The organism is Glycomyces tritici, assembly GCF_030403505.1.
In genome coordinates this window covers 287307-327938 of sequence record NZ_JAUEMJ010000006.1, presented here as the reverse complement: position 1 = coordinate 327938, position 40632 = coordinate 287307, and the positions used below count along the sequence as shown (strand labels likewise).

At 70.2% G+C, this 40632-nt stretch carries 38 protein-coding genes, 1 tRNA gene and 1 pseudogene (1 of these 40 cut by a window edge); 16 read left to right on the top strand and 24 right to left on the bottom strand.

Annotation, left to right across the window (positions count from 1 at the left end):
• The first annotated feature begins 212 nt into the window (after window positions 1-212).
• Window positions 213-285 (top strand) — tRNA-Ala (locus QWI33_RS20460).
• 262 nt (window positions 286-547) lie between these two features.
• Here the strand turns inward: QWI33_RS20460 and QWI33_RS20455 are convergent.
• The 3 genes from QWI33_RS20455 to QWI33_RS20445 form a co-directional block, all read right to left on the bottom strand.
• On the bottom strand, window positions 548-3865 hold the full coding sequence (locus tag QWI33_RS20455; RefSeq protein ID WP_289959006.1) for a S8 family serine peptidase: 3318 nt from the start codon (window positions 3863-3865) through the stop codon (window positions 548-550).
• Between the two features lie 473 nt (window positions 3866-4338).
• The gene (locus QWI33_RS20450; protein ID WP_289959005.1) at window positions 4339-5439 is read right to left on the bottom strand and encodes an RICIN domain-containing protein; all 1101 of its coding nucleotides are present in this window, start codon (window positions 5437-5439) and stop codon (window positions 4339-4341) included.
• Window positions 5440-5563: 124 nt separating this feature from the next.
• A complete protein-coding gene (locus QWI33_RS20445) occupies window positions 5564-7039 on the bottom strand; it encodes a non-reducing end alpha-L-arabinofuranosidase family hydrolase (protein ID WP_435367598.1) in 1476 nt (491 codons plus the stop codon).
• A 945-nt stretch (window positions 7040-7984) separates the two neighbouring features.
• Between QWI33_RS20445 and QWI33_RS20440 the strand changes: the two genes are divergently transcribed.
• Together QWI33_RS20440 and QWI33_RS20435 are read left to right on the top strand one after the other, a co-directional pair.
• Window positions 7985-8419: a YbaB/EbfC family nucleoid-associated protein gene (locus QWI33_RS20440; RefSeq protein WP_289959003.1), complete on the top strand. Its 435-nt coding sequence runs from the start codon at window positions 7985-7987 to the stop codon at window positions 8417-8419.
• Window positions 8420-8487: 68 nt separating this feature from the next.
• Entirely contained in the window at window positions 8488-9447 is a 960-nt protein-coding gene (locus QWI33_RS20435; RefSeq protein ID WP_289959002.1) for a helix-turn-helix transcriptional regulator, read from the top strand.
• A 37-nt stretch (window positions 9448-9484) separates the two neighbouring features.
• Here the strand turns inward: QWI33_RS20435 and QWI33_RS20430 are convergent, their stop codons facing one another.
• The 3 genes from QWI33_RS20430 to QWI33_RS20420 form a co-directional block, all read right to left on the bottom strand.
• Window positions 9485-10045 (bottom strand): VOC family protein, encoded by a 561-nt coding sequence (locus tag QWI33_RS20430; RefSeq protein ID WP_289959001.1) that lies wholly within the window; start codon window positions 10043-10045, stop codon window positions 9485-9487.
• Window positions 10046-10160: 115 nt separating this feature from the next.
• Entirely contained in the window at window positions 10161-11300 is a 1140-nt protein-coding gene (locus QWI33_RS20425) for a sensor histidine kinase (protein ID WP_289959000.1), read from the bottom strand.
• The gene (locus QWI33_RS20420) at window positions 11297-11956 is read right to left on the bottom strand and encodes a response regulator (RefSeq protein WP_289958999.1); all 660 of its coding nucleotides are present in this window, start codon (window positions 11954-11956) and stop codon (window positions 11297-11299) included. The genes QWI33_RS20425 and QWI33_RS20420 overlap by 4 nt, the downstream gene beginning before the upstream one ends.
• Window positions 11957-12183: 227 nt before the next feature.
• On the opposite strand from QWI33_RS20420, the gene QWI33_RS20415 reads away from it, so the two are divergent.
• The 5 genes from QWI33_RS20415 (at window position 12184) to QWI33_RS20395 (ending at window position 17894) form a co-directional block, all read left to right on the top strand.
• Window positions 12184-13479 (top strand): heparan-alpha-glucosaminide N-acetyltransferase domain-containing protein, encoded by a 1296-nt coding sequence (locus QWI33_RS20415; protein WP_289958998.1) that lies wholly within the window; start codon window positions 12184-12186, stop codon window positions 13477-13479.
• Between the two features lie 86 nt (window positions 13480-13565).
• A complete protein-coding gene (locus tag QWI33_RS20410) occupies window positions 13566-14117 on the top strand; it encodes a GNAT family N-acetyltransferase (protein ID WP_289958997.1) in 552 nt (183 codons plus the stop codon).
• Between the two features lie 126 nt (window positions 14118-14243).
• Window positions 14244-15542 (top strand): DUF418 domain-containing protein, encoded by a 1299-nt coding sequence (locus tag QWI33_RS20405; protein WP_353895529.1) that lies wholly within the window; start codon window positions 14244-14246, stop codon window positions 15540-15542.
• A 185-nt stretch (window positions 15543-15727) separates the two neighbouring features.
• A complete protein-coding gene (locus tag QWI33_RS20400) occupies window positions 15728-17326 on the top strand; it encodes a phytoene desaturase family protein (RefSeq protein ID WP_289958995.1) in 1599 nt (532 codons plus the stop codon).
• A 97-nt stretch (window positions 17327-17423) separates the two neighbouring features.
• Window positions 17424-17894 (top strand): SRPBCC family protein, encoded by a 471-nt coding sequence (locus QWI33_RS20395; protein ID WP_289958994.1) that lies wholly within the window; start codon window positions 17424-17426, stop codon window positions 17892-17894.
• 1237 nt (window positions 17895-19131) lie between these two features.
• Here the strand turns inward: QWI33_RS20395 and QWI33_RS20390 are convergent.
• The 8 genes from QWI33_RS20390 to QWI33_RS20355 form a co-directional block, all read right to left on the bottom strand.
• Complete coding sequence (locus tag QWI33_RS20390) at window positions 19132-19257, bottom strand: hypothetical protein (protein WP_289958993.1); 126 nt, start codon at window positions 19255-19257, stop codon at window positions 19132-19134.
• Window positions 19258-20056: 799 nt separating this feature from the next.
• Window positions 20057-21745 (bottom strand): glycoside hydrolase family 30 beta sandwich domain-containing protein, encoded by a 1689-nt coding sequence (locus QWI33_RS20385; protein WP_289958992.1) that lies wholly within the window; start codon window positions 21743-21745, stop codon window positions 20057-20059.
• Window positions 21746-21852: 107 nt separating this feature from the next.
• Window positions 21853-23520: an ABC transporter substrate-binding protein gene (locus QWI33_RS20380; protein WP_289958991.1), complete on the bottom strand. Its 1668-nt coding sequence runs from the start codon at window positions 23518-23520 to the stop codon at window positions 21853-21855.
• A 63-nt stretch (window positions 23521-23583) separates the two neighbouring features.
• Window positions 23584-24516 (bottom strand): carbohydrate ABC transporter permease, encoded by a 933-nt coding sequence (locus QWI33_RS20375; RefSeq protein ID WP_289958990.1) that lies wholly within the window; start codon window positions 24514-24516, stop codon window positions 23584-23586.
• Window positions 24510-25520 (bottom strand): ABC transporter permease, encoded by a 1011-nt coding sequence (locus QWI33_RS20370; protein WP_289958989.1) that lies wholly within the window; start codon window positions 25518-25520, stop codon window positions 24510-24512. The genes QWI33_RS20375 and QWI33_RS20370 overlap by 7 nt, the downstream gene beginning before the upstream one ends.
• 38 nt (window positions 25521-25558) lie before the next feature.
• Complete coding sequence (locus QWI33_RS20365) at window positions 25559-26620, bottom strand: Gfo/Idh/MocA family protein (RefSeq protein ID WP_289958988.1); 1062 nt, start codon at window positions 26618-26620, stop codon at window positions 25559-25561.
• A complete protein-coding gene (locus QWI33_RS20360; RefSeq protein WP_289958987.1) occupies window positions 26617-27348 on the bottom strand; it encodes a cupin domain-containing protein in 732 nt (243 codons plus the stop codon). The genes QWI33_RS20365 and QWI33_RS20360 overlap by 4 nt, the downstream gene beginning before the upstream one ends.
• Window positions 27345-28478 (bottom strand): Gfo/Idh/MocA family protein, encoded by a 1134-nt coding sequence (locus tag QWI33_RS20355; RefSeq protein WP_289958986.1) that lies wholly within the window; start codon window positions 28476-28478, stop codon window positions 27345-27347. Before QWI33_RS20355 ends, QWI33_RS20360 begins: the two co-directional genes overlap by 4 nt.
• A gap of 112 nt (window positions 28479-28590) precedes the next feature.
• Between QWI33_RS20355 and QWI33_RS20350 the strand changes: the two genes are divergently transcribed.
• Together QWI33_RS20350 and QWI33_RS20345 are read left to right on the top strand one after the other, a co-directional pair.
• Window positions 28591-29589: a LacI family DNA-binding transcriptional regulator gene (locus tag QWI33_RS20350; protein ID WP_289958985.1), complete on the top strand. Its 999-nt coding sequence runs from the start codon at window positions 28591-28593 to the stop codon at window positions 29587-29589.
• Window positions 29590-29954: 365 nt separating this feature from the next.
• On the top strand, window positions 29955-30770 hold the full coding sequence (locus QWI33_RS20345) for an oxidoreductase (protein ID WP_289958984.1): 816 nt from the start codon (window positions 29955-29957) through the stop codon (window positions 30768-30770).
• Between the two features lie 66 nt (window positions 30771-30836).
• On the opposite strand, the pseudogene QWI33_RS20340 reads toward QWI33_RS20345, so the two are convergent.
• Window positions 30837-31603: pseudogene (locus QWI33_RS20340) on the bottom strand (oxidoreductase).
• 142 nt (window positions 31604-31745) lie between these two features.
• On the opposite strand from QWI33_RS20340, the gene QWI33_RS20335 reads away from it, so the two are divergent.
• Window positions 31746-32345 (top strand): TetR/AcrR family transcriptional regulator, encoded by a 600-nt coding sequence (locus tag QWI33_RS20335; RefSeq protein WP_289958983.1) that lies wholly within the window; start codon window positions 31746-31748, stop codon window positions 32343-32345.
• Between the two features lie 10 nt (window positions 32346-32355).
• On the opposite strand, the gene QWI33_RS20330 is transcribed toward QWI33_RS20335, so the two are convergent.
• Both QWI33_RS20330 and QWI33_RS20325 read right to left on the bottom strand, forming a co-directional pair.
• Window positions 32356-32922: a dihydrofolate reductase family protein gene (locus QWI33_RS20330; protein WP_289958982.1), complete on the bottom strand. Its 567-nt coding sequence runs from the start codon at window positions 32920-32922 to the stop codon at window positions 32356-32358.
• An 89-nt stretch (window positions 32923-33011) separates the two neighbouring features.
• Window positions 33012-34136 carry an NADH:flavin oxidoreductase gene (locus QWI33_RS20325; protein ID WP_289958981.1) on the bottom strand — a complete coding sequence of 375 codons (1125 nt, stop codon included), beginning with the start codon at window positions 34134-34136 and terminating at the stop codon, window positions 33012-33014.
• Between the two features lie 102 nt (window positions 34137-34238).
• On the opposite strand from QWI33_RS20325, the gene QWI33_RS20320 reads away from it, so the two are divergent.
• Entirely contained in the window at window positions 34239-34985 is a 747-nt protein-coding gene (locus tag QWI33_RS20320) for a TetR/AcrR family transcriptional regulator (protein WP_289958980.1), read from the top strand.
• 20 nt (window positions 34986-35005) lie between these two features.
• Here QWI33_RS20320 and QWI33_RS20315 read toward each other — a convergent pair whose 3' ends face one another.
• Window positions 35006-35617 carry a TetR/AcrR family transcriptional regulator gene (locus QWI33_RS20315; protein WP_289958979.1) on the bottom strand — a complete coding sequence of 204 codons (612 nt, stop codon included), beginning with the start codon at window positions 35615-35617 and terminating at the stop codon, window positions 35006-35008.
• 117 nt (window positions 35618-35734) lie between these two features.
• Here QWI33_RS20315 and QWI33_RS20310 point away from each other — a divergent pair, with 117 nt between their 5' ends.
• Together QWI33_RS20310 and QWI33_RS20305 are read left to right on the top strand one after the other, a co-directional pair.
• The gene (locus tag QWI33_RS20310; RefSeq protein ID WP_289958978.1) at window positions 35735-36091 is read left to right on the top strand and encodes a DMT family transporter; all 357 of its coding nucleotides are present in this window, start codon (window positions 35735-35737) and stop codon (window positions 36089-36091) included.
• Window positions 36088-36411 (top strand): DMT family transporter, encoded by a 324-nt coding sequence (locus QWI33_RS20305; protein WP_289958977.1) that lies wholly within the window; start codon window positions 36088-36090, stop codon window positions 36409-36411. The genes QWI33_RS20310 and QWI33_RS20305 overlap by 4 nt, the downstream gene beginning before the upstream one ends.
• 160 nt (window positions 36412-36571) lie before the next feature.
• Here QWI33_RS20305 and QWI33_RS20300 read toward each other — a convergent pair whose 3' ends face one another.
• Window positions 36572-37057: an SRPBCC domain-containing protein gene (locus QWI33_RS20300; RefSeq protein ID WP_289958976.1), complete on the bottom strand. Its 486-nt coding sequence runs from the start codon at window positions 37055-37057 to the stop codon at window positions 36572-36574.
• On the bottom strand, window positions 37054-37389 hold the full coding sequence (locus QWI33_RS20295) for an ArsR/SmtB family transcription factor (RefSeq protein WP_289958975.1): 336 nt from the start codon (window positions 37387-37389) through the stop codon (window positions 37054-37056). Before QWI33_RS20295 ends, QWI33_RS20300 begins: the two co-directional genes overlap by 4 nt.
• 108 nt (window positions 37390-37497) lie before the next feature.
• Between QWI33_RS20295 and QWI33_RS20290 the strand changes: the two genes are divergently transcribed.
• A complete protein-coding gene (locus QWI33_RS20290) occupies window positions 37498-37845 on the top strand; it encodes a helix-turn-helix domain-containing protein (RefSeq protein WP_289958974.1) in 348 nt (115 codons plus the stop codon).
• On the opposite strand, the gene QWI33_RS20285 is transcribed toward QWI33_RS20290, so the two are convergent.
• Both QWI33_RS20285 and QWI33_RS20280 read right to left on the bottom strand, forming a co-directional pair.
• Window positions 37842-38429 carry a ClpP family protease gene (locus tag QWI33_RS20285; protein ID WP_289958973.1) on the bottom strand — a complete coding sequence of 196 codons (588 nt, stop codon included), beginning with the start codon at window positions 38427-38429 and terminating at the stop codon, window positions 37842-37844. The two genes, QWI33_RS20290 and QWI33_RS20285, sit on opposite strands and share 4 nt — an antisense overlap.
• Complete coding sequence (locus QWI33_RS20280) at window positions 38426-39055, bottom strand: ClpP family protease (protein WP_289958972.1); 630 nt, start codon at window positions 39053-39055, stop codon at window positions 38426-38428. Before QWI33_RS20280 ends, QWI33_RS20285 begins: the two co-directional genes overlap by 4 nt.
• Before the next feature lie 119 nt (window positions 39056-39174).
• On the opposite strand from QWI33_RS20280, the gene QWI33_RS20275 reads away from it, so the two are divergent.
• Complete coding sequence (locus QWI33_RS20275; RefSeq protein ID WP_289958971.1) at window positions 39175-39717, top strand: COG4315 family predicted lipoprotein; 543 nt, start codon at window positions 39175-39177, stop codon at window positions 39715-39717.
• On the opposite strand, the gene QWI33_RS20270 is transcribed toward QWI33_RS20275, so the two are convergent.
• Window positions 39718-40407, bottom strand: coding sequence for a response regulator transcription factor (locus QWI33_RS20270; RefSeq protein WP_289958970.1), 690 nt, complete (start codon window positions 40405-40407; stop codon window positions 39718-39720). It lies immediately after the preceding gene.
• 10 nt (window positions 40408-40417) lie between these two features.
• A protein-coding gene (locus QWI33_RS20265; protein ID WP_289958969.1) for a sensor histidine kinase crosses the window boundary here: on the bottom strand, window positions 40418-40632 show its end. 1444 nt of this gene lie beyond the right edge of the window; only the last 215 of its 1659 coding nucleotides appear in the window; its start codon lies off the right edge, out of view; its stop codon occupies window positions 40418-40420.

Genomic DNA, 40632 nt, shown 5'->3' with positions numbered 1-40632 from the left:
GGGGCCCCTCGCGCCGAGCGCGTGGGGCCTTTTCCACGCCCTGAACCTGCCAGACCAGCCCCGTTCCATGGCATGGAAGCCCGCCCGACCAGCCCCGCAAACCCCCAGCTCACCAACGTGACCGCCATCTCCAGCCCCTCCCTGGGGCGCCCCCCGAACACTGTGTAAACTAGTGCCGGTTCCAAGGTCTAGGCCTCTGGAACGCCAATCAAGGGGCTTTGGCGCAGTTGGTAGCGCGTTTCCATGGCATGGAAAAGGTCAGGGGTTCGAATCCCCTAAGCTCCACAGACGGAGAACACGAGCGGCCATCGACACGATGGCCGCTCGTTCGTTTCTGGTGTGTCGCTCTGGGACGCCCACTAGCGTCATCTCAATCCGGTCGATCCGGAGCGATCGTCTCAGTCGCTCGGGCAGTGCGGGTGTCCTCGCAGGTGAGCCGACCAGCATTCTCGGACCCGATCATCGTCCGGGGTCCAGGGCTCGACGAATGCAAGCATGATGCCGGCCGCGAACTCCGGGGGGCCCTGGTGTTGGCGGCCGGCATCCCCTAGCGGTAACGGTAGGCGTGAATGATCTCCTGGGTGACGCTGTTGCCCTTGCCGTCGTCGGCGGTGACCCGCAGCGAGACGTATCCCGCGCCCTTCGGGTGGAACACGGCGGCGCTGAGGTCGCAGACCGCGACCGCCTTCCAGGTCTCGCCGTCGTCGAAGGACACCTCGAGTTCGAGGTCGACGTCCTCGACCGGTCCGTTCTGGGTCTCCACCCGCAGGTCGATCGCGGTCCGGCGGTCGTCTGCGGCGTTGGCCTCGTCGAGTCCTTCCGGGGTGAACTTGACGGCCATCAACGGCAGTGCGGTGACGTCCTCGGTGTGCGCCGAGGCGAATTCCCAAGTCGCTCGTACCTCTGTGGACAGTTCGGCGTAGGTGCCTCGGTCGGCCTCGGTCTCGAGGCGGAAGTCGGCCGCCTCGGCGGGGACGTCGAAGAACCCTCCGCCCTCGTCCTCGGTCTCCCCGACGAGCTCGCCGTCCGCGTACAGAGCGGTGCGGGAAGCGTCCGTTACCGACCTACCCCAGCGTCCGGGGTGCGCATCGGCGAAGAGCGGCACGTTCACGCCGATCTGGTCTTCGAACCGCTCGGCGAAGGCCAGATCCCGGTCCGCGGGCAGGCCGGGGCCGATCACCGCCGCATCCCAAGCCTCCGCGTAGGTCTGACCGGCCTCGTAATCCGACCAGGAGCCCAGAACGAAGTACTGGGGCCATGCTTCCCCCTCGGGCACATCGAGTTTGGCCTCGAAGTAGTCCGACCGCCACTGCCCCTCGGGCAGGACGGACAAGAACTCGGTCCGGTTCACGGGGCCTGATGCGAGCGGCATCGTCGCATAGAGGTTCCAGCCGCCGGGCAGCGACACGATCCAGCTCTTGAGCCGGATCTCGTCGGCGACCGTGTTCTCGCGGTACTCGGCCTCGACCCGGGCCATGTCCTCGTCGGCGAAATGGCGTTCGAGACCGGCGGGCATCTGGCCGTGTTCGAGGATCACCGGCTGGTACATGACCGGGCTGTCGCTGAAATCGCCTGCGGCGTCGGGGATCCCCCAGGCGCCGTCGATCGCGATCGTCAGCTCGTCCTCCGGCACGGCTTCGCCGATACCGCCCATGTAGAAGTGATCGAGCGAGCCGAGCGTGACGCCCATGCCGGCCACACCGTCGGCCCAGGTGCGCGCGTACTGCTCCGAGACGCTGACGGGCACGACGTCGTCATTGTCGAAGCCGATGTCGAGCTGCCCGGCCTCCCTGGCGTCCAAGGAGACGGCCGTGTCGTCGGTGATCTCCAGCAGCGGCTGGATCATGTGCGCGCCGCCTTCGCCGAACCTGAAGGTGGCGTCGACGTGGTAGTTCCCGGGCGGCACACGCAGGGTCGCCGGTGCGCCGTCCTCGAACGCGAAGCGCTCGACGACGCCGGTGTTCAGGTCGAGCAGCGCGCCGCTGCCGAAATCAACGGCCTCGCCCTCCCTGCCGAACGCCTCGACCGTGAGGTCGTACCGTTCCGGTTCCTTATCGACCGCAACAGGAGTGGTCACCTCGGCGCCGTCGCCGGTGGCGGTCAGGTAGGCGCTGTAGCGGCCGTCAGACGCCTCCACTGTGGTGTCCACGGTCAGCCCGACCGCAGCTTCGCCTCCCGGCGGAACGGTCACGCTGGTGCGGTCCAGGGAGAACAGGCCCTCTGGCGCGGCGGATCCGTCGGGGCCGCGAACGTTCAGGCCCAATGCCAGGGTGACGGCCGCATCCCCGGTGTTGTGGTAGGTCACCGTCTCGGTGGCTGGCGCGTCGTCCTCGTGCGGCCACTCCATGAGGCCGAAGGACACGCTCGCGGGGGACGTGTGGACCCGCTGGTCGAGCGCTTGCGCGGCGTCGACCCGTCCGGCCCCCTGCTCGAACGCACTGTAGGCGTCGTTCGGTGCCGCAGAGGCCATGAGCGCGGCCTTGATCTGCTCGCCTGTCCAATCAGGATGCTGCTGGAGCAGGAGCGCGGCGGCCCCGGCCACGTGCGGCGCGGCCATCGAAGTTCCCGACATGGAGGCGTAGTGGTCGTCGATCGGCTCGCCCGCCCAGGTGTCGGCGGCGCGGGCGGCGGTGATGTCGACGCCGGGCGCGGTGAGGTCAGGTTTGAGCCCCGAATCCCAGGCCCTTCCGGTGTTGGAGAACTCGGCCAGTTCGTCCTGGCCGTCGACCGCGCCGACGGTAAGGCTCGCGTCAGCGCTGCCGGGCGAACCGACCGGCTCGCCGTTGCCCTCGTTGCCGGCGGCGACCACGAACAACGTGCCGTACTGCGCGCTGAGGTCGTCCAGTGCCTGCTCGATCGGGTCGAGCTCAGGGGTGTCGGGGCCGCTGAGGCTGAGGTTCACGATGTCGGCGCCGCTTTCAGCGGCCCACTGCATCCCCGCGAGGATGGCCGACTCAGGGCACACGTCGTCGACGCACACCTTGCCGATGAGCAGGTCGGCGTCAGGGGCGACGCCCTTGTAGGACACGCCTCCGACCGTGCCGGACCCGCTGATCGTGGAGGCCACGTGGGTGCCGTGCCCGATCGCGTCCCCGGTGTCGCCCGAATCGGTGAAGTCCCTGGCCTCGACGATATTCGACAGGTCGGGATGCGCGGCGTCGACGCCCGAGTCGAGCACCGCGACGGTGACGCCCGCGCCGGTGAACCCGGCCTCCCATGCCTGCGGTGCGCCGATCTGCGGAACGCTCGCGTCGAGCTGGAGTTCGCGCACACCATCCAGCCACACGCCGGACACCCCTGCCGCGAGGGTGCGGGGCTCGTCGCCGTCGGTGAGCGACTCCCAGGTCTCGGCGGTTTCGGCCTTGGGCACGCTCGCGGTCTCGATGTCGGTGCCCGCCACCGTCTCCGCGGCGATGCCGACGCTGCCGCCGGTGAACAGCAAGGGCACTGCGTCGGTGTGCGCATCGTCGTAGCCGATCGCGAACAGTCCGGCCACGTCGAACAGGCGGCGGTCCAGCAGTCCCTCATCGATGAGGGGCTGGGCGTCGCTCGGGATCACGTACAGGTGGCCCTCATGGGAGAGGGTGTGGAAATCGAGGTCGCCGCGGCCCTCTCCCGGCGTGATCCGGGGCTCGGACCGGGGATTCGCCGGGTCGAAGACGACGCGGTCGCCGGTGATGAGGGTGACCGCGGCGTCCGATTCCGGTTGGGGGCCTTCGGTGGCGAAGGCTCCGGCCTCGGTTGCGGGGGGCTCGGCCGCGGCCGGTTGCGCCACCCCGCCCGCGGCGACGACTGCCAGGAGCACCGCCATCGCGTGAACCGTGGGTCTCGATCTGCTCTTGCGCTCGGTGATCGGCGCGGACATGCGCGCTCCCATCCTGTAGCTGGAACGATGCGCACCCGTGAACAGGTACGTCGTTCATACGCCATCCGCACCATCCCCGTTGGCACGTCTGCGCGCCTACAGTGCCCAGGCATTTCGCCGGTGTTCTGGGGTGCTGGGGCGGGGTCAGCATCTGCGGTGGGGCGGGCGGGTAAGTCGGGAGCTGGTTTGCGTGGCTGTTGAGCTGGGGTGTCGGGTTCAGTAGGCCGTTGCATGCTCCGCCCAACCGGATACGAAGAGAGCGGTCATCATTTCGATGACCGCTTTCTGCTGTTCCAAGGGTGTGCCGGCTCCCTGACGCGGGTTCGCGGGTCGAAGACGGTGTCGGCGAACGGCAGGTGCCGGTGCACGTCCGCCGATTCGTGGCAGTGCGGGTCCAGTGCGTCAGGGGCCCTTAGGGATCCACGGTCATGCGAGACGCGGGGTCGCCCGATCTGCGAGCCGGCGCGGCGTGGTCACCGTCTGGTCCATTGCTGGTTGGCCTGTCCGGCGCCGCAGGTCCACAGAGTGACCTTCGTGCCGTTCCCGGTGCCCCAGCCCGAGGCGTCCAGGCACAGGCCGGACTGCACTCCGGTGATGGTGCCGTCGGCGTTGACGTTCCACTGCTGGTTGGCTTGCCCGTTGCAGTCCCAGATCACCACCGCGGTGCCGTTGCCGGTGCCCTGACCGTAGGCGTCCAGGCACTTGCCTCCGTAGACCACCAACTGCTTGCCGGCGGTGTAGGTCCACTGCTGGTTGGCGCCGCCCCAGCAGTCCCATAGCTGCACGTCGGCGCCATTGGCGGTGGCGACTCCGGTGACCTCGAAGCAGCGACCGGATTGGGCGCCAACGATCTCGGTGCTGTCCGCTGTGCCGATGCTGCCGGGTACCGATTGCAAGGCGGAGTACCAGACCGCGGCCATCTTGTCGTATCCGGCGGCGGTCGGGTGGACGCCGTCGTCCAGGTCGGCGGCGGTCAGGGCGCTGTGCATGTCGACCAGGTGCACGTTCTTGCCGGCGTTCACGTTGCTCTGCACGATGCCGGGGATCGCCGCGTTGAACCTGTTCACCGCCGCGTCCCCCTCGCTCCACCCGAGCGGAGTGATCTGCGCGACGAACACCTCGGCGTTCGGCGCCGTCGTGGTGATGCGGTCGATCAGTGCGGACAGCCGGTTCGGGGCGCCGGAGACGTCGTGGTTCTGCAGGATGTCATTGGTGCCGATGTGCAGCAGCACGGTCTGCGGCCGGTAGGTGTTCAGCCAGCCGACGATGTTCGCGTCGATCTGGTCGATCCGCCAGCCGGGGTGGCCTTCGTGATCGTGGTCGCCGAGACCTGCCGGCCCGTTGAACTGCGACCCGACGAAGTCCGCGGTGTACCCGCCGTTGACGAGGTGCTGCCACAGGCCGATCCGGTATCCGCCCGGCGTGGCCGTGCCCTCGGTGATGGAGTCGCCCAGCGGCATGACCCGAACCCCGCCGTTCGACTCCGCGCTGGCGGTGTCCATCGGCGTCATCATCAGGCCCGCCATGAGACCGAGCGCCACGATCGGTCCGAGCCACCTTGCTCTTGTTCGCATCTCTTGCTCCTTGAATTCGTAAGATCGGTTCCGATCCAGATGGCCGCGGATTTGGGCGGGCTCGGTCTCGCACCGAGCCCGCCCGCCGCCTCGGGAACACCCGGGCCGGACCTGTGTCGTTCCTCTAGCGCTGCAGGGTCAGCAGACCCGGCCGGTAAGGCAGGCGGCCGTAGTCCATGCCGTCAGAGCTGGGGTCGCGTCCCTGGTAGAGGAACTGCAGGTTGGAGGGGTCAATGGTCTTGGTCTGGTCGGGGTTGTTGCGAACCAGATCGCCGTGGCTGATGTCGGCGGTCCAGGTGACACCAGTGTTGGCCCTGCCGGCGAACGGGCTGCTCTGGGTGTTCGCGCCGGCCTGGGGTGTCCATTCGCCGTCGAGGCTGGTGGCCGTAAACGAGCGGAAGAAGCGACCGTTCGACCCCATGGCCTCGACGATCATGAGGTACTGGTTCTGCCCCTGGACCTTGTAGACCTCGACCGCTTCGAAGAGGTTCTCCCTCGTGTCGGTCATGATCCTGGTGTAGTTCGAGCCGAAGCTGCTCGGGAAGTTCCCGAGGGGCATGCTGGACCGGTAGATGTTGCCTTCGTCGTCGGCGAAGAACATGTACATGTTCTTGTCGTCAGCGATGAGGGTCTGGTCGATGGGGGCCCCGACGGGAAGGGTCGCTGTGAAGAGCTCCTGGTGCGGGCCCCAGCTGTTGGGGTTGGTGGGGTCGCTCGACGTGCGGTAGGAGAAGCTGTACGGCCAGCCCCACTGGTAGGCGAGCACCCAGGTGTTCTTCGGGGCGAGGTAGAGCAGCGTCGGCGCGATGGCACCGAAGGGCACCCTGGTCTGGGTGGCGTTGGCCATGTCGGACCAGTTCGTGAACGGGCTGAAGACCGTCGAGCCCCAGGCGCCGTTGGGAGGCGCTACCGAGTTGTGCGTGGTCGCGTAGACGAGGTACTGGCCGTTGTGGCGGACGACGGTGAAGTCCTTGAGCGAGACCTCCCCGTTCTGCGGTTGTGCCAGCGGGCCGGTCGATGTCCAGTTGTACGTCGCCGGAAGGCCGGTGCCGCTGTCGACGCGGACGAGTTGCCATTGCTGGTTGGCCCCGCCCCAGTCGCTGTACTGGACGACGATGGCGCCGTCGTTGGTGGCGGCGTTTTGGACTTCGACTGCTTTGTTGCTGTTGCGGTTGATGAGGCGGACGTAGCCGCTGCCGGAGTCGGCGAGTCGGAACTGCTGGTTGGCGCCGTTGTGGTCGGTCCACTGGTGGATGGCGGCATGGTCAGCGGTCGACCAGCTGGACACGTCGAGGACTTTGCCCGAGTGTCGGGCCTTGATGCGGAAGTAGCCGCCGCCGGCGTCGATGAACTGGAACTGCTGGTTGGCGGCGTTGGTGCGGGTCCATTGGTGGAGCTGGGCTCCGTCGGCGGTGGAGACGCCGCTGACGTCCAGGGCCTTGCCGCTGGCGCGGTTGACTAGGACGTACCAGGCGGTGGGGTCGGTCGTCTGCTGGGCTTGGGCTGCGGTGAACGGGTTGAGGGCGGCTGCGGCGGCGGCTCCGGCGAGCACGCCGGCTCCGCCGAGGAGCATTCGCCTGCGGCTTTTGGGGGTTTCCATCCAGGCCATGGTGGCCTCCTTGTCGAGGTTCGTCGGGTCGTGGAGTTGCGGGTCTTGTTGTTACGGGCGGGACGGGTGGTCAGTCGGCGGTGTTCGCTGCGGGTGCGGGCACGCCTCGGGACGGGGTCGGGTGGTCGGGTGCGGCCGGGGTCATCGGATGCTCCTTAGCGGGGGTAGGCACGAGGCATGCCTGTTATCGCTCACATGCCGCAGCTTGGACCGAAACATCTGATGAATTTTCCGGCGATTCGAACTATAGAGAGATCTCGATGTGTAGTCAACGGCTCGGCGAAGGTTTGTTGGTGCACCTGGCGTTAGGCTGCCGCGCCGAGCCCCGACCTCACGGTCGCTTCCCGGAGCCTGCGGGCATCGAGGGCGGGCAGATCGGGGACCGCCCACCGCCGACGGCGTCGTCCTCGGCGCCAATGCGACCGACTCGGAACAGCTGCCGCAGCGAGCCCTGACCGAACCGGAAGCCCGCCAGTGGCCGCGTGAAGGAAACACATGATCGATGGGCCGCACTGAGGGACGCGAACAGCGTTTCGGCCTCGGCAGCCCAGGGCCCAGTGGCTTCCGTTCGATGACCCGGGTCCGGCGTTGCGACCTCGAGCACTTTGGAGCGAGGTGTTCACCGGATATTAAGCAGCCCATGGCATTTGGGCAACGTGCTGCTCGCTTTGAGCGGGTTCACTCCTCAGACACGGAAGGCGGCTGATCGCCGTCGCTGTGATGGCTTTGTTCGAAAGCGCAAAAGCCGCACACCGCAGATCGCAGCGCAAAATCCTCTGACCAGCGGACACACTCGACGGTTGCCTGTCATGTTACAAATCACTCTCCTTGCGACACAACGAGAATCGGACCTAGAGTTGTCGATGAGGGACTGACATCCGGCAGTCGAGGCACGCCGCGGCTCCTGCAGCGCGGCGCATTCCCGAAGGAGCACCTGTGAGCGAGACCCCTCAAAGCGACGCAGGCAACGCTGGCGCCGACAAAGCGGAGGCGTTCGACCTCGCCGACTTCATGAGCGATTTCGAAAAGCAGATGGCGGCGCTGCGTCAGCGGGCGCAACCGGCGCGAGGCCTCATCGACGCCACGAGCGTCCGCCTCGTTTCCGACGGCGGCGAGGTCGCCGTGACCGTGACGATCTCCGGCAAGCTCGTCGACGTCGAGTTCCTGCCGGCCGCAGCGTCGGTCGCCCCCGTCGACCTCGCCGCACTGGTCGTCGACACGTACGACCGGGCCGCGACCGCGGCCCGCGAGCGCACCCACGACATTGTGGAGGGCTTCGTCGACCACAACGCGCAGGCCCGCAACCTCGCACGCCGCCTCATGGACCAGGCAGCCGCGGAACGGGCACGACGGCAGAGCGAGGAATCGTAGGACCCGCCCGGCCCGTGTAGGACCGAACGAGGACGGGACCTGTCACCGTTCCGAGGCAGAATCAGGCCATGTCCGATACGACTGGCCGCGCGCTCCTGCTCCTCAATCTGCTGCAGTCGCATCGGCACTGGTCCGCACCCGAACTGGCCCAACGCCTCGGCGTCACGGTTCGGACCGTGCGAAGGGACATGGAGCGGCTGCGCGACCTGGGGTACCGGATCGACTCCACCGCGGGCGTGCACGGCGGCTACCGTCTCGCGGCGGGAGCATCGCTGCCGCCGCTGCTCCTGTCCGACGAGGAGGCGGTCGCGATCGCGATCGGTCTGCGCCTGGTGGCGGCGGGCCGGATGCGCCGCGGCGCCGAATTCGCGCTGTCGGTCCTCGCCAAGCTCGAGCAGGTGCTCCCGGTGCGGCTGCGCCGCAGAGTGAGCGCCCTGGCCCCGGCGCTCCAGCACGCGCCCGGGAGTAGCGGGGTCTCATCGGAAGTGCTCACCGATCTGGCGCTGGCATGCCGCGATCGCGAGCGGGTGCGGCTCGGCTACACGCCCGCCGGAGGCGAGCGGCAGGAGCGCCGCGTCGAGCCCCACTCGCTCGTCCCGGTCGGCGGGGACTGGTACCTCGTGTGCTGGGACCTCGGCCGCGCCGACTGGCGGACCTTCCGCGTCGACCGCGTGCGGGACGTCGAGCCGCTGCGCGTCGCGTTCGCACCGCGCGCTCTGGCACCCGAGCGAGTGGAGGCGCTGGTCACCGTCGCGCGGACCTGGGTGCCCCGCACACCGGACGCGACCGCGGTCCTCGACATGCCGATCGGGGCGTTCAAGGCCGCCCTCGGCGAGTGGGCGCAAGGCGCGGAGGCCGATGGCTCGGAGCGGACGCGCTGGCCGGTGGGCGGTGCGAGCGTGCGCGACATCGCCTACGGCCTGTCGTGGCTGCCGGCGGGGACCCCGTATCGGGTGGAACTCGCCGACGCCGACCGGGAGGAGATGCGGGAGATGCTGCAGCACATGCTCACGGCGCTGGACCGGTGACCTCGCGAGGCCGCCGGTCCAGCGCCGGCGACGGGCGCTAGCCGGCCTTCCTGGGGTCGGTGAGTCCGGTCAGGGCCTCGTCCAGGCTGGAGTGGAGGTACTCGAGCTCGGGCGTGGTGAAGCTGGTCCAGTCCTCGGCCCCGTCAGCCTGCCACGCTCCCGCCGCCTCGTCCGATTCCGGAGTCTGCGACCAGTCCTGGACGGCGTCCGGGTCGTGCCGACACACCCACCAGAGGTTCGCCGCCGGGTCCTGGAACCGCGCGAGGGTGTCACCGAAGAAGTCGGTCGGACGCGTGAGGGTCCTCCCGCCGAGTTTCTCTGCGCGCGCGAGCACCGCGTCCACGTCGTCGACGTAGACGCGGACGAGCGCAGGCGTGAACGGCCAGTGCGGTTTGCGGTCGGCGACGGTGAGCAGTGAATCGCCGATGCGCAGCTCGGCGTGCAGGATGAGGCCGTCGGTGTCGAGCGTGCGGGCTTCGGGGACGTCTTCGGCCTCGAAGACTTCGGTGAGGAAGTCGATCAAGGCGGCGGCGCCGTCGGCCAGGATGAACGGGTTCACGGTGTTCGAGCCGGCCGGGACGGGAGGCGATGCGGTCATGACGGGTCCTTTCAACGGTGTCTGACACCCCCATGATCAGCGTGAACCAGGTCGGTTTCCGTCCTCATTCACGGTCGTGCGGCTGGGGATTTGCGAGCGCCGAGACCCCGGATGCTCAGCTCATCGACTTCAGGGGCACGCGCAGCGCGACCCTCCAGCCTCCTGCGTTCGTCGGCCCCGCCTCGAAGGCGCCTCCCAGCAGTTCCGCGCGCTGCTTGAGGCCGATCAACCCGTGCTTCGCGCTCGGCAGCGGCACCACCGGCCGTTTCGGCGCCGTGTTGACCACCTCGGCCAGTACGTCGCCGTCGTCCTGGGTGAGCTGGACGCGGACCGCGGCGCCGGGGGCGTGCTTGCGGGCGTTCGTCAGCGCTTCCTGCACGGTCCGGTAGATCGCCCGCTGCACCGGCGGGGTGAGCTCCGGCAGCGGCCCCTGCTCCAGCTCCGCCCCCATGCCGGTATTGCCGACCAGTTCGCCCAGCTGGTCGAGCGTGGGCTGCGGGGCGAGGCCGTTGCCCGCGCCCCCGCCGGCGCGCAGCACGCTCACCATGTACCGCAACTCATCCAGCGTGCGCGCCGCCAGCGTCCGGATCGTGTCGGCGGCGTCCTTCACGGTCGCGTCCTCGGTGCTGACCTGCAGTGCTCCGGCCCGCACCGCGATCAGGCTCACCTGGTGCGACACGACGTCGTGCATCTCCCGGGCCAGGTGGGCGCGCTCCTGCGACAGCACCTTCTGCGTCGCCAGCGCCTGCTCGTGCTCGCGGACCTCGTCGATCTCCTCCAGGCGCCGTGACAGCTCCTGCTTGGTCTGCAGCAGCTGCCCCAGGAACACCGCCGCGCCCGCGGGAGCCAGCGAGTACACGCCCCACACCGGCCACGCCGATTCGGCCAGGATGTCGCCGCCGCCCCACCACGGGGCGATCGTCAGTCCCGCGTACACCAGGGCGCATGCGCTCAGCAGCCACCGGTTCCGCGTCGAGCATGCGACCGTGAACAGCGCGATCAGCGACGCGGCCGACTGGCCCATGAGCAGCGGCATCGGCAGTGTGGCGATGAAGACCGCCAGCGGGAACCGGCGGCGCACCGCCAGCGCGAGCACCCCGGCAGCGAGGACGGCGTCGTCCCACCAGTTCCCGGGAATGCGGTTGAACCACAGGTCGGCTCCGGCCACGGCGATGAGGGCGGCGTCGAGGAGGACGGCGGGCCAGCGTGAGCCCGAGTGCCACCAGGCCGTCAGGCGGGCCGGGGCCGAGGTCACCGCTGCCCGCCTTCGTCGAGCAGGCCCGCGCGTTCGGCCAGGAGCGCGGCCTGGACCCGGTTGGCGACCTGGAGTTTGGCGAGGATCGCCGAGACGTGGTCTTTGACGGTGCCGACGCCGAGGTAGAGGCGGGCAGCGATGTCCGCATTGGACAGTCCGTCGGCGAGGTGCACGAGGACGGCCCGCTCCCGGTCGGTCAAGCTGTCGACGAGGCCGGTGTCGGCGGGCCGGCTGCGGGCCGCCGCGAGGTAGCCGTCGACGACGGTGGAGGTGACCTTGGGGGAGAGCACCACGCCGCGGGCGGCGAGGGTGCGCACCTGCAGGGCCAGGTGATCGGGGGCGGTGTCCTTGAGCAGGAACCCCGCCGCGCCCCGGTGGAGGGCGGCGGCCACGTACTCGTCGTTGTCGAAGGTGGTGAGCATGGCGACCACGGGCGGCGAAGGCTTCGCGAGCATGCGGTCGAGCACGGTCAGACCGTCCACATCAGGCATGCGGATGTCGAGCAGCACGATGTCGGGGTGCAGGCGTTCGGCCTCGCCCACCGCACGGGCGCCGGTGACGGCGCCGACGACCTCGATGTCCGGTGCGGCGCTGAGGATGAGCTCGATGCCGCTGCGGATCAGCGCCTCGTCGTCGACGATCAGTACCCGGATCACGGCAGCTCCTCGCTTGTCGGTTCCACGGATCGATTCGTAGCACGGCCGGACCTCGCCGCGCTTCCATCGCGGCCGTTCCGCGGCGATTTCCGCCGGTCGGCGGGGGTCCTCCGGTCTGTCGGCGGGCGAGGAGGCCCCGTCAGGAGGGAGCGGTTCCCGCCGTCTGCGGCGGCGCGGCGGCCCTTCGCCGGATGGGAAGCGCGCCCGCACGGCCGCAAGCTGAGTCCATGACTGACACCGACACCGTGCAGAGCGAGCGGACGCTGCGGCTGGTCCGCACCGACCGCGAGACCCCGCCTGAACCGAAACCGCAGCGAAGCGGCGCACTCGGCCGTGTGCTCGGGCTCGACCTGGCCCGCGCGCTGGCGATCTTCGGCATGTTCTACGCGCATGTGGGACCGATGCAGGAGTTCACGAATCCCGTGGTCGACACGGTCATGCAGATCCCGCACGGCCGTTCGTCGGCCCTGTTCGCGATCCTGGCCGGCCTGTCGCTGGTCCTGCTCGCGGGCGGCCGCCGACCGCGGCCCGCGCTCGAACGCCGGCAGCGGATCGTGAAGATCGCCATCCGGGCGGTCCTGCTGATCGCCCTCGGCACGGCGCTGGCCCTCTGGTTGCACACCGACATCGTCATTCTGGCGTTCTACGGCCTGTTCTTCCTCCTCGCGCTGCCGTTCGTGCGGTGCGGGGTCAAGACGCTGGCGGTCCTCTCGGCCGCGTTCGCACTCGTCGGCTCCGTGGTCTTCTACTGGATCTCCATGGCGCAGCCGGCCTTCGTGACCGCGCTCAACGCGCACGACCCGGTCACCCGCATGGGCGCCGACGGCCTCGGCCGACTGCTGTTCACCGGCCTCTACCCGGCCGTCCCCTGGATGGCCTACCTCTTCGCGGGCATGGCGATCGCCAAGCTCGACCTCGCCGCCAAGGCGGTGCGCATCGGCATGGCCTCGGTCGGCGCCGGACTGGCGCTGGTCGGCTACGGGCTCTCCTGGGTGCTGCAGCAGGTCCTGTTCGCCGGAGGCGGCATGGGCGGCGGCTCCATGAGCGGCGGTCCCGGCTCCTCCGGTTCGGGCTCGGCGTCGTCTTCGACGGGCTCGTCCGGCACGTGGTCGGACTCGATGAGCGGGTTCGATCCGTGGTCCCCGGACATGCTGCAGTTCCTGCTCTCGGCCTCGCCGCACTCGGGCACCGCGTTCGAGCTGCTGGGCAACATCGGCATAGCGATGCTGGTCATCGTCGGATCGGTCGCGCTGCTGGACCGCTCGGCGCTGGCCCGCAAGCTCCTGACGCCGATCACGGCGGCCGGCGCGATGTCCCTGACCTTGTACGTCGCCCACCTGTGGGCACTCAACCACGTCCCGTCGAACAGCGACGGCGGCGCGGTCACCGCGGCACTGGCGGTGTGGGGCTGGTTCTGCCTGGCGGGCGTCGCGTTCGCCTTCGTGTGGTCCCGGTTCTTCAAGCGCGGACCGCTCGAATACCTCATGCACTGGGCGACCAGCCCCGCCAAGCTGATCCGCTGACCGGACACGGCACGCAAGGAGGGCCGCCGGGCCGGGGCCACCGCCCCGGCCCGGTGGCCCCCCACCATTTCGCAGGGAGTACCGACATGACCGAGGCAACCGCTCACGCCGTCACGCTCGCGCGTGCGGACGACACCGACCTCCCGGCCTTCCGGAAGGAGCTGCAGCGGGCGTTCACCGAAGCGGCCGCCGCGTACGGCATCGGCGGCGAGGAGGTCCCGATCCCTCCCGATGAGGACGTCCGGGCCTCATGCCGCGCGCCCGGAGCCGCCGTGCACCACGTGCTGCTCGAGGGGGCGAGGATCGGCGGCGCGGTGGTGAGGATCGACGACCGGACGCACCGCAACTCGCTGGATTTCTTCTACATCGCCCCCGAGCACCACGGCCGCGGCATCGGCCTCGCGGCGTGGAAGGCGATCGAAGCGGCGTACCCGCAGACCGAGGTGTGGGAGACCGGGACGCCCTCGTTCGAGCAGCGCAACATCCACTTCTACGTCAACAAGTGCGGGTTCCGCATCGTCGAGTTCTTCAATGCGCACCATCCCGACCCCCACGACCCGCACGGCGGGGAAGCGGACGACGACCACGGCGAGGGCCCGGAGGGGTTCTTCAGGTTCGAGAAGGCCATGCGGCCCTGAGACGGTGGTCGGCCGGGCCCGTGCGGCCGCCCCCGCCGATCGGGGCCCCGGTTCCCGCCGATCGGCGAGTCTGAAACCGCGACCTGCCGGGTGGTTCGCGCCGTCCCTTCGCCACAGAGTGGAGACATGACACATTCGCAACCGCCGCAAGAGAAAGCGGCCCCGCAGGAGCACGCACCGCCCTCGCTTCGAACTCCGGGCGAACCCGATGATCCCGCCCTGACCGCTCCCCCTTCGAAGGGCGACGCGTCGATGGGACGCCTGGTCGGGGTGGACCTGGCCCGCGCGCTGGCCGTGTTCGGCATGTACATCGTGCACGTCGGGCCGATGCTCTCGACCACGAGCGGGGTGGGCAGCTGGGTCCGCTACATGGCCGACGGCCACTCGTCGGTCCTGTTCGCCACCCTCGCGGGTTTCTCGCTGATGCTCATCGCCGGGCGCAAGGAGCCCAAGACCGGCCTCGCCGGACGAAAAGCGAAGGCGCGCATCGCGATCCGCGCCGTCGTCCTGCTCGCCTTCGGCACCCTGCTGGCGAAGCTCTACGGCGACGTCATCATCATCGGCTTCTACGGGGTCTACTTCCTCGTCGCCATGATGTTCCTCAAGCTGAGCGCGAAGACGCTGGCGATCACCGCTGCGGCGCTCGCGGTGGCCGGGCCGCAGCTGGCGTTCCTCATGCGCCCGCTGCTGAGCGACTCATTCCAGCAGGCCGTCGACGCGTACGACCCGCTGGAGAAGCTCAGCGGCGTCGGCGTGATCGACCTGCTGTTCACCGGCTTCTACCCGACGGTCCCCTGGATCGCGTTCGTGGTGGCCGGCATGGCCCTGGGACGTGTCGACCTCTCCGCCCCCGCCAACCAGCGCCGCCTCGCCGCCCTCGGCGCCGGGCTCACGGCGGTGGCGTACGGCCTCTCGCTGCTGCTGGCCGGCAAGGGCGCGCTGCGGAGCATGGCCGAGGACGGGTCGTCCTCAGGCTCGTGGTCGGGTTCGGGCTCGGGGTCCTGGTCTGGCTCCTCGAAGCCGCCGATGGACAGCGGGTCGTTCGAGTACCAGCCGTCGGTTCGCGAGCTGTTCGTCGCCGGCCCGCACAGCGGCACCACGTTCGACATCGTCGGCAGCGTCGGCATCGCGATCCTGGTGATCGTGGGCGCGACCTTCCTGATGGACCGCCTGCCGCGCCTGCGCCGCCTGATGACGCCGATCGTCGCGGTGGGCACGATGTCCCTGACGGCCTACGTCGGCCACTTCGCCGTCATGTCCTGGCTCTCCCTGCCCGGCGGCGGTGTCCGCGGTTCCTGGGTCCCGGTGCTCACGCTCATCCTCGGAGCGATCGTGTTCGCCGCCATATGGTCCCGCTTCTTCAAACGCGGGCCGCTCGAGTACCTGCTCAACCTCGCCACCAGGCCGGTGAAGCACCTCAAGTGACGTAGGAGGTCGCACGACCACCGTCCGAAACCGAGGCGGGCGCCGAACCTGTGCGGTTCGGCGCCCGTTGCCGCTTCCCCGCCTGTGCACGGCGACGCGCCCGAAAAACCGGCACACGGGCGCACCCGCGGTACATCATCGAGGTCCGCCCGGGTACCCGGTGCGCCGACAGGAGGTGCCGCGGCATGACTGAAGCCGAGACGTTCGACGCGGTGGTCGTCGGGGCGGGGCCGAACGGGCTGGTCGCCGCGAACCTGCTCGCGGAGGCGGGCTGGGAGGTGCTCGTCCTGGAGGCCGCCCCCGACCCGGGCGGCGCCGTGCGCACCACCGAGATCGCCCCCGGGTTCCGCGCGGACCGGTGCAGCGCGTTCTACCCGCTCGCCGGGGTCTCCCCCGTCATGCGCGGACTCGACCTCGAACGGCACGGGCTGCGCTGGCGGCGCGCCCCGGACGTGCTCGCCCACGTGATGCGGGACGGCCGCGCGGCCGTCCTCTCGCAGGACCTCGACCGCACGGCCCGTTCGCTCGACGCGTTCGCCCCCGGTGACGGGGACGCGTGGCGGGCCGAGTTCGATCGCTGGCGCCGGGTCCGCGAGCCCTTGATCGACGCGATGCTGCGCCCGTTCCCGCCCGTCCGCGCGGGCTCCCGCCTGTTGCGGGAGCTCGGCGCCGGCGGCGCGCTCCGCTTCGCCCGCGACCTGATGCTGCCCGCCCGCAGGTTCGGAGAGGAGCGCTTCAGCGGCGAAGGGGCCCGGCTCCTCGTCGCAGGCAACGCCATGCACAGCGGCCTCGGCCCGGACCAGGCCGGCAGCGGCCTGTTCGGGTGGCTGCTCTCAATGGTCGGCCAGGACGTCGGCTTCCCGGTGCCCGAAGGCGGCGCGGGCAGCCTCACGGCGGCCCTGGTCGCCCGGCTCGCCTCGCTCGGCGGCCGCATCGACTGCAATCGGCCGGCCGCGAAGATCCTGCACGCCAGGGGTGTCGCCGTCGGCGTCCGTGACGGCGAAGGCGGCCTCATCCGGGCCCGGCGGGCCGTGCTCGCCGATGTCACCGCCCCGCACCTGTACCTCGACCTCGTGGGCGGCGAGCACCTCCCGGCGCGGCTCTCGGCCGACCTCAAGGCGTTCGAATGGGACCCCGCGACGGTCAAGGTCGACTGGGCGCTGGACGGGCCCGTGCCGTGGACCGCCGAGGCGGCCTCGCGCGCCGGCACCGTCCACCTCGGCGCGGACCTCGGCGGGCTCTCCTCGATGAGCGCCGACCTCGCCTCGGGCCGCGATCCGCGCGAGCCGTTCCTGCTCATGGGCCAGATGACGACCACCGACCCGACGCGCTCCCCGGCCGGGACCGAGACCCTGTGGGCGTACACCCGGCTGCCCCGCGGGGGCGACTGGAGCGCCGACCGCGTGCGCCGGGCCGTCGACCGCATCGAAGCGGCCGTCGAACAGCATGCGCCCGGATTCGGCGACCGGGTCACCGCGCGCCTGGTCAGCGGGCCGCGGGAGCTGGAAGGTCTCGACCGCAACCTCGTCGAAGGCGCCATCAACGGCGGCGCCGCGGCCGTTCACCAGCAGCTCTTCTTCCGGCCCGTGCCCGGTCTCGCCCGGGCCGACACGGTTCTGGACCGGCTCTTCCTCGCCAGTGCCTCCGCCCATCCCGGCGGGGCGGTCCACGGCGCGGCGGGCGCGAACGCCGCCCGCGCGGCGCTGGCCCGCAACGGCCTGGCGGGCGGGGGCTACCGCGCCGCCGTCGCGGGCGCGCACCGCCTGCTCTACCGCGAGGATTGACCGGTCGCGCCCGTGACCGGTGTTTCACGGCCTGCTGCGGCGGGTACCTGCTGAAGCGCGCGGCCGCGACCTCCGCGCCGGATGAAGGCGGTGCACCATGGGGCGGAAGACGGATGTCGACGCGATGCGGCGGGGTGTGACCGCCCGCGTCTCGGCCCCGCCGGAGGCCGTCTACGCGGTGCTCGCGGACGGGTGGAACTACGCGTCCTGGGTGGTGGGGGCCTCCAACATCCGCCACGCCGACGAGCAATGGCCCGCGAAGGGCTCCCGCATCCGGCACAGCATCGGGCCTTGGCCGCTGGTCATCAAGGACTCTACGATCGTCGCCGCCGCCGACCCGCCGCGTCTGCTCGTACTGGAGGCCCGCATGTGGCCGTTCGGGAAGGCCCGCGTGCGCTTCGACATCGCCGCGGACGGCGAGGGCGCCAAGATCAGGATGACCGAACTCGTCGTCAAGGGGCCGGTCGCGGCACTCCCCGACCCGGTCCAGGCCAAGCTGCTCGGGCCGCGCAACCGGGAGACCCTGCGGCGGCTGGCGCGACTGGCCGAGGCCAAGGGCCGGTCCTAGGACGCCCCTCGCCGACGGTCAACACCCCTGGCCGATGCACGGCAGCCCGCGGTATTCACGGGCTGGTCATGGTTGGTGAGGGTTCAGACGGTCGGCGACGAAAAGGTGGGAGCGGGGTCGGGGTGGGGTGGCGGGCTCGGGTCCGGTTGAGTCGGGGTTCGAGCCGGCAGCGACGAAAAGGTGGGAGCGAGGTCGGGGTGGGGTGGCGGGCTCGGGTCCGGTTGGGTTGGGGTTCGAGCCGGCAGCGACGAAAAGGTAGGGGCGGGGTGGGGTCGCGTGGCGGGACTCGGGTGGGATTCGCGGGCGGGCGGCGACACTCCCGAGCGCGGGGAGCGGGGGACCGCTTCCCGTTGCGGCGCTGCGGTTCCAAGGCGGAACATGAAGATCTTGTACGCCTGTGGGTGATGACGGTCGGGGGCTGTTCGAGGGATACTTGAGGTACGTACAGGGACAGGAAATTTGTACAGGTGTCGCTGGTGTAAGCAGACTAAGCCAAGCCTCTGGCCGAACCGACAAACCGACTTGTTTCGAGGCGACGACCCCGCAAGCCAGGGGTGGCCCTCCGCTACTGGAGGCGACCGATCTCATCCCCGTGCCATCGCCCGCAGCTGTCCGCGCCCCCGAAGGGCCGTGACTGGGTGGACGATCCTGGTCCGGATCACCCTCACCAGAAGGAAACACCTCACACGGAGGCGTCTTCAACCCCAGCCAGACCCGCCAGCGTGACCGGCACTCCAGGCCGAGCAATGAGGACTCGGACCCGGCACAGTACCGGCACCACGTCCATGGCGACCAGCACCACCAAAGCACCACCCTCGCCCGAACGCGCCCTAGTGCGCGGACGAGCACCACCACCGCCCGAACGCGCCACCGTGCGCGGGCGAGCCGGATCCTGTCCGGGCGCGATAGCGCGCGGGCAACGCCCGGCCGCCAGGACCAAGGTCCCGGGCAAGAGGCACACACCAGGAGGCGACACCACCACCCGCCGCCCACCAGGGCTCCACCAGGGCTCTACCAGGGCAGGACGGCCCGACCATTCCCACAGTCGAGGAAAGCAGCAGCAGCCTCCCCGGTGGCAACGGCGCGACCAGGTCAAGGCCCTCGTGTCGAAGCGAAGCGAAGCGACGCGAAGCGACGCGACCGACACCGATCGACCACAGCAGCAGCACGAGAGGAGGTGACACGACATGACGAACACGATCCTGCCCATGAACCAGCACAGCGACCCCCACCGCGACTACGACAGCGAACCGGCCTCCAAGACCACCAGCCACACCCCACCGGTCATCGCCACCCCTCGCCACAGCACCAGGCGGCCATCGCGATGCCCCGCGACGACAACGCCACCCGCGATCACCGCCACCGCCCCCTCCGCCGCGCCGCTCCAGCCGCAACAGCAACCGCCACAACGGTCCAGGCCCTCGACGAGGACCCCACCACGACCGCAACAACGGCACCACACCCGACCCCGCCACCGCGCTCACCATCGCTGCTCGCTTTGACCGCCACCGGCAACCAGACCCGGCGACAGCATCACGCCCAGGCCCCGCCACTCCGTCGCCGTTCGCCGTTCGCTGCTCGCTTTGACCGCCACCAACAACCAGACCCGGCAACGGCATCGGGCCCCGACCAGACCTCCGCCGCGCCGTCGCTGCTCGCTTTGACCGCCACCGGCAACCAGACCCGACAGCGGCATCGGGCCCCGACCAGACCCCCGCCGCGCCGTCGCTGCTCGCTTTAACCGCCACCAACAACCAGACCCGACACCCGCATCACGCCCAGGCCCCCGCCACTCCGTCGCCGATCGCCGTTCGCCTTGACCGCCACTGGCAACCAGACCCTGCAGCGGCAACACGCACTTGACAGATCCCCCCGATTCTGTTGCCGAGCGCCTTGACCCCCAACAAAACCAGGCCCGACAGCGACATCACACGCCATCCGATCTCCGTCGTTCCGTCGCTGTTCGTTCCGACCACCACCATCAGCCAGCACCGCGGCAGCCGCACGCCCCGAACCGACCCACGCGACACCGCAGTGAACCGGCCAACGGACCGACAGCGGCCGGTCGGGTTCTGAACTTCCCTAGAAGCGGCGCGCAATGAGCTGCGGCGCAATGGCATCGGTGAGCGGCGCCCCGCGCCGTTGGCGCGGGGCGCCGTTCCTCACGCTGACACGACGAAGGTCGTCACGCTCTCGGGCGGGAGCGACGCGGTGAAGGTGTCCCCTCGGCCCGAGATGCGGGGCTGCTCCTCCATGTCGCGGGTCGCGTCGGTGAGCCACGGCCGCACCCGGCGGACCCGGCGGCCCTTCACGGTGAACGCCTGGCTCGCCTCAGCGGCAGTCGTGTTCACGGCCACCACGGTGACCGCCCCGTCGTCGCCGGTGTACGCCGAGGTGAGGACGCCGGGCTGCGGCTCCTTGTGGGCCTCGACGCGCACGTGGCCGGGGCGCACGAACTTCGCGTAGTGCGCCAGCATCCGGCCGCGTTTGCTGATCGTGCCGTCCTCGAGGAGGGGCCCGTAGAAGCGGCGGAGGTACCACCAGACGTACGCCTGGAACCCGGCGTCGACCATCGCATGGTGGACGTGCTCGGCGACCTTGAGCGCCTCGGGCCACAGGTTCGCCGAGCTCGAGCTGTTGGGGTGGTACACCTCCGTCATCCACAGCTCCTTGCCCTCGCCCTCCTCCTCGAAGAGCGGGTACGGGAAGTCCTCGACCGCCGTGCCGTAGAGGTGCGCGCCGAGGATGTCCACGTTCGCGAGCGCCGCGTCGTCCTCGAGGATCGGGTCGGAGACCGACTTCACGTACTGGAAGGACTCCGGGGCGATGACGCGGCAGTCGATCCGCCCGGCGAAGTCGCGGAGGAAGCGGTTCATCTCCTCGGTGGTCCACCAGGTCCAGTCGTGCGCGTAGTCGGGCTCGTTCTGGACCGAGATGCCGTACAGGTCGACGCCGTTGTCGCTCATGTGGTGCACGAAGTCGTTCAGGTGGTCCGCGTAGGCGCCGTAGGCGTCGTGGCGCAGGCGGCGGGCCTCGGCGGGCGGGGTGTACGGGGCGGCCATGAGGTAGTCGAGGTCCGGACCGCCCTCGCCGGTGGCGATGACCTTCACGGGCCACTGGCCGGGGGTCATCGCGGCCTGGATCGACTTCCACTTCCATTCGCCCGCCTCGGTGCGCGGGAAGAGCACGCCCGCGGCGGCGAGGGCGCCGCCGACGTGGACGTCGACGCGCACGTCGGCGGGGGCCGAGTACCGGAACGCCAGGTTCTTGGTGCCCAATGATCCGATGTAGACGGTGGTGAACTCGACGCTCGCGTCCGAGGCGCCGTCGAAGTGCGCGTACCCCGAGCCTTGGTAGCCGGGGGTGTCCGTCGCGATGTGCGCGTTCACGAGCGCGGCGGTCTCGGCCTCGTACTGGCTGCCGCTCGGGGCCTCGTCGACCCGCTCGAACATCTCGGCGAGGGCCTCCGGCGGGTTCCACGGCGAGGCGAAGACGAGCGCGCCCTTGGCGGCCGCCGCCTGCGCGGTGGCGAGGTCGACGGACCAGTTCGCGCGGTCCTCGGGCACGGGGATGCGCAGGATCGTGAAGCCGAGGTCGTCGGTGCCGTTGTCGAAGACGGTGTCGCACTGCGACGGGGTGAGCTCGCCGATCCAGCTCGCATGCGTCATGCCGCCGAACCCGCGGATGACCTGGCGGCACCGCCGCGGCTCGACGAGGACGGACTGCGGCCGGGTGACGGGGCCCGCCTGTGCGGGCGCTCCGGCGAGCCCGAGCGAGAGCGGTACGGCTGCGGCGCCGCCGGCGAGGACCGCGCGGCGCTTGAGGGGGGTGTCGGATGGCGGCTTCGCCATGGGTTTCTCACTTTCCTAAGGGGGAGAGGTGTGCGCGGGGACCGCGAAGGAGCGGGTGCTCGGAGACGGTGGGCCGACGGTGAGAGAGCGACCGGCCCACCGCGGGTTCAGGATCCGCTCTTCGCGCGCTCGAGCGCGACGTTGACGGTGTCGATGAGCTGCCCGGCCCCGAGGCCTTCGGTCTCGGTGACGTACGCGTCCCAGTCGTCGTCGACCGATCGCTGGCCCGTGATGAACGCGGCCGTCGCCGCCTGGACGGCGTCGGTCAGCTGGGTCTGGAGGAGCGAGGTCTGCTCGAGCTCGATCTCGTCCAGCTGGGGCGCGGGCGCGACCTCCAGCTGCTCGTTGGCGGCGAGCTGCTGCTCGGTCCAGTCCGCGATCTCGTCCGTCATCATCGAGAAGACGAGGTCCTTCGAGGAGCCGTTCGCGAGGAGGAAGACGCCGTTGCTGTAGCCGAAGTCGGCGTTCAAGAGCTGCGGTGCTCCGGCGTTGATCGAGCTCCACGAGATGTCCTCGTTCAGGACGCGGGTGCCGTCGGCCCCGCGCGTGAACGTCTCGCCCTCGACGCCCCACTGGGCGAACTCCAGGCCCTCGTCGGAGTAGTACAGCCAGTCGACGAACTGCAGGAGCGCCTTGAAGTAGGGCTGCTCGGACGCCTTGGTGCTGATCAGGAGGCCCGAGGTGAAGCGGCCGGCGGGCAGGTTCGAGCCGTTGGGGCCGCTGGGGAGCGAGATCAGGCGGATCGGGACGTCGCCCTTGTCGGCGTCGGCGAACTTGGTGCGGTACTCCACCAGCGACTGGGTGTTGCCGGAGATCGCCGCCGACTTGCCCGAGATGAACTTCTGGGTCGCCTGGTCGTCGCTCTGGGTGATCTCGGGGTCGAGGGTGCCGTCCGCGATGAGCCCGGCGGCGTAGGAAACGACCGCTTTGTACTCGTCGGTGGTCCCGTTGAACACGTACTTCCCGGCGCCCTCGTCGTAGAAGGTGTTCGAGTAGCCCCACCCGGCCACCGAGCCGTAGTTCGGGGCGATCACGCTGAGCAGCGAGCCGAGGGTCGTGGCGTCGGTCCAGCGGTCCGACATGGCGTAGTCGATCTCGGGGTTCGCCGCCTGCACCTGCTGGAGCTGCTCCCGGAACTCGTCCCAGGTGGCGGGGTCCTCGGTGAGGCCGGCCTTCTCCCACAGGTCCTCGCGGATCACCACCGAGTACTGCACGTCGGGCGCCTCCCGCAGGCCGGGGAGGTGGTAGATCCTGCCGTCGGCCTGGCGCTTGTTGTCGAGGTCCGCCTGGAGGCCCCAGTCCGCGATCTTCTGCTGGAAGTGCGGCATGTAGTGGAAGTAGCTGGAGACGGGGAGGATGGTGCCGCCCGTGATGAACTGGGTCTCGGTGCCGCCGTAGGTGACCGAGACGATGTCGGTGGCCTCGCCGCTGCCGATGAGCAGGGACTTCTTCTGGTCGAAGTCGGCCATCGGGATGTCGGTGCGCTTGAAGGTGACGTTGTGGTCCTCCTGGAGGTGCCGGAAGACCGACCAGTCGTCCTGCACCGGGTAGTTCGTGTGGTCGCGGTACATGAGGGAGAACTCGACCGGCTCGGTCGCCTTGAAGGTGGAGCCGACGCCGTAGTCCTCCATGGCGCCGACGGACTGCGCCTTGTCGATGGTGGCCTTCGCGTCGCCGGTCGGCCCGTCGTCCGGGTCGCCGGAGCATCCGGCCAGAGCGACTTCGCACGCGGCGATGCCGGCGAGCCCCACGAGGGCTCTGCGGGTGATGGACATGGTTTCTCCTGTTCGGAACGTCGTTGTTTCGACGCGGATGGAATGCAGTTGTGAGGGGTCTCGTCAGCCCTTGACCGACCCGAGCATCACGCCCGAGACGAAATAGCGCTGGACGAACGGATAGAGGCAGATGATCGGCAGGACGGTGAGCAGCATCGTCACCGCTTGGATGTTGGAGGCGACCTGGACGGCCTCGCCGCCGTCGCCGATCTCCTGCGTCCCTGTGGCCGCGGCGATGAGATTGCGCAGGTAAACGGTTACAGGGAAGAGCGACTTGTCGTCCATGTAGAGGAACGCGGCGAACCACGAGTTCCAGAGGCCGACCGCGTAGAACAGGGTCATGGTCGCGATGACCGCCTTGGACAGCGGCAGGACGATGCGGAAGAAGACGCCGTAGGTCGTGAGCCCGTCGATCGCCGCGGCCTCTTCGAGCTCGGCCGGGAAGTTCTCGAAGAACGCCTTCATTACCAGCAGGTTGAAGACGCTCAGCGCGCCCGGCACGACGACCGCCCACATGCTGTTGCGCCAGCCGAGGGTGTTGGCGACGAGGATGTAGTTCGGGATGAGGCCGCCGCCGAAGAACATCGTGAACACGGCGATGCCGACGAAGAAACCGCGGCCCTTCAAGTGCGGCTTGCTGAGCGCGTAGGCGTAGGTCGAGGTGATCGCCATGGCGATCACGGTGCCGACGACCGTGTAGAGCAACGTGTTGGCGTAGTTCGTCCAGAAGAGGTCGTCGCTGAGGACGACCCGGAACGTCTCGAGGTTGAACCCGCGGGGGATGAGGTTCACCTCGCCGGCCGCGATGTAGCCCTCCGACGAGAACGCCTTCGCGACGAGGTTCGCGAACGGGTACAGGGTCACCACGCACACCAGCACGAGCACGATCGCGTTGGCGACGCGGAAGACGCGGTAGCCGAGCGACTCCCGGATCACCCCCGTCTCCTTGCGGACGTGCGCAATGTCGGGCTTCGGGGGCAGGGTTTCGGTCACCATAGCGAGGTTCCAACCATTCGACGGGAGAGGCCGTTCGCGAACAGCACCAGCACCAGGCCGATGACGGCCTCGAAGAGGCCGATCGCCGTGCCGTACGAGAACTGGGCGGACTGGATGCCGACGCGGTAGAGGTAGGTCGCGATGACGTCGCCCGTCGAGTAGACGAGCGGGTTCTGCAGCAGCAGCACCTTCTCGAAGCCCACGGCCATGAAGGAGCCGATGTTCAAGATGAGGAGCACCATCATCGTCGGGCGGATGCCCGGCAGCGTGATGTGCCAGGTCTGCCTCCAGCGGTTGGCGCCGTCGACCCGCGCCGCCTCGTAGAGCTGGTCGTCGATCGTGGTGAGCGCGGCGAGGTACAGGATGGTGCCCCAGCCGACGGTCTGCCAGACCTCCGACGACACGTAGATCGTGCGGAACCACTCCGGCCGCTGCATGAACGGCACGGGATCGGCGCCCATGGCCTCGACGACCTGGTTGACCGTGCCGTTGAGCGCCGTCAGCTGCAGCACGAGCCCCGCGACGATCACGATCGACATGAAGTGCGGCAGGTACGAGATGGTCTGCACGAGCCGCTTGAACCGGCGCGAGCGCAGCTCGTTGAGCATGAGCGCGAGGATGATCGGGAGCGGGAAGGTGACCAGGAGCGTGAGGCCGCCGAGGGCCACGGTGTTCCCGAAGACCGTCCAGAACTGCTGGTTCGTGACGAAGGCTTCGAAGTAGTAGAAGCCGACCCACTCGTCGCCGAAGATCGAGCCGCCGGGGCGGAACCGCCGGAAGGCGATGACGTTCCCGAGCATCGGGATGTACTTGAACACCAGCAGGAACACGAGCGGGACCACCAGGAACGTGTACAGCCGCCAGTCGCGGGCGATGGCGCGGCGCCACGTCTGCTTCGCGCGCGGTCTCGGGGACTGGTGGAACAGGCGCCGCCCGGCCCGCATGGCCGGGACCGCCCGCGTCCCGCTCCCGGGCCGCGGGTGCGCGTCAACGGATTGCGTCATACGGAACTCCACATCGTCGTGGTCTCGGAGCTCACCGGTTACGGGGCGAGGACGGTGGCGCCGACCTGCGCCTGGAGGCTGAGCTCGGCGGCCTTCAGCGCGTGCGCCTGGGTCATGGCGGTCTCGGTGCGGTCGATGCAGTCGCGGATGAGCCGGCCGAAGTACGGGAAGCCGGTCAGGCCGTTCGCGTTGAACCGGTACTGCCCCTTCTGGTTGACCAGGAGGACCTGCCCGCCGCCGTTGTCGGTGCCGATGTCGATGTACTTGCGCAGCTCGATGTAGCCGTCCGTGCCGAGCAGGAGCGTGCGGCCGTCGCCGAAGACGCCCAGGCCTTCGGGGGTGAACCAGTCGACGCGCACGTACCCGGTGGTGCCGTTGTCGAGCACGACGTGGGCGTCGCCGAAGTCCTGCAGGCCGGGGGTGTCCGGGTGGGCGTAGTTCGCCACGGTCGAGGTCGAGACGCGCCCGTCCGCCGCGCCCGTGTAGTAGAGCATCTGCTCGAAGTTGTGGCTGCCGATGTCGCAGAGGATGCCGCCGTACTGCGCGGGGTCGTAGAACCAGTCCGGGCGGCCCCCGCCGATGCGGTGCGGGCCGAAGCACACGACCTGGAGGACCTTGCCGATCGCGTCGCGCTCGATGAGCTGGCCGGCGAGGATCGCGGCCTCGGCGTGGATCCGCTCGCCGTAGTAGACCGCGTATTTGCGGCCGGTGCGGGCGGTCGCCTCGCGGACGGCTTCGAGCTGCGCGAGCGTGGTCATCGGCGCTTTGTCGACGAACGCGTCCTTGCCGGCTTCGATGGCGCGCAGGCCGATCGGGGCCCGCTCGGAGGGGATCGCGGCCGACGCGACGAGGCGCACGTCGGGGTCGTCGAGCACCTCCTGCTCCGAGGAGGCGATGCGCGCGGTCGGGTACCGCTCGGCGAACGCGGCGGCCCGGCCGGGGTCGTCGTCGTACACCCAGGTGACGGTCGCGCCGGCGCCGGTGAGGCCGTCGGTCATGCCGTAGATGTGGGCGTGGTCGAGGCCGACCGCCGCGAACGCGAACTCGCCGGGTTCGACGACGGGCTGCGGGAGGGGGTCGAAGACGTAGGGGTGGCTCACTGCAGGTTCTCCTTGTCATCGGTGACGTCGTAGGTGCGCAGGCGGCCGCACATGCCGAATCCGCGTTCGCCTGCGGAGGGGACCGCCTGCTGCACGCGGGCCTCGCCGAGGTGGGCGATGTCGCCGCGGGCGACCGCCTCGGTCAGGGCGAGCGAGTGTTCGGCCTGCGCGAGGGGGCGTTCGCGGACGAGCCGGCCCCAGGCGGCGGCGCGGTCGCGGACGAGCGCGCCCGCCGCCGCGTGGAACTCCTCGAGCGGTCCGCGGTCCCCGGCGAGGAGCGCGTCGCGCAGGGTCTCGAATCCGGCCACGGCGAGGTCGCGGCGCTGCGCCGCGCGCTCGGCCCGGCCGTAGGAGTCGCCGAGCGAGGCGGCCGCCGCGTACGCGGCCGGATCGGCGACGGTGGCGGCGGGGAAGGTCATGACCGCGTCGCCGGCTTCGGGCAGGCCCGCGTTGCTCATGAGCACGACGACGTTGAGCCCGCCGCGGTTCACGGCGCGGTGGATCGTGCCGGGCGTGAACCAGACGACCGATCCCGCTTCGAGCGCGGTCTCGCGGAAGCCCTCGCCGTCGATCGTCTGGAGCGCGCCGCGGCCTCCGGTGACGACGTACGCCTCGGTCGAGACGAGGTGCATGTGGGGGCTGCCGCCGCAGACGCCGTCGGGGGCGGCGCCGTCGTAGACGTCGAGGTTCGAGAGCGAGGTCCCGCCGGGGAAGGAGGAGGCGCTCATGAGCTCGCCGCCTCGGCGAGCGAGCGCTGCTTCTCGTAGAAGTGCGGGGCGTGCTCCACGAGCCGGCCGGCCCGGTAGTAGGGGTCGTCGGCCTGCAGCGGCAGGGCGACGAACTCCCGCTCGATGCCGGCCTTGTAGATCGCGGTGACGACCTCGATGGCCGCGCGTCCGTCCTTGCCGTCCGCGATGGGTGCGCGCCCGTCGCGGATCGCGCCGAGGAGGTCGCCGATCTGGCCTTCGTGCCCGTGGTGGCGCAGCGGCTCGCGTGCCGCGACGACCGCTTCGATGGCCGCGACCAGTTCGGGGTCGCCGCCCGGCGCGGGGAACCCGCCGTCGCCGGAGCGCTCGGCGATGACCTTCCACGGCTGGGAGACCCGGGCCCGCTCGCCCTGGACGACGATCGCCTGCTCCTCGCCGTGGTGCACCACCGAGCTGGTGAGCTGGGCCAGGCCCCGCTCGAACCGGAGCACCGCGACCGAGAGGTCCTCGACCTCGCTGTTGTCGTGCTGCGCGTTCGCGAGCATCGCCGTGATCTCGGTGGGGCTCCCGAGCAGCCACAGCAGGAGGTCGATGTGGTGGATCGCGTGGTTGAGGGTGCAGCCGCCGCCCTCCTTCTCCCAGGTGCCGCGCCACCACAGGTCGTAGTACGGCAGGCCGCGCCACCAGGCCGAGTCGACCCGCACGTGCGAGACGGAGCCGAGGAGCCCGGAGTCGAGCACGGTCTTGAGGGTGGCGAGGTCGTCGCGGAAGCGGTTCTGCGCCACCACCGAGAGCAGCTTGCCCGAGCGCTCCTGGGCCGCGAGCATCGCGTCGCATTCCTCGAGGGAGGGCGCCATCGGCTTCTCGACCAGTACGTTCACGCCCGCGTCGAGTGCGGCGACCGAGAGCGCGGCGTGGGTGGACGGCGGGGTCGCGATGCTCACCAGGTCGAGGCGGGCCTCCGCGATCATCCGCAGGGGGTCGTCGTACCCGACCGCGTTCGGCAGCCCGGACGACGCGGCCTTCTCGGCGGCCTTGCCCGGCACCACATCGGCGAGCGCGACGATCTCGCACTCCTGGGGGAACGCGAGGTACCCGCCGATATGCGCGCCGGCGATCCCGCCGGTCCCGATGACTCCGACTCTGAGCATGCTTCCTCGCAAGTTCTACTACGTATTACTAAGACGTAGTAGGTAGTATGAGCACGCCACACCCGCCAGGTCAAGGCTTCCGCGCGGGATTCTCGAGGGGGAGGACGCAGACATGGGGAAACGGCCGACCAGCCACGACGTCGCACGGCTCGCGGGGGTCTCGCAGTCGACCGTCTCGTTCGTGTTCACCGGGCGCAACGGCATCTCGACCGCCACCCGGGAGAAGGTGCTGCGCGCGGCCGGAGAGCTCAACTACCGCCCCAACCTCGCCGCGCGCACCATGCGCACGCAGCGGACCGGGCGGCTCGCGATCGTCATCCCCGTGCCGGGGCTGAACCCGCTCGGCGCCCTCCTCGAAGGCGCCGTGGCGACCGCGCGGGAGGCCGGCTACACGGTCGAAGTCGTCAACCTCGCGCGCGAGGCCGACGAGCACGCGCAGGAGGTGGACGCGCTCATCAACTCGTTCGAGTACGAGGGCGTCCTCTCGTTCTCCCCGCTGCCGACGCCGCGGCTCTCCTCCGGGGAGTCGGCCCCGGCGTTCCTCGCGCTCACCGAGTTCGACGAGGAACTGCACGCCACGGGCGCGTTCAGCGACGCGCGCCCGGTCGTGGAGATGATGGAGCAGCTCGCAAGCCTCGGGCACCGGCGGTTCCTGCACATCGCGGGTCCCGTCGACTACCCCGCGGCCGTCGCGCGCCGCGACGCCTACCTCGCGACGGTCGACCGGCTCGGGCTCGAGTCCGTCGGCGTCGTGGGCGGCAACTGGAGCGGCGTCCACGCCGGGGAGTGCGTCCGCGCGCTGCCGGACGACGTCCCCCCGCTCGCGATCATCGCCGCGAACGACGTCCTCGCGGCCGGGGCCCTCCGGGCCTCACTCCAGCGCGGATGGTCCGTGCCCGGAGACGTGAGCGTGACGGGCTGGGACGACATGCCCCTGAGCATCCACTTCATCCCCTCGCTCACCACCGTGTTCCAGGACCGGCAGCGGCTCGGCGCCTACTCGATGCGCCGCCTCATCGCCGCGATCCGCGGCGACGACGCCCCCGCACCGGAGGTCGACCTGCAGACGGTCGTATGGCGCGAGTCGGTCGCGCCGCCCCGCGAGCGCTGATCCGCGGACCAACCGCCTTCCCCGATCGGCGGCTCACGTGGACTCCATATGGGACAGCTTCTCGGGGTTGCGGACGTGGCAGGAGCCGGTGACGAGGCCGTGCTCGACCCGCACCGTGATCCCGCCGTCGACGCGGACGAGGAGCCCGGGCCCGCCGTTTCACCTGCACCTGCTCGACTGGCCGCTCCGCGTCGCGGCGCCACCGGCGCGGCATCCGGGCCCGGGAGTGCTCCCGGGCCCGGCTGGCATTCCCCGCAACCCATGAGAGTACGACCATAATTTTATCTTCGCCGAATCATTGCCCCAGGCGTCGCACGCGACTTATGGTAGGACGATCGTAATCCAATAGACCAAGGAGCGGGAACATGACAACGAACAAGCCAGTGGCGCTCGTGACGGGCGCTTCCTCAGGCATCGGCAGGGACGCCGCACTGGCGCTCACCCGCGCGGGATTCCGGGTCGCCGGCACCAGCCGGAAGGCCTCCGGCCTCACCGAACGCGACGGGTTCACGCTCCTCGCCCTCGACGTGGCCGACGACGACTCGGTGACCGCAGCGGTCGAGCAGGTCGTCGAGCACTTCGGCAGGATCGACGTCCTGGTCAACAACGCCGGCGTCGGCACCACGGGCGCCGCGGAGGAACGCTCGATCGCCGAGGACCAGGCCGTGTTCGACATCAACGTCTTCGGCGTCATGCGCATGACCAAGGCCGTGCTGCCGCACATGCGGGCCAGAGGCAGCGGCCGCATCATCAACGTCTCGTCCGCGCTCGGCTTCGCGCCCGCGCCCTACCAGGCGATCTATGCCGCGTCGAAGCACGCCGTCGAGGGCTACACCGAGTCCCTGGACCACGAGATCCGCCAGTTCGGCATCCGCGCGCTGCTCATCGAGCCCGCGCTCACCAGCACCGCGTTCGAGGCGAACACCCTCAAGCCGGCGACTTCGCTGCCGGTCTACGTCGACCAGCGAACGGCCCACGACGAGCTGCTCGCTGCGGGGCTCTCGAACGGCGACGACCCGTCGATCGTGGCGGCCGCGATCGTCGCCGCGGCCACGGACGCCAAGCCGAAGCTGCGCTACACCGCCGGCCCCATGGCCCGGCGCATGAGCAGGCTGCGCCGCTTCGCCCCAGCCAGCGCGTTCGACCAGGGCATCCGCAAGTTCAACGGCCTGCCCGCCTAGTTTCCGCCGCAACAGTACGCAGCCACCGGGAGTGGTCCCAGTGGCTGTCTGCGTCTGCGCGGAGCGTCAGTTCGGCATCCGGTTGAAGCGGCGGATGACGCGGTCGAAGGCCCGGGCGGGGGCGACGCGGTGCACGGCGCTGATGCGCGCGGCCGTCGAGCCGGCGGTGCGCCGCAGCTTCGGGTTGCGGTCGGCGGCCGCCGCGACGATCACCTCAGCGACGACGGCGGGGTCGTCGCCGCTCTTGGCGTTCTTCGCCAGCACTTCCTCGTAGTTGGCCCGGCCCGCCGTGTAGAGCGGGAGCGGGGTGTCGGCCTGCACGCTGTGGTCCCCGAACGGGGTGTTGATCGGGCCGGGCTCGACGAGCAGGACCCGGACGCCGTACTCGCGGACCTCATGGTCGAGCGATTGCGAGTAGCCCTCGACCGCGTGCTTGGTGGCGACGTACAGGGACATGAAAGGGCTGGGCACGAAGCCGCTGAGCGAGGAGACGTTGATGATCCGTCCGCTCCGCTGCGCGCGCATCTGCGGCAGGACCGCGTTGGTCATGCGCATGACCCCGAAGACATTGATGTCGAAGACGTCCTGCGACTGGGCGGCGGAGAACTCTTCAGCGGCGCCGGAGGTGCCGACGCCGGCGTTGTTGACCAGGACGTCGACGCGCCCGAATCGGTCGATGACCTGCTTGACCGCGACGGCGACCGATTCGTCGGCGGTTACGTCGAGGTCGAGGTACTCGACGCCGGCGCGTCGGCGAATGCGACCGCCGTCGCCTTGCCGATACCTGAGGACGCGCCTGTCACGAGCGCGACCTGCTGATTCGCCGTCATCATGAACCTCCGAAATTTATATTACGTTCGTACTACCATATGACTTCGGCGACTACCGGGCAAGGATTTCCCGAAATTTAAATTATGGTCGTACTCTCTAAGGGGTACGACGGCAACCGTCAGCGGGCACGGTGAAGGGGATGCGATGCGGTACGGCAAGGAGCACAAGCAGGCGACGCGGCAGCGGATCATCGAGGCCGCCGGACGCCGACTCAAGACCGACGGCATCGACGGATCGGGTGTCGCCACCCTGATGACCGACGCGGGCCTGACCAACGGCGCGTTCTACGCCCATTTCGAGTCGAAGGACGACCTGGTCGCCACGGCCGTGTCCCACGAACTGCAGGCGCAGCGCGAGAGCCTCGGCGAGCTGCCGCCCGGCCGCGCCGGCGTCGAGCACCTCGTCCGCGAGTACCTCTCGGTGGGGCACCGCGACAATCCCGGGCTCGGCTGCCCGTCCGCCGCCCTGCTGGACGAGATCGGCCGCTGCACCGACGCCACCAAGGAGGCCTACACCGAGGGCCTGGTGGCCTTCATCGAGGACTTCGCCGCCCGCCTGGCGCCGCACGACCCGCGGTCGGCCCGCGCGAGGGTGCTCAGCATCTACGCCGGGATGATCGGAACGCTGCAGCTCTCCCGCGCGCTGGCCGACCGGAAGCTCGCCGACGAGGTCCTTGAGGAAGGGCTCCGAAACGCCCTCACCCTCATGAGCGGCGCAGACGAAGGCGCCGCCGAATCCGATTGAGGGTCGACGGTCACCTCAGCACTTTGTACCGCAGGTGGACGGCCCGTTCGGAGTCGACGGTCTCGATGCGCTCCAAGGCGATCGGGCCGCCCAGATGGGCGAAGAGCGGGGTGCCGTCGCCGAGGATCACCGGGGCCACGTGCAGGTGCAGCTCGTCGATCACGCCCGCGTTCAGTCCCTGCTGGATGATGCTCGCGCCGCCCATCACGTGCACCTTCCGCGCCCCGGCCGCGGCCTTCGCCTGCGCGACGGCCGCTTCGACCCCTTCGGTGACGAACGTGAACGTGGTGTCCCCCTTCGCGACAGGGGCTTCGGCGCGGTGGGTCACGACGAAGACCGGCATCCCGTAGAAGCCGGTCTCGCCCCAGCCGCCCGTGTCCTCGTAGACCTTCCGACTGGTCACGACCGCGCCCGCCGGGTCGAAGAGGTTCCAGGCCATGGCCTTGGCGGAGTCGTCGGCCCAGATCCAGTCGTGCAGGACCTCGCCGCCCCTGCCGAGCCCCGGGTGGGCGTTGATGTCGGGCCCGGTGACGAAGCCGTCGATCGACATCGAGATGTTCGCCTGTACTGGTGCCATGGGTGCCTGCTTCCGGATCGTGTGGAGGCTCTTCCCGTGGAGACGAGGTTCGGCGCCCGGATTCATCGCGGGCGCCGAACTCCCCCGGTCTAGTCGAGCGCGCCCAGGAGCTGGGCGCTGAACGGGTTGGTCTGCTCGCCCTTGGCGATACGGGCGGGCCAGTCGGGGTCGGCGATGAGGCTGCGGCCGACGGCGATCATGTCGAACTCGTCGTTCTCCATGCGGTCCAGGAGCTTCTCGATGCCGGTGGTGCCGGGCTGGAAAGCCATGCCCTCAGGGCCCATGAACTCCTTGTCGAGGCCGACCGAGCCGACGGAGATGACGGGCCTGCCGGTGAGCTGCTTGGTCCAGCCGGCCAGGTTGAGGTCGCTGCCGTCGAACTCGGGCAGCCAGTAGCGGCGGGTGGAGGCGTGGAAGGCGTCCACGCCGGCTTCGGCCAGCGGCGCGAGGAGCTGTTCGAGCTCGCCGGGGGTCTGGGCGAGGCGGGCGTCGTAGGCGCCGCCCTTCCACTGGGAGAACCGGAAGTTCACCGGGAACTGCGGCGAGACCGCGGCGCGGACGGCCGCGACGACCTCGGCGGCGAAGCGGGTGCGCGAGGCCAGGTCGCCGCCGTAGGCGTCGGTGCGGCGGTTGGTGCCCTCCCACAGGAACTCGTCGATGAGGTAGCCGTGGGCGCCGTGGATCTCGACGCCGTCGAAGCCGAGCCGCTCGGCGGCGGCGGCGCTCTCGGCGAAGGCCGCGACCACCGCGTCGATGTCGTCCTGGGTCATCGCCCGGCCCTTCGGCGATCCGTCGACGCCCAGGCCCGAGGGGCTGAGCACGTCGGCGTCCGGCACCGGGCCGGTGCCGGGGTCGCGCGTGGCGCCGACGTGCCACAGCTGCGGAACGATCGTGCCGCCCGCGTCGTGGACGGCCTCGGCGACCCGCTGCCAGCCCGCGAGCTGCTCCTCACCGTGGAAGCGCGGGACGTTGTCGCTCGCCCAGGTCGACTCGTGACCGACGTAGGTGCCCTCGGTGACGATGAGGCCGACGCCGCCCGCGGCCCGGCGGGCGTAGTACGCCGCGACGTCGGCGGTCGGCACGCCTCCGGGCGAGAACTCCCTGGTCATCGGTGCCATGACGACGCGGTTGCGCAGTTCGAGGCCGTTGATGGCGTAGGGGCGGGCGAGCAGTTGCGCGGCTCGTTCCGCGGTGGCGGTGCGGCTGTCGTTCACGGGTGATCTCCTTGTGTACGTTGTATCCCTGGAATACAACGTACACTGAAGATACGCCGTCCACCACTGCTACGGTGTGAGTCGGAACGAGGAGGCGAGCGCATGGCGGAGAAGGCGACCGAGGACGGGCCGGTCACGCTCTGGGAGCGGCTCGAGCGCCCCGCCCGCACGCCCCGGCAGCGCCTCAGCGGCGCCCGCATCGCCGCCAAGGCGGTCGCGATCGCCGACGAGAAGGGCCTGTGCGCCGTCACCATGCGCACGCTCGCGGCCGAGCTCGACGCCGCGCCGATGGCCGCCTACCGGTTCGTCGACGGCAAGGACGACCTGTTCGCGCTCATGGTCAACGAGGTCTACGCCGAACTCGACGTCCCCTCCGGCCCCTGGCGGGAGGTCCTGCGCGAGTACGCCGTGCAGACCCGCGACATGATGCACCGCCACCGCTGGCTCGCCGAGCTCCCGCCGCACGTGACGATGACCCCCACCCCCAACCGGCTCGCGGCGATCGACCGGGCGCTGGCCTCCCTCGACGGGCTCGGCCTCGGCACCGAGGCGATGATGACGGCGACCCGCACGGTCGCGGCCTTCGTGCACGGCACGGTCGGCGACGAGGTCGCCCTGGCCGATCTGCAGCAGGTCAGCCGGGCGAGCAGCCGCGAAGAGGTCCGCGAGGCGCTGGGCCCGCAGCTGCAGTGGATGCTCGCGACCGGCCGGTTCCCCGTGTACGAGCGGTACCTCTACGAGTCGGGCTGCGCCGAGGAGCCGCGGGCGCACTTCGACGCCGGGCTCGAGCTGGTTCTGGACGGCATCGCCGCCCGCATCGCGCGCGCAACCGGACCCGTCGACTCCTAGAGCCGTTGCCGCCCAACGGTTTATGTGAGACGGGCCTCGACGAGCGCGCCGATGCCGCTCGCGAAGAGTTCGGCCGCGGCGACGCCGGCCTCGTCGTCGCGGGTCGTGAGCCAGGCGTCGGTGAGCCCTTCGATCCCGGCGATGATCACGACCGCCAGCGACTCCAGTTCGGCCTCGGGGAGGTCGAGCTTCCAGCGCTGCAACTGGCCCTTGACGAGGTCGACGTACTGGCGTCGTTCCCACCGGCTGAGTTCGAGCAGTTCGGGGTCGGTGCGGGCGGCCACGGTGAGCTCGGCGAGCACGAGGTAGGGGCCGGGTGCGGTCCGCACCCGGGCGAGCTGGGTCTGTACCGCCTTCGCCAGGCCCCCGGTGAAGGTGTCGGTGCCGGGGTCGAGCTGCCATGCCGCCGCGAGTGCGGTCTCGCATTCGCGTTCGAGCAGGTCGCGCAGGAGTGCGCTCTTGGAGTCGAAGCAGTAGTGGAACATGCCCTGCGGCACCCCGGCGGCCTCGGTGATCGCCCTGGTGGTGGTGGCGGCGACCCCGCGTTCGCTCATGACCTCGACCGCCGCGTCCAGGAGCTGCTGCCGCCGCTCGTTGAGGCTGCGGCGCGCGGTGCCGGGTTCAGTGCTCATGCGCCCATGCTAGCAGTGTTGAGCGAATGACTTGGTCGCCAGACTTGGTCGCATGACCAACTGTCGTGTAGCGTCGTCCCCGGGGCCGCGCAGGCGGCTCGGGACTGAGGAGGCCGAATGAGGAAATGGACATTGCTGGCGCTCGCGATCGCCGCCGAGGTGGGGGCGGCGCTGTCATTGCGGGCCGCGATCGACACCCCTTGGTGGTCGGCGCTCGCCGTGGCCGGCTATATCGGCGCGTTCGTCGCGCTCGCCGCGCTGCTGCGCATGGGCGCGCCGATCGGCGTGGTCTACGGCATCTGGGCCGCCTCGGGCGTCGCCCTGACCGCGGTGTTCGGCACGCTGCTCTTCGACGAGCCGTTCACGCTGCTCATCGGCATCGGCATCGCCTTCGTGATCGCCGGTGTGGTCATGGTCGAGACCGGCAGCCACAGTGACCAGGCCGAGCCGGCAGTGGCGGAGGTGGCGCGATGACCTGGCTGCTGCTCGCCGGAGCGATCATCGCCGAGGTCATCGCGACCTTGTCACTGCGCGCCTCCGAAGGCATGCGGCGCAAGCGGTGGATCCCCGCGGTCGTCGTCGGCTACCTCGCCGCGTTCGGACTGCTCACGCTCGCACTGGCCCACGGCATGGGGATCGGCATCGCGTACGGCATCTGGGCCGCGTGCGGCGTCGCCCTCACCGCGGTGGGCGCCCGCGTGTTCTTCAAGGACCGGCTCACCAAGCGCATGGGCGCGGGCATCGCGCTCATCGCCGCGGGCGTGCTCCTCATCGAACTGGGCGCCGCGCATTAGGGGGTGTACGAGGAATCCCGGCGAGTCGGTATCCGAGTCCATTCGTTCGGTCGCAATGCCAATCGACTGCTCGCAAGCTTCGCCGAGGCTGCGAAGGGGCCTTCCCATACCGGTGTTGTATGCGAAGGCCCCGACAATGCAGCGAGCGGGCAGACACCCCCTAACGCGGCTCGGCCTCCGCGAGGGCCGCGAGTTGCGAGGTCACGGCGCCCCAGCCCTCGGCGAAGCCGAGCTGCTCGTGCAGGTCGCGCGCGGCCTTGTCGCCGTGGCGGACGCGGATGCGGTAGTCGGTGCCTTCCGGGTGGTCGGCGAAGGTGACCTCGGCGGTCATCGCGACCGGTTGGGGGTTCGCAGGGCGCCAGTCGCTGTCGAGCCCGTTGGTGAAGACGAGCCGCAGCCGGTCCTCGACCACGAGGAAGCAGCCGTCGACGTGGGGCGTGAAGGTCGCCCCGTCCTCGCTCATGCGGGTGACGAGCGCGCCGCCGGGCCGGGCCTCGAGGCGGTCGACGCGGCAGTGGAGCGGCGCCGGGATCCACCACTGCGCGAAGCGGTCCGGGTCGGTCCAGGCGCGCCAGACCCGGTCGCGCGGCGCGCGGATGACGCGTTCGAGGCCCAGGTCGAGTGCGGGGTCGAGCTCGGGAATCATTGCTGCTCCTCCGGTTCGGCGACGAGGCGTTCGAGCCTGTCGGTGCGGTCTTCCCAGATCCGACGCTGCTCGGCGAGCCAGCCGTCGACGAGGTCGAGCCGCTCGCGCCGGAGCGCGCAGGTGCGCACCCGGCCGGACTTGGTGGTGCGGATGAGGCCGTTGGCCTCGAGGGTGCGCACGTGCTTCATGAACGACGGAAGGGTGATCGGGAAGGCGCGGGCGAGGTCGCCGACGCTCTGGGGGCCGCGGCCGAGGCGCCGCACGACCTCGCGCCTGGTGGGGTCGGCGAGGGCGACGAAGAGTCCGTCGAGCTCCTCCGAATACTGTGCCATGAGGCTAAGTATGACGCGGAGGAACACTGAGCGCAAGGGCTAAGCATCTCCGTTCTGCTCAGGGCGAAACGTCCTGGTCCGGCGGCCCCCGCGGACTTACGATGAGGCATGGCCGACACTGCTGCACCGGAACACGCGAACCAGCCCCCCGCCGCCCCGGACGGCGAGCCGCTGTGGCGCGACGCCCTCGGCGAGTGCCTCCGCGACCTGCGCCACGACCGCGGCGAGAAGCTCATCGACACTGCCGGCCGCGCCGGCATCTCCCCCCAGTACCTCTCCGAGATCGAACGCGGCATGAAGGACCCCTCGAGCGAGATGATCGCCGCCGTCGCCGGGGCCCTCGAACTCACGCTCACCGACCTCACGGTGGCCGTCGCCGAACGCCTGCAGGCGTTCCAGTTCTCCGCGTCCGTCGCCGCCTACGTGCAGAACTCCGCGTACGCGCTGGCCGCCTAGCGCTCCTCCATCACGTGGTCGATCAGGCCGTAGTCCTTCGCGGCCCCGGCCGTGAAGACCCGGTCCCGGTCGGTGTCCGCGCGCAGCGTCTCGGCGCTCTGCCCGGTGTGGCGCGAGAGGATCGCCTCGATGTCCGCCCGCACCCGCACGATCTCGTCCGCGGCCAGGATGAGGTCGGGGATCGTCCCGCGCCCCTGGGCCGCGGGCTGGTGGAGCACGACGCGCGCGTGCGGCAGCGCGGCCCGCATCCCCTCGGCCCCGGCCGCGAGCAGCACCGCGCCGACCGCCACCGCCTGGCCCACGCACGTGGTCGCGACCTTCGCCTTGATGTACCGCATCGTGTCGTAGATGCCGAGCATCGCGCTCGGGTCGCCGCCCTCGCAGTTGATGAACAGGTTGATGGTGCGCTCGGAGTTCTCCGCGTCGAGGTGGAGGAGCTGCGCGACGAGCGCGTTCGCCACCCCCGCGTCGATGCCCGTGCCCAGGTAGATGATCCGCTCGGAGAGCAGGTACGAGTAGACGTCCATGATCCGCTCGCCGCGGTCGTTCTTCGTGATCACATTGGGGATCGAGTACGTGCTCATGCGGAGGCTCCTTCGCGGTTGATGCCGAGGCCGATGCCGCGGCGCGTGTGCGGGGCGATCTGGTCGAACTCGGTCACGATCGCGTCGATGAAGCCGTAGTCGAGCGCTTCGGGCGCGGTGTACCAGCGGTCGTGGAGCGAGTCCTCGAAGATCCGCTCGACGCTCTGGCCCGTGTCCTCGGCGATGAGGCCGAGCACGGTGTCGCGGGTGTGGCGCAGGTCGTTGGCCTGCAGTTCGATGTCGACGGCGGCGCCGGCGATCCCGGCCGAGCCCTGGTGCATCAGGACGCGCGCGTGCGGCAGGGCCCGGCGCTTGCCCTTCGTGCCCGAGGAGAGCAGGAACTGCCCCGCGCTGCACGCCAACCCCAGCGCCAATGTGGACACATCACAGGGGATGAGCCGCATGACGTCGCGGATCGCGAGCATCGAGGGCACCGACCCGCCCGGGGAGTGGATCCACAATGCGATGTCGGCGTTGGCGTTCTCGATGGCGAGGGAGAGCATCTGCGTGGCCAGCAGGGTCCCGTTGTCGTCGTCCAGCGCGCCGTCGAGGACGAGCACGCGCTGCTGGTACAGCTCGCGCCTGGCCCGTTCGTCGAACAGCGGCGGTTTCCCGTTTTCACTCATGACTCCACGATGCGTGCGCCCGCGCCTGGGCCGCAACCGAATCTGCCGGGGGCGGATCCGCTGTGAGCAGCGCGGCCGAAATCCAGCGGGCCGGGCACCGCGCTGCCTAGGCTCCACGCATGACCAGATGGATACGACACCAGCGTGCATGCGCCGTCGCGGCGGCCGCGTTCGCCCTGCTCGGGGCCGCCGCGTGCGGCGACTCGGACGGCGGCTCGAGCTCGCCCTACGGCACCGACCCGACCACGGCCGACGCCTCCGAGTCGGCCTCGCCCTCGGAGGCGCCCACCGCCGCGGGAGCGGCCTCGCTCGCCACGGCCACGGACGACGACCACGGCGAGTTCCTCGTCGACAACGACGGCTTCGCGCTCTACCTGTTCACTGAGGACACGCCCAACACGCCGAGCTGCTACGACACGTGCGCGACCGCCTGGCCGCCGCTGCTCACCGACACCCCCGACGTGGCCGCGGGCGGTGCGGTGGACGCCTCGCTCATCGGCACCGTCGAACGCACCGACGGCACCGTGCAGGTCACCTACAACGGCTGGCCGCTCTACTACTACACCGAGGACGACGAACCGGGCGAAACCGAAGGCCAAGGCGTGCAGAACATCTGGTACCTGGTGGCCCCCAACGGGGACGCCAACACCACCGACAACTAGCTAGGCCTGCGGGCCGTCCGCGCGGCGCCAGCGGTACCGGCGCTCCGGGCGGCCCCGCCCCGCGTACTTCAGCGCGACCTCGGCCCGGCCGGTCTCGGCCAGCTGCTCGAGGTAGCGGCGGGCGCTCACCCGCGACACCCCGATCCGCTCGGCGCACTCGGCCGCCGAGAGCGAATTCGCCGCCTCGCGCAGCGCCCCTTCCACGAGCTTCGCGGTCTCACTGCTGAACCCCTTGGGCAGCACCGCGATCGGTCCCGTCGCGGGCCGGTCGAACGCCCGGTCGACATCGGCCTGGTCGTGCACCGCCGCGGCGGCCAGCCCCGCCCGCCGGTTCGCGTACTGCTCCAGGCGCTCGGCGAAGTCGTCGTAGCTGAAGGGCTTGAGCAGGTAGGAGACGACGCCCAGGCGCACGGCCGCGCGCACCGCCTCCGCCTCGCGGGCCGCCGAGATCACCATGACGTCGCACTCGTGGCCCTCGGCGCGCATGCGCCGCAGCAGGTCGAGCCCGAACACGTCGGGCAGGTACAGGTCCAGGAGCACCAGGTCGGGCCGGTGCTCACCGATCGCCGCGAGGGCCTCCTCGCCCGTGCGGGCGCTGGCGACGCCGCGGAAGCCGGGGGTGCGCTCGACGAAGCCGCGATGGATGTTGACCAGCCGGAAGTCGTCGTCGACGACCAGCACGTCGATCATGGCGGTCCCTTCACCGGGCGGACGGGGTCGGAGCGGGTTCGTGGAGGAGCGGCAGGACCGCGGTGAAGCGGGCGCCCTGCTCGGTGTGCTCCAGAGCCACCGAACCGCCGTGATGCTCGCACACGAGCTTCGTGAGCGCAAGTCCGATGCCGTGCTCCCCAGCTGCGGCTTTGGTCGTGTAGCCGTGCTCGAAGACCTCCCCGGCGGTCTCGGGGGGGACGCCGG

Bases quoted from the DNA above. Each gene is read 5' to 3' on its own strand.
- QWI33_RS20385 (WP_289958992.1), bottom strand. From the start codon at position 21,745: ATGGCGAAGCCGCCATCCGACACCCCCCTCAAGCGCCGCGCGGTCCTC.
- QWI33_RS20280 (WP_289958972.1), bottom strand. From the start codon at position 39,055: ATGAGTGAAAACGGGAAACCGCCGCTGTTCGACGAACGGGCCAGGCGC.
- QWI33_RS20295 (WP_289958975.1), bottom strand. From the start codon at position 37,389: ATGGCACAGTATTCGGAGGAGCTCGACGGACTCTTCGTCGCCCTCGCC.
- QWI33_RS20315 (WP_289958979.1), bottom strand. From the start codon at position 35,617: ATGAGCACTGAACCCGGCACCGCGCGCCGCAGCCTCAACGAGCGGCGG.
- QWI33_RS20435 (WP_289959002.1), top strand. From the start codon at position 8,488: ATGTCCGATACGACTGGCCGCGCGCTCCTGCTCCTCAATCTGCTGCAG.
- QWI33_RS20345 (WP_289958984.1), top strand. From the start codon at position 29,955: ATGACAACGAACAAGCCAGTGGCGCTCGTGACGGGCGCTTCCTCAGGC.
- QWI33_RS20350 (WP_289958985.1), top strand. From the start codon at position 28,591: ATGGGGAAACGGCCGACCAGCCACGACGTCGCACGGCTCGCGGGGGTC.
- QWI33_RS20375 (WP_289958990.1), bottom strand. From the start codon at position 24,516: ATGGTGACCGAAACCCTGCCCCCGAAGCCCGACATTGCGCACGTCCGC.
- QWI33_RS20415 (WP_289958998.1), top strand. From the start codon at position 12,184: ATGACTGACACCGACACCGTGCAGAGCGAGCGGACGCTGCGGCTGGTC.
- QWI33_RS20410 (WP_289958997.1), top strand. From the start codon at position 13,566: ATGACCGAGGCAACCGCTCACGCCGTCACGCTCGCGCGTGCGGACGAC.
- QWI33_RS20445 (WP_435367598.1), bottom strand. From the start codon at position 7,039: ATGGAAACCCCCAAAAGCCGCAGGCGAATGCTCCTCGGCGGAGCCGGC.
- QWI33_RS20380 (WP_289958991.1), bottom strand. From the start codon at position 23,520: ATGTCCATCACCCGCAGAGCCCTCGTGGGGCTCGCCGGCATCGCCGCG.
- QWI33_RS20285 (WP_289958973.1), bottom strand. From the start codon at position 38,429: ATGAGCACGTACTCGATCCCCAATGTGATCACGAAGAACGACCGCGGC.
- QWI33_RS20290 (WP_289958974.1), top strand. From the start codon at position 37,498: ATGGCCGACACTGCTGCACCGGAACACGCGAACCAGCCCCCCGCCGCC.
- QWI33_RS20430 (WP_289959001.1), bottom strand. From the start codon at position 10,045: ATGACCGCATCGCCTCCCGTCCCGGCCGGCTCGAACACCGTGAACCCG.
- QWI33_RS20270 (WP_289958970.1), bottom strand. From the start codon at position 40,407: ATGATCGACGTGCTGGTCGTCGACGACGACTTCCGGCTGGTCAACATC.
- QWI33_RS20360 (WP_289958987.1), bottom strand. From the start codon at position 27,348: ATGAGCGCCTCCTCCTTCCCCGGCGGGACCTCGCTCTCGAACCTCGAC.
- QWI33_RS20335 (WP_289958983.1), top strand. From the start codon at position 31,746: ATGCGGTACGGCAAGGAGCACAAGCAGGCGACGCGGCAGCGGATCATC.
- QWI33_RS20275 (WP_289958971.1), top strand. From the start codon at position 39,175: ATGACCAGATGGATACGACACCAGCGTGCATGCGCCGTCGCGGCGGCC.
- QWI33_RS20400 (WP_289958995.1), top strand. From the start codon at position 15,728: ATGACTGAAGCCGAGACGTTCGACGCGGTGGTCGTCGGGGCGGGGCCG.
- QWI33_RS20395 (WP_289958994.1), top strand. From the start codon at position 17,424: ATGGGGCGGAAGACGGATGTCGACGCGATGCGGCGGGGTGTGACCGCC.
- QWI33_RS20370 (WP_289958989.1), bottom strand. From the start codon at position 25,520: ATGACGCAATCCGTTGACGCGCACCCGCGGCCCGGGAGCGGGACGCGG.
- QWI33_RS20330 (WP_289958982.1), bottom strand. From the start codon at position 32,922: ATGGCACCAGTACAGGCGAACATCTCGATGTCGATCGACGGCTTCGTC.
- QWI33_RS20300 (WP_289958976.1), bottom strand. From the start codon at position 37,057: ATGATTCCCGAGCTCGACCCCGCACTCGACCTGGGCCTCGAACGCGTC.
- QWI33_RS20455 (WP_289959006.1), bottom strand. From the start codon at position 3,865: ATGTCCGCGCCGATCACCGAGCGCAAGAGCAGATCGAGACCCACGGTT.
- QWI33_RS20355 (WP_289958986.1), bottom strand. From the start codon at position 28,478: ATGCTCAGAGTCGGAGTCATCGGGACCGGCGGGATCGCCGGCGCGCAT.
- QWI33_RS20450 (WP_289959005.1), bottom strand. From the start codon at position 5,439: ATGCGAACAAGAGCAAGGTGGCTCGGACCGATCGTGGCGCTCGGTCTC.
- QWI33_RS20320 (WP_289958980.1), top strand. From the start codon at position 34,239: ATGGCGGAGAAGGCGACCGAGGACGGGCCGGTCACGCTCTGGGAGCGG.
- QWI33_RS20310 (WP_289958978.1), top strand. From the start codon at position 35,735: ATGAGGAAATGGACATTGCTGGCGCTCGCGATCGCCGCCGAGGTGGGG.
- QWI33_RS20305 (WP_289958977.1), top strand. From the start codon at position 36,088: ATGACCTGGCTGCTGCTCGCCGGAGCGATCATCGCCGAGGTCATCGCG.
- QWI33_RS20405 (WP_353895529.1), top strand. From the start codon at position 14,244: ATGACACATTCGCAACCGCCGCAAGAGAAAGCGGCCCCGCAGGAGCAC.